At 70.2% G+C, this 48,647-nt stretch carries 48 protein-coding genes and 1 pseudogene; 26 read left to right on the top strand and 23 right to left on the bottom strand.

Annotated elements, in window-relative coordinates; all coding sequences use genetic code 11:
- From EYW49_RS18505 to EYW49_RS18495, 4 genes and pseudogenes are all read right to left on the bottom strand, one after another.
- Nucleotides 1-146: pseudogene (locus EYW49_RS18505) on the bottom strand (IS256 family transposase); the annotation flags it as partial.
- An 87-nt stretch (nt 147-233) separates the two neighbouring features.
- Entirely contained in the window at nt 234-386 is a 153-nt protein-coding gene (locus tag EYW49_RS23085; protein ID WP_165498330.1) for a hypothetical protein, read from the bottom strand.
- 726 nt (nt 387-1,112) lie between these two features.
- Nucleotides 1,113-1,931, bottom strand: coding sequence for an enoyl-ACP reductase FabI (gene fabI / locus EYW49_RS18500; protein ID WP_131311114.1), 819 nt, complete (start codon nt 1,929-1,931; stop codon nt 1,113-1,115).
- 109 nt (nt 1,932-2,040) lie between these two features.
- Nucleotides 2,041-2,751, bottom strand: coding sequence for an SOS response-associated peptidase (locus tag EYW49_RS18495; RefSeq protein WP_131311113.1), 711 nt, complete (start codon nt 2,749-2,751; stop codon nt 2,041-2,043).
- Between the two features lie 124 nt (nt 2,752-2,875).
- Here EYW49_RS18495 and EYW49_RS18490 point away from each other — a divergent pair, with 124 nt between their 5' ends.
- The 4 genes from EYW49_RS18490 (at nt 2,876) to EYW49_RS18475 (ending at nt 4,780) form a co-directional block, all read left to right on the top strand.
- Nucleotides 2,876-3,397 (top strand): hypothetical protein, encoded by a 522-nt coding sequence (locus EYW49_RS18490; protein ID WP_131311112.1) that lies wholly within the window; start codon nt 2,876-2,878, stop codon nt 3,395-3,397.
- A gap of 21 nt (nt 3,398-3,418) precedes the next feature.
- On the top strand, nt 3,419-3,913 hold the full coding sequence (locus EYW49_RS18485; protein ID WP_131311111.1) for an NUDIX hydrolase: 495 nt from the start codon (nt 3,419-3,421) through the stop codon (nt 3,911-3,913).
- A 23-nt stretch (nt 3,914-3,936) separates the two neighbouring features.
- A complete protein-coding gene (locus EYW49_RS18480) occupies nt 3,937-4,344 on the top strand; it encodes a TIGR02301 family protein (protein ID WP_228259675.1) in 408 nt (135 codons plus the stop codon).
- A gap of 178 nt (nt 4,345-4,522) precedes the next feature.
- Nucleotides 4,523-4,780, top strand: coding sequence for a hypothetical protein (locus EYW49_RS18475; protein ID WP_131311109.1), 258 nt, complete (start codon nt 4,523-4,525; stop codon nt 4,778-4,780).
- A gap of 6 nt (nt 4,781-4,786) precedes the next feature.
- On the opposite strand, the gene EYW49_RS18470 is transcribed toward EYW49_RS18475, so the two are convergent.
- On the bottom strand, nt 4,787-5,413 hold the full coding sequence (locus tag EYW49_RS18470; RefSeq protein WP_165498329.1) for a LysE family translocator: 627 nt from the start codon (nt 5,411-5,413) through the stop codon (nt 4,787-4,789).
- Nucleotides 5,414-5,534: 121 nt separating this feature from the next.
- On the opposite strand from EYW49_RS18470, the gene EYW49_RS18465 reads away from it, so the two are divergent.
- The 5 genes from EYW49_RS18465 to EYW49_RS18445 all read left to right on the top strand — a co-directional run bounded on the left by EYW49_RS18465 (nt 5,535) and on the right by EYW49_RS18445 (nt 9,728).
- Nucleotides 5,535-6,284 carry a hypothetical protein gene (locus tag EYW49_RS18465; RefSeq protein ID WP_131311107.1) on the top strand — a complete coding sequence of 250 codons (750 nt, stop codon included), beginning with the start codon at nt 5,535-5,537 and terminating at the stop codon, nt 6,282-6,284.
- A gap of 136 nt (nt 6,285-6,420) precedes the next feature.
- Complete coding sequence (gene ygfZ, locus EYW49_RS18460) at nt 6,421-7,326, top strand: CAF17-like 4Fe-4S cluster assembly/insertion protein YgfZ (protein WP_131311106.1); 906 nt, start codon at nt 6,421-6,423, stop codon at nt 7,324-7,326.
- Nucleotides 7,327-7,415: 89 nt separating this feature from the next.
- Nucleotides 7,416-8,030: an HD domain-containing protein gene (locus EYW49_RS18455; protein WP_131311105.1), complete on the top strand. Its 615-nt coding sequence runs from the start codon at nt 7,416-7,418 to the stop codon at nt 8,028-8,030.
- 115 nt (nt 8,031-8,145) lie between these two features.
- The gene (locus EYW49_RS18450) at nt 8,146-8,691 is read left to right on the top strand and encodes a tyrosine phosphatase family protein (protein ID WP_131311104.1); all 546 of its coding nucleotides are present in this window, start codon (nt 8,146-8,148) and stop codon (nt 8,689-8,691) included.
- On the top strand, nt 8,688-9,728 hold the full coding sequence (locus EYW49_RS18445; RefSeq protein ID WP_131311103.1) for an NUDIX hydrolase: 1,041 nt from the start codon (nt 8,688-8,690) through the stop codon (nt 9,726-9,728). The genes EYW49_RS18450 and EYW49_RS18445 overlap by 4 nt, the downstream gene beginning before the upstream one ends.
- 9 nt (nt 9,729-9,737) lie before the next feature.
- Here the strand turns inward: EYW49_RS18445 and arsC are convergent, their stop codons facing one another.
- Nucleotides 9,738-10,160, bottom strand: a complete 423-nt coding sequence (gene arsC / locus EYW49_RS18440; RefSeq protein ID WP_131311102.1) for an arsenate reductase (glutaredoxin) — start codon at nt 10,158-10,160, stop codon at nt 9,738-9,740.
- A 384-nt stretch (nt 10,161-10,544) separates the two neighbouring features.
- Between arsC and EYW49_RS18435 the strand changes: the two genes are divergently transcribed.
- Entirely contained in the window at nt 10,545-11,909 is a 1,365-nt protein-coding gene (locus EYW49_RS18435; RefSeq protein WP_131311101.1) for an Nramp family divalent metal transporter, read from the top strand.
- A gap of 102 nt (nt 11,910-12,011) precedes the next feature.
- Entirely contained in the window at nt 12,012-14,786 is a 2,775-nt protein-coding gene (locus EYW49_RS18430) for a DUF2339 domain-containing protein (protein WP_131311100.1), read from the top strand.
- A gap of 28 nt (nt 14,787-14,814) precedes the next feature.
- Here EYW49_RS18430 and EYW49_RS18425 read toward each other — a convergent pair whose 3' ends face one another.
- A complete protein-coding gene (locus EYW49_RS18425; RefSeq protein WP_131311099.1) occupies nt 14,815-16,062 on the bottom strand; it encodes an MFS transporter in 1,248 nt (415 codons plus the stop codon).
- Nucleotides 16,063-16,365: 303 nt separating this feature from the next.
- Here EYW49_RS18425 and nadA point away from each other — a divergent pair, with 303 nt between their 5' ends.
- The 3 genes from nadA (at nt 16,366) to nadC (ending at nt 20,113) form a co-directional block, all read left to right on the top strand.
- Nucleotides 16,366-17,502 carry a quinolinate synthase NadA gene (nadA, locus tag EYW49_RS18420; protein WP_131311098.1) on the top strand — a complete coding sequence of 379 codons (1,137 nt, stop codon included), beginning with the start codon at nt 16,366-16,368 and terminating at the stop codon, nt 17,500-17,502.
- A 104-nt stretch (nt 17,503-17,606) separates the two neighbouring features.
- Nucleotides 17,607-19,229, top strand: coding sequence for an L-aspartate oxidase (locus EYW49_RS18415; protein WP_131311097.1), 1,623 nt, complete (start codon nt 17,607-17,609; stop codon nt 19,227-19,229).
- A complete protein-coding gene (gene nadC, locus EYW49_RS18410; protein WP_131311096.1) occupies nt 19,226-20,113 on the top strand; it encodes a carboxylating nicotinate-nucleotide diphosphorylase in 888 nt (295 codons plus the stop codon). The genes EYW49_RS18415 and nadC overlap by 4 nt, the downstream gene beginning before the upstream one ends.
- Before the next feature lie 68 nt (nt 20,114-20,181).
- On the opposite strand, the gene EYW49_RS18405 is transcribed toward nadC, so the two are convergent.
- Nucleotides 20,182-21,090, bottom strand: a complete 909-nt coding sequence (locus tag EYW49_RS18405) for a hypothetical protein (RefSeq protein ID WP_131311095.1) — start codon at nt 21,088-21,090, stop codon at nt 20,182-20,184.
- 165 nt (nt 21,091-21,255) lie between these two features.
- Entirely contained in the window at nt 21,256-22,194 is a 939-nt protein-coding gene (locus EYW49_RS18400; protein ID WP_131311094.1) for an ArgK/MeaB family GTPase, read from the bottom strand.
- 234 nt (nt 22,195-22,428) lie between these two features.
- Here EYW49_RS18400 and EYW49_RS18395 point away from each other — a divergent pair, with 234 nt between their 5' ends.
- The 3 genes from EYW49_RS18395 to EYW49_RS18385 all read left to right on the top strand — a co-directional run bounded on the left by EYW49_RS18395 (nt 22,429) and on the right by EYW49_RS18385 (nt 24,028).
- A complete protein-coding gene (locus EYW49_RS18395) occupies nt 22,429-22,797 on the top strand; it encodes a hypothetical protein (RefSeq protein ID WP_131311093.1) in 369 nt (122 codons plus the stop codon).
- A 30-nt stretch (nt 22,798-22,827) separates the two neighbouring features.
- Complete coding sequence (locus tag EYW49_RS18390) at nt 22,828-23,433, top strand: hypothetical protein (protein ID WP_131311092.1); 606 nt, start codon at nt 22,828-22,830, stop codon at nt 23,431-23,433.
- Nucleotides 23,434-23,560: 127 nt separating this feature from the next.
- Entirely contained in the window at nt 23,561-24,028 is a 468-nt protein-coding gene (locus tag EYW49_RS18385) for a DUF1203 domain-containing protein (RefSeq protein ID WP_131311091.1), read from the top strand.
- 98 nt (nt 24,029-24,126) lie between these two features.
- Here the strand turns inward: EYW49_RS18385 and EYW49_RS18380 are convergent, their stop codons facing one another.
- Nucleotides 24,127-25,023, bottom strand: a complete 897-nt coding sequence (locus tag EYW49_RS18380) for an SDR family oxidoreductase (protein ID WP_131311090.1) — start codon at nt 25,021-25,023, stop codon at nt 24,127-24,129.
- Nucleotides 25,024-25,116: 93 nt separating this feature from the next.
- Here EYW49_RS18380 and EYW49_RS18375 point away from each other — a divergent pair, with 93 nt between their 5' ends.
- Complete coding sequence (locus EYW49_RS18375; protein WP_131311089.1) at nt 25,117-25,950, top strand: helix-turn-helix transcriptional regulator; 834 nt, start codon at nt 25,117-25,119, stop codon at nt 25,948-25,950.
- Between the two features lie 171 nt (nt 25,951-26,121).
- Here EYW49_RS18375 and EYW49_RS18370 read toward each other — a convergent pair whose 3' ends face one another.
- The 3 genes from EYW49_RS18370 to ppdK all read right to left on the bottom strand — a co-directional run bounded on the left by EYW49_RS18370 (nt 26,122) and on the right by ppdK (nt 31,960).
- Nucleotides 26,122-26,328 (bottom strand): DUF4177 domain-containing protein, encoded by a 207-nt coding sequence (locus EYW49_RS18370; protein ID WP_131311088.1) that lies wholly within the window; start codon nt 26,326-26,328, stop codon nt 26,122-26,124.
- Between the two features lie 636 nt (nt 26,329-26,964).
- Complete coding sequence (locus EYW49_RS18365) at nt 26,965-28,911, bottom strand: methyl-accepting chemotaxis protein (RefSeq protein ID WP_165498328.1); 1,947 nt, start codon at nt 28,909-28,911, stop codon at nt 26,965-26,967.
- A 382-nt stretch (nt 28,912-29,293) separates the two neighbouring features.
- Nucleotides 29,294-31,960: a pyruvate, phosphate dikinase gene (ppdK, locus tag EYW49_RS18360; protein ID WP_131311086.1), complete on the bottom strand. Its 2,667-nt coding sequence runs from the start codon at nt 31,958-31,960 to the stop codon at nt 29,294-29,296.
- Between the two features lie 462 nt (nt 31,961-32,422).
- On the opposite strand from ppdK, the gene EYW49_RS18355 reads away from it, so the two are divergent.
- The 3 genes from EYW49_RS18355 (at nt 32,423) to EYW49_RS18345 (ending at nt 36,867) form a co-directional block, all read left to right on the top strand.
- Nucleotides 32,423-34,501: a tetratricopeptide repeat protein gene (locus EYW49_RS18355; RefSeq protein ID WP_131311085.1), complete on the top strand. Its 2,079-nt coding sequence runs from the start codon at nt 32,423-32,425 to the stop codon at nt 34,499-34,501.
- Complete coding sequence (locus EYW49_RS18350) at nt 34,498-35,490, top strand: 4-(cytidine 5'-diphospho)-2-C-methyl-D-erythritol kinase (RefSeq protein WP_407695485.1); 993 nt, start codon at nt 34,498-34,500, stop codon at nt 35,488-35,490. Before EYW49_RS18355 ends, EYW49_RS18350 begins: the two co-directional genes overlap by 4 nt.
- 156 nt (nt 35,491-35,646) lie before the next feature.
- The gene (locus tag EYW49_RS18345; RefSeq protein WP_265937406.1) at nt 35,647-36,867 is read left to right on the top strand and encodes a pilus assembly protein TadG-related protein; all 1,221 of its coding nucleotides are present in this window, start codon (nt 35,647-35,649) and stop codon (nt 36,865-36,867) included.
- Nucleotides 36,868-37,108: 241 nt separating this feature from the next.
- Here the strand turns inward: EYW49_RS18345 and EYW49_RS18340 are convergent, their stop codons facing one another.
- Together EYW49_RS18340 and EYW49_RS18335 are read right to left on the bottom strand one after the other, a co-directional pair.
- On the bottom strand, nt 37,109-37,873 hold the full coding sequence (locus tag EYW49_RS18340) for a hypothetical protein (RefSeq protein WP_131311083.1): 765 nt from the start codon (nt 37,871-37,873) through the stop codon (nt 37,109-37,111).
- Nucleotides 37,874-38,009: 136 nt separating this feature from the next.
- Nucleotides 38,010-39,029, bottom strand: a complete 1,020-nt coding sequence (locus EYW49_RS18335; protein ID WP_131311082.1) for a polyprenyl synthetase family protein — start codon at nt 39,027-39,029, stop codon at nt 38,010-38,012.
- Between the two features lie 262 nt (nt 39,030-39,291).
- Here EYW49_RS18335 and EYW49_RS18330 point away from each other — a divergent pair, with 262 nt between their 5' ends.
- On the top strand, nt 39,292-39,522 hold the full coding sequence (locus EYW49_RS18330; RefSeq protein ID WP_131311081.1) for a putative signal transducing protein: 231 nt from the start codon (nt 39,292-39,294) through the stop codon (nt 39,520-39,522).
- On the top strand, nt 39,519-40,298 hold the full coding sequence (locus tag EYW49_RS18325) for a tRNA1(Val) (adenine(37)-N6)-methyltransferase (RefSeq protein ID WP_131311080.1): 780 nt from the start codon (nt 39,519-39,521) through the stop codon (nt 40,296-40,298). Before EYW49_RS18330 ends, EYW49_RS18325 begins: the two co-directional genes overlap by 4 nt.
- Before the next feature lie 6 nt (nt 40,299-40,304).
- Here the strand turns inward: EYW49_RS18325 and EYW49_RS18320 are convergent, their stop codons facing one another.
- Nucleotides 40,305-40,526: a hypothetical protein gene (locus EYW49_RS18320; protein ID WP_131311079.1), complete on the bottom strand. Its 222-nt coding sequence runs from the start codon at nt 40,524-40,526 to the stop codon at nt 40,305-40,307.
- 258 nt (nt 40,527-40,784) lie between these two features.
- Between EYW49_RS18320 and EYW49_RS18315 the strand changes: the two genes are divergently transcribed.
- The gene (locus EYW49_RS18315) at nt 40,785-41,135 is read left to right on the top strand and encodes a hypothetical protein (protein WP_131311078.1); all 351 of its coding nucleotides are present in this window, start codon (nt 40,785-40,787) and stop codon (nt 41,133-41,135) included.
- Nucleotides 41,136-41,269: 134 nt separating this feature from the next.
- Here EYW49_RS18315 and glyS read toward each other — a convergent pair whose 3' ends face one another.
- Nucleotides 41,270-43,618: a glycine--tRNA ligase subunit beta gene (glyS, locus tag EYW49_RS18310; protein ID WP_131311077.1), complete on the bottom strand. Its 2,349-nt coding sequence runs from the start codon at nt 43,616-43,618 to the stop codon at nt 41,270-41,272.
- Between the two features lie 133 nt (nt 43,619-43,751).
- Nucleotides 43,752-44,423, bottom strand: a complete 672-nt coding sequence (locus EYW49_RS18305; RefSeq protein ID WP_131311076.1) for an NAD(P)-dependent oxidoreductase — start codon at nt 44,421-44,423, stop codon at nt 43,752-43,754.
- Nucleotides 44,424-44,590: 167 nt separating this feature from the next.
- Here EYW49_RS18305 and EYW49_RS18300 point away from each other — a divergent pair, with 167 nt between their 5' ends.
- Nucleotides 44,591-44,989, top strand: coding sequence for a winged helix-turn-helix transcriptional regulator (locus EYW49_RS18300; RefSeq protein WP_131311075.1), 399 nt, complete (start codon nt 44,591-44,593; stop codon nt 44,987-44,989).
- 24 nt (nt 44,990-45,013) lie between these two features.
- Here the strand turns inward: EYW49_RS18300 and EYW49_RS18295 are convergent, their stop codons facing one another.
- Nucleotides 45,014-45,430, bottom strand: a complete 417-nt coding sequence (locus EYW49_RS18295) for a DoxX family protein (RefSeq protein WP_131311074.1) — start codon at nt 45,428-45,430, stop codon at nt 45,014-45,016.
- Nucleotides 45,431-45,623: 193 nt separating this feature from the next.
- Nucleotides 45,624-46,562: a glycine--tRNA ligase subunit alpha gene (locus tag EYW49_RS18290; protein WP_131311073.1), complete on the bottom strand. Its 939-nt coding sequence runs from the start codon at nt 46,560-46,562 to the stop codon at nt 45,624-45,626.
- A gap of 186 nt (nt 46,563-46,748) precedes the next feature.
- Here EYW49_RS18290 and EYW49_RS18285 point away from each other — a divergent pair, with 186 nt between their 5' ends.
- Nucleotides 46,749-47,075, top strand: coding sequence for a hypothetical protein (locus EYW49_RS18285; RefSeq protein WP_131311072.1), 327 nt, complete (start codon nt 46,749-46,751; stop codon nt 47,073-47,075).
- Between the two features lie 34 nt (nt 47,076-47,109).
- Here the strand turns inward: EYW49_RS18285 and EYW49_RS18280 are convergent, their stop codons facing one another.
- The 3 genes from EYW49_RS18280 to EYW49_RS18270 all read right to left on the bottom strand — a co-directional run.
- Entirely contained in the window at nt 47,110-47,298 is a 189-nt protein-coding gene (locus tag EYW49_RS18280) for a hypothetical protein (RefSeq protein ID WP_131311071.1), read from the bottom strand.
- 206 nt (nt 47,299-47,504) lie between these two features.
- Nucleotides 47,505-47,792 carry a hypothetical protein gene (locus tag EYW49_RS18275; protein WP_131311070.1) on the bottom strand — a complete coding sequence of 96 codons (288 nt, stop codon included), beginning with the start codon at nt 47,790-47,792 and terminating at the stop codon, nt 47,505-47,507.
- A gap of 125 nt (nt 47,793-47,917) precedes the next feature.
- Nucleotides 47,918-48,647 (bottom strand): uracil-DNA glycosylase (locus tag EYW49_RS18270; RefSeq protein WP_228259674.1); only part of this gene is annotated, 730 nt, incomplete at its 5' end.

Here is a 48,647-nt window from a genome sequence, read left to right as displayed (position 1 = left end):
CTCTTCTCGCCCCATTCGGCACCGGTGTGGGCGCCGATCTCCAGCTCCATCAGGCGCTCCGCGGCGAAGCCGATCATCTCGCGCAAAACATCGGCGTCGGCGCTCTTCTCCACGAGCGTCCGTAGGCTCATCATCATGTCGGTCATCGGTGGCTCCTCGGTCGGGTTGGTTCTCGCAACTCCGACCATACCGCCGCACCGCCGATGACCACCGTTCTCGTCAGCTACACCACTTCATGGGACACGACCAGAAAATTCGCTGCGCCCGGTGTCCACCACCATACCGAGACTGGTTCCGATGTCGTCTTCCTCGATCCGGAACTTCATCCGCGGAAGATATTCATCGACCGTTTCGCCGAATATCTTGCTCAGTCTTCTGGCAGCCATTTGTAATGAACCTTGAAATTACCTGTGATCAACCGGGGTCGGCGGCCGACACATCGACCTCCTCTTTGACCCCTTCGTAGAGGTAGGCCCGCGGCCGCCACTTCGGTTCGATTTCGCGCACGGCGCGGATATAAACATCAGCGCTCCCCACATGATCACGGTATGAGGTGCTGAAACGTCGCGAAAAGACCGCCTGCAGCGTTTCTCAAAACGGGTCCACCGAGGACCCACTCTCCAATAATCGCCAAAATTAGAATCGCCGTTCGTTGTCGCACCGACGAAATCACGAGAAATCGTCCACCATTCGGCAATGGTCGCTCGATTTCCATCCGTAGGAATGGATCCGGATCGCTCCTCGGCTCTTTAGGCGGCGGCAGTTTCATCGCGGTCACCCCATACATTGGTGACCGAATCATACCCACGCCCCCATAAAAAATAGTTAAGGGTCATTAACGTTCGGAACAAATCATGAACATTCACGACATCGGACGCAAATGAATCATAAAACTTCATATAATTCCGCATGTTACACAACTGGCCGCGCCAACCGAGCAAGCAGCACTTGATATATAGATCGGCACTATCCGCACAAAGTCAGCAAAGAGAGGTCAAAAATGATCCGTCCCGAAATGACTTTGCACCGAATTGAGACGCCCTGTCACAGTAGCAAAATACACCCCCCGCTCGGGTGGCGCTTTCAGACGCGTCGCAATGAGGACAGTTCGCTCAGTCCTTGACCACCGAAATGTCCGGCGCGTCGACGGCCTTCATGCCGACGACGTGGTAGCCGGAATCGACGTGGAGGATCTCGCCGGTGACGCCGCGCGACAGGTCCGACAGGAGATAGAGCGCCGAATCGCCGACCTCTTCGATGGTCACGGTGCGCTTCAGGGGGGCGTTGTATTCGTTCCAGCGCAGGATGTAGCGGAAGTCGCCGATGCCGGAAGCCGCCAGCGTCTTGATCGGGCCGGCGGAAATCGCGTTGACGCGGATGTTCTTGCCGCCCAGGTCGACCGCCAGATACTGCACCGACGCCTCGAGCGCCGCCTTGGCGACGCCCATGACGTTGTAGTTGGGCATCACCTTCTCGGCGCCGTAATAGGTCAGCGTCAGGATCGAACCGCCGTCGGTCATCAGCTTCTCGGCGCGCTGGGTCACCGCGGCGAGGCTGTAGACCGAGATGTTCATGGTCTTTTCGAAGTTGTCCGGGGTGGTGTCGACGTAGCGGCCGGTCAACTGATCCTTGTCGGAGAAGGCGATGGCGTGGACCAGGAAGTCGATCTTGCCCCACACGCGCTCGACTTCGGCGAACACCGCGTCGATCGAGGCGGCGTCGGTGACGTCGCAGTGGCCGACGACGATCCCGCCGAGATCGGCGGCGAGCGGCTCGACCCGCTTCTTCAGCGCGTCGCCCTGGTAGGTCAGCGCGATCTCGGCGCCGGCGTCGTGGACGGCCTTGGCGATGCCCCAGGCGATCGACCGGTTGTTGGCCACGCCCATGACGAGACCCCGCTTGCCGGCCATCAGACCCTTCGTATCGGCCATCTCGTCTACCCTTCGCATGGTTTCTGATCGGCGGGTTCTATGACACGGCGGGCGCCGCCCTCGCAAGCACCAAGGGTCGCGGCGGGGCGCAGGGCGGCTGCCCGGCGGCTCAGAACAGGTCGAGTTGGTCGTCGGAGGCGGTGCGACGGGGGGCGGCGGGCGCGCGCGGGGCGGCGGCGCGCTCGGCGCGGCGGCGATCGGCGGCGGTCGGCGTCGCCACCGCGACCAGCCCGGCCTCGGGGGCGGGGCGCAACAGACGGGCGGCCGCCGCGGCGTCGACATTGCCCGTGTCGAGCCAGGCGGCGAAATCGGCCGGCGGCAGGATCGCCGGCATGCGATCGTGGATCACGGCCAGCGCCGGGTTGGCGGCGGTGGTGAGGATCGCCGCGGTGTCGATCTCCGAGCCGTCGGCGCCGGCCCAGGTCTCGACCAGTCCGGCGAAGGCGAGGAGACCGCCGTCGGCAGCGGCGATGCGGAACGGGCGGCGGCGACCGTCGGGGTCGCGGCGCCATTCCCACCAGGCGGTGGCCGGGATCAGGCAGCGGCCGTGGCGCATGGCGGCGCGGAACGACGGCTTGACCGTCGCGGTCTCGGCGCGGGCGTTGATCACCAGGGCGAAGGCGCCGGGATCGGCCGCCCAGGACGGGATGAAGCCCCAGCGCACCAGATCGAAGCGGCGCACGCCCTCGCGCCGGCGCACCACGCCGATCGGCTCGGTCGGGGCGATCTCGTCGCGGGGCGGAAAGTCGGGCCGATCGAGGTGCTCGAACAGGCGGCGAACCTCGTCCGGCGTGGCGGTCAGGGCGAAGCGTCCACACACGTTCGACGATCCTCGGAGGCGCGCGACCGACCCGGACGGGCGGTCGGAATACATCGTAAGCAAATCGTAACGCCTCGGGTCCCAACATCAACGCACGATCAGGCGATTTCGCGCGGGGGCGACGATGACCAGGGGGGCAAGGAGCGACGCATCGGCGGACCGATTCCGGCCCGAGGCGCTCGCTGCCGCCAACATCAACCCGGTGACCCGGCTCGCCACCGACTACCTCAACCACTTCAACAACGTCGTGATGCTGCTCGAGCTGGTGCCCGACATGCCCGACTGCGTCGAAGAGGTCGCCGACTGGGCGCCGGTCGCCTACGACGACTATTTCCGCGGCTCGCACTTCCGCGAGCGCGATCTGGCGATCGCCGCCTTCCACGCCGCCGATCCGGAAGTCCGCGCGGTGTTCGACGCCACCGTGACCCATCTCGACTGCGCCATGGCCGAGGCGATCGACCTCGCCGTGCAGCACGATCCGACCGACCCGGAGATCGCCTTCCGCATCCGCTCCTTCGTCAAGGACCGGCTGAAGCCGCTGATCTCGGCGGCCAGCGGCATCGTCAATGCCTCGCCGCACCTGCTCTCGCCGCAGCCCGACAGCGGCTCGGACGAACAGGCGGCGGTCGACGAACTGTTTCCCTGAGCCTCCGCCGGAACCGATGCCATGGACATCCCCGAATCGCGTCTGCGTCGCGGCGTCAGCGTCTGCGTGTTCCGTGGCGACCGGGTGCTGATGATTCGGCGCGGCAAGGCGCCGGGGATCGGCCTGTGGGCGCCGGTCGGCGGCGGTATCGAAGCGGGCGAGAGCGCGCGGGACGCGGCGCTGCGCGAGACGCTCGAGGAGACCGGGGTCACCGCGCGGATCGTCGGGGTCTCCGGGCGGCGCCTGATCCTGCGGCGCGACGACGACGGGCTCCTCGGCGTCGATCTCATCGTCCATGCCGCGGCCTGGGTGGCCGGCGAGCCGGTCGCCGGTGACGACGCCGCCGAGGCGCGATTCGTCACCGACGCGGACCTCTCCCGCCTCGATCTGATGCCCGGGGTGCTGCCGTTCATCCGCGTGGCCCGACGTCTCCACGATGGCCAAGGGCCGGTCGGATCGGTTATGCAAGGGGCGTCCGGCAGCGGCGCCGGCGACAGGGACGAGGGCGGCGGATGAGCCGAGGACGGTCGCCGAGACGGGTGACGAGGGCAGCTCTGGCCTTGGCCGGCGTGCTGGCGGCCGGGCTCGCGACGACGTCGTTCGGCGGCCCGCCTCTGGTCGCAGCGAGCCGGGCGGCGGAGACCGCGCCCTACGACGACCAGTTGCTGCGTCTCGCCGAGATCCTCGGTGCGCTCCATCACCTCAGGCCGCTGTGCGGGGCCGACGAGGCCCAGACCTGGCGCAACCAGATGACCGTGCTGCTCGACGCCGAACAGCCGGCGCCGGAGCGGCGGCGGCGTCTGGTCGATCGCTTCAATCAGTCCTACCGCGGGCTCGCCGAGATCCACCGGGTGTGCAGCGCCACGGCGCGCGACCTTGCGGCGCGCTACACCGCCGAAGGGGCGAGCCTGTCGCGCGACGTGGTGGCGCGGTGGGGGGTGCACTGACGCAACCGAAACGTGAGGACGATCCTCGCCTCGGCGTTAACCAATTCCTCACATCTTTTAACCGGTGTTAAGTTTGTCCCCAGGAGTCTGGCGGCACATCCGACGCTTCGTGTTATCCATGCGGTCGGGATGGATGATGCCGGATCAGGCGATGCGGCTGGGACCTTCGAGATCACCGATGCTCGACGAGACGACCTGCGACGTCGAAACGACGATCGCCGACAAGAAGCGCGCGGCCTTCGAGATGGTCGTCGATGCGATGGACGACGCCGAGGCCGAGGGCATCGAGCGCGACATCGTCACGCAGGCGGCGCTGTTCGCGGTGCTGACCGATCTGGTCACGACCTGGGGCGAAGTGGCGGTGGCCGACTTCACCGAGGCGCTCGCCGATCGCATTCTGGCCGGCGAATTCACCATCGACCGCCGGCTGCAGTGACGGCGGTCAGCCGAGCAGCGTCCGCACCAACATCCCCGCCCCGAACAGCGCCAGCAGTGCCCCGGCGCCGACGTTGATCCGCCGCAGCATGACGTCGGTCATGCGGTCGCGCAGCGCCGCCACCAGGGTCGACACGGCGAGCCACCACAGCGACCCGCCGCAGACCACGCCGAGCACGAACAGCCCGGCGGCGAGCCAATCGCCGCGGGCCGGCACGAGATCGCCGAGCGAGCCGAAGAAGGCGAGGAAGCCCAGCACCGTGGCCGGGTTGGTGACGGTCATGCCGAAGGTGGTGACGGCGATCGACAGCGGCGAGCGCGGTTCGTCCTCGCCGATCTCGATGTGCGGCCGGGCGCGCGCGGTGCGCAGGCCGAACAGAATGAGCAGGGCGCCGCCGATGCCCTGCAGCCAGCCCGAATGCAGTTCGAAGAAGCTCGACACCGCGGTGATGCCGAAACCGGCGACCGCCGCGAAGAAGCCGTCGGCGGCGACCGCGCCGAGGCCGGCGGCGAGACCGCCGACGAAGCCCGAGCGGAACGAGCGTTGTATGCACATGATGTTGACCGGCCCGACCGGCGCCGAAAAGGCGACGCCGACCCCCAGGCCGATCAACAGGAACCAGATGCCACCCACCGCCCACGTCCTCTTCCGTCCGATCGGGCCGGTCCGCCCGTCGCGATCGGCCCTTCCATCCGCGCGCCGCATCGCTACGATGCCGCCGCACGCGCCCCGCGGGGGCGTCGGAGGGCTCGCGATGTTCGGACTTCATCCCGCCGTCGACCGGATCGATAGGCACGGCGACGGGCGGTTGGCAAGAGCCGTCGGTCGCCTCGGGCGGTTGGCTCGTGCGAGCGCGTATGCCGCGGCGGTGATGCTGGTGGTGAGCGGCGCGACCGGCGCCGACGATCCGCCGGCCTCCAAGAAGGTCGGCACCGAACGCATCGTGGTCGACCCCAAGGCTCCCACGCCGGCCGTCGAGATCCCGCACGGCACCGCCCCGGCGCCCGCTCCGAGCGCTCCGGCGGCCCCGGCCGGGCCGCGGCCCGAGGTCCAGACCGGCACCGAGGCCCTGCCGCCGCCGGTCGCCGCGATGCGCAAACGGCTGCTCGAGACCGCCTATTCGGGCGACCTCGAGCGTCTGCGCAAGGTGATCCAGTCGAACGAGATGCCGCCGATCTTCTCGATCAACGAGATCGGCGACCCGATCGACTACATCAAGTCGCAGTCGGGCGACGGCAAGGGGCTCGAGCTCCTGGCGATTCTCACCGACGTGCTGGAGGCGAGCTGGGTTCGACTCAATCCCGGGACGCCGCAGGAAATGTACGTGTGGCCGTCCTTCGCCGCCCTGCCGCTCGACGATCTGCCGCCGGGACGGGTGGTCGAGCTCTACAAGATCGTCACCTCGTCCGATCTCGAGGAGATGCGCAGCGTCGGCCGCTACACGTTCTACACCGTCGGGATCGGCCCGGACGGCACCTGGCACTGGTTCAAACTCGCCGACTGACCGGCGTCGCAGGGCGCACGGCGCGTCCTCGCTGTCCGGCTGAGCGCCTGCTCGTTCCGGTCGTCATTGCCGCGATTTGAAGCGTGCGCTAAATCTCGTCAGCTGGGTCGGACCGATCGGGTCACGGGGGACAGTCATGAGCATTTCGACGGATCCGAACGGCCCACCGGCCGCGGGCGTGGCGGCGCGCCCCGATCGCGGCGTGGTGGCGATCGGCGGGCGCGAGGCCGAGGCGTTCCTCCACGGCATCTTCACCGGCACGGTCAAGGCCCTGGCTCCGGGCGAGGCGCGGTTCTCGGCATTGCTCAACCCCCAGGGCAAGGTGCTCTACGACTTCTTCCTGATCCGGCAGGACGACGGCTTCCTGGTCGAGATCGAACGCGCCCAGGTCCCCGCCTTTCTCAAGCGCCTGACCTTCTACCGGCTGCGCGCCGAGGTGACGCTCGCCGACCGGTCGGACGACTTCGCGGTGTTCATCGCCTGGGGACCGGCCCCCGATCCGGACGCCGACGGCGCGATCGTCTTCACCGACCCGCGGTTGGCGGCGCTCGGCCGCCACGTCCTCGTCCCGGCGCCCGCCGCCGGAGTGGTGCCGACCGCAGCGCTCGAGGCCTGGCATCGCCACCGCCTCGCCCTCGGCGTGCCGGAGAGCAGCGTCGACTTCACCCTCGGCGAATTCTTTCCCCACGACGTCGACATGGACGATCTCGGCGGCGTCGACTTCAAGAAGGGCTGCTTCGTCGGCCAGGAAGTGGTGTCGCGGATGAAGCATCGCGGTACCGCCCGCAAGCGCTTCGTCCTGGCCGAGGCGATTCCCGCGGGCACCGAATTACCGACGGCCGGCAGCGACGTGTTGGCCGGGGAAAAGGGGATCGGCACCCTCGGCTCGTCGATCGCCGGCCGGGGGATCGCCGCGGTGCGGCTCGATCGGGCGCGGGCGGCCCTCGACGCCGGTGTACCGGTGACCTGCGGCGGCATCCGCCTCGATCTGGCGATTCCCGCCTTCGCCGGTTTCGGCTGGCCGGCGCCGGTCGAAGAGTGATCGGCGCCCGGAGGATGGCGGACGGCGGCTGGCGGGGTTAGGTGAATGAAGCGCGCCACGCGCGATTCCCGATCGTCGAGGACGTCCCGATGCCGCCCCGCTCCGCTCCGCCCCGCGCCTGGCAGCGCATGTTGTCCGGACGCCGCCTCGATCTGCTCGACCCGTCGCCGCTCGACGTCGAGATCGTCGACATCGCCCACGGGCTCGCCCGGGTGGCGCGGTGGAATGGCCAGACCCACGGCGATCACGCCTTCTCGGTCGCCCAGCACTGCGTCCTGGTCGAGGATCTGGCGCTGCGCCTGGAGCCGACCCTGGCGCCGAAATACCGGCTGACGGTGCTGCTCCACGACGCGCCCGAATACGTCATCGGCGACATGATCTCGCCGTTCAAGGCGGTGGTCGGCGGCGGCTACAAGGCGGTCGAATCGCGGCTCGAGGCGGCGATCCACCTGCGCTTCGGCCTGCCGGCGACGGTGCCCGCCGAGATCCGCCAGTTGACCAAGCGCGCCGACCACGTCTCGGCCTATTTCGAGGCGGTCGAGCTCGCCGGTTTCGCAAGAGACGAGGCGGTCAAGCTGTTCGGGCGGCCGCGGGGCTTTCCCGAGCGGCTCGATCTGGTGCCGTGGTCGACGGCGGAGGCGCAGGCGCGCTTCCTCGAACGCTTCCACAGCCTCGACCGGGCGGCCCATCCGACGGTCGCCTGAGGCGCCCCCCCCGCGGCAGCGCCTGCGACGTTCGGCGCAGCGACGCCGAATGCGGTGGCGGCGGCGGCGAGATGCTCTAATCTGGCGGGATCATCCCCCGAACCCGTCGGCGCCCATGTCCAGCCTCCACGTCTGCTCCCTGTCGCGCCTCGCCGAAACCGTCGAGGCGGCCGGGGCGAGCCATCTCGCCACCCTGATCAACGAAGGCACCCCGGTGGTGCGGCCGCCGTCGATCCGCGAAGCCGACCACCTGGTGCTCGGCTTCAACGACATCGTCGAGGAGATCGCCGGCTTGAAGCCGCCGGCCGAGAGCGACGTCGAGCGCTTCCTCGCCTTCGTCGACGCCTGGGACCGGACGCGGCCGATGGTGATCCATTGCTGGGCGGGGATCTCGCGCTCGACCGCCGGGGCGTTCATCGCCGCCTGCCGGCTGATGCCGGCGCGCGACGAGGCCCACATCGCCCGGGAACTGCGCGAGAAGTCGCCGTCGGCGACGCCCAACGCCCGGCTGGTGCGCATCGCCGACCAGTTGATGGCGCGCGACGGGCGGATGATCGCCGCGGTGGCGGCGATCGGCCGCGGCGCCGATGCCTTCGAGGGGCGGCCGTTCGAATTGCCGCTGCGGCCGGAGGCCGCGCCGCGCGCCGAGACCCGGCGATGACCGGACAGGCTCCACGCCACGACGGTGGCCTGGAGATCGGTCTCAACGCGGCGATCGTCGCGGTGCGCGGCGACGTGCCGCTGATCCTGTCGGTGGCCTCCGAAAGTCCCGACGCCGGCGAGGGGCGCCGCGCCGCCGAGGCGCTGCCGTTCGGTCCGTTCGACCCGCTCGCCCACCGCACCCTGGAGATCGGCCTGCGCTCCTGGGTCGAGGCGCAGACGACGCTGAAGCTCGGCTATGTCGAGCAGCTCTACACCTTCGGCGACCGCGGCCGTCACGCCCGGCCGGGCGACGCCGGGCCGCACGTGGTGTCGGTCGGCTATCTGGCGCTGACCCGGGTCGGCGGGCGCGGCGACGGCGGCGGCGAGGCGGCGACGATCGGCGACGCCGCGCTGGCGCGGGCCGGGGTGGCCTTCCGCCCGTGGTACGACCGTTTTCCCTGGGAGGACTGGCGGCGCGGCCGGCCGGCGATCCTCGACGAGGTGATGCTGCCGGCGATGCGCGCCTGGGTCGCCGAGGCCCCCGACGACGCCGATCCGACCCGGGCGATCGGCCGCAGCGAGCGGCTGCGCCTGTTCTTCGGCGCCGACGGCGGGCCGTGGGACGAGGAGAAGGTGCTGGAGCGCTACGAGCTGCTCTACGAGGCGGGCCTGGTCGACGAGGCGCGGCGCGACGGGCGCGGCGGCGCGGCGGCGGCGCTGCCGGCGCTGGGGCGGGCGATGCGCTTCGACCACCGCCGGATCCTGGCCACCGCGATCTCGCGGCTGCGCGCCAAGCTCAAGTACCGGCCGGTGGTGTTCGAGCTGATGCCCGACGTGTTCACCCTGACCGAACTGCAGCGCACCGTCGAGGCGATCTCAGGGCGGCATCTGCACAAGCAGAACTTCCGCCGGCTGGTCGAGACCACGGCGCTGGTCGAGGCGACCGGCGAGACCTCGCTGACCACCGGCGGCCGGCCGGCCGGGCTCTACCGCTTCCGCCGCGACGTGCTGCGCGAGCGTCCGGCCCCGGGTCTGCGGCTCGGGTCGCGCGGCTGAGGGGCCGCGTCAGAGAATCCGGCGGCCGGCGGCGTCGACGACCTGCTCGCCGTCTTCCTTGGCGAAGGCGCCGGTCTGGGCGGGCAACAGATCGAGCACCGCCTCCGACGGCCGGCACAGGCGGGCACCGACCGGCGTCACGACGATCGGCCGCTCCAGCAGGATCGGATCGGCGAGGATGGCGTCGATCAGCCTGTCGTCGTCGAGGGTCGGATCGTCGAGGCCGAGGGCGTCGTAGGGCGTGCCCTTGCGGCGCAGCACGGCGCGCGGGCCGACGCCCATGCGGGCGAGCAGCGCGACCAGTTCGGCGCGGGTCGGCGGTGTCTTCAGATAGAGCACGATCTCCGGTTCGATGCCGGCGTTGCGGATCAGGCCGAGGACGTTGCGCGAGGTGCCGCAGGCGGGATTGTGGAAGATGGTGACGTCGGACATGGCGATCCTTTCGGCCGAAGTGGGCGCGCCGGCTCCGTCGCAGGGGGCTGCGGCATCGGTCGCGCCGGGTCTTCGCTTCGGAGGTACAGACTCGGCGCGACCGCGACAAGCGGGGCTTTGGCGACCGCGGCGAGCGACGGGAACCGAGGCGCCACCTCGGACGTTGCCAGCGGCCGGGGGAAGGGTCAGACTGCCGTTCGCGTCGAGGTGAGGCGGTGCGGCGACGACCCGTCTCTTGCTTTTGCGAATTAGTTGCAGTTAAATCAGCGCGTGCGGACGCGGTGCGGCCGGCCGCATCTTCCGACGGCGACTCACGCCCCCTCGCCTCCCGAAGCCGACGACCCGGTCGATCGCACCTCCCGCCCGCCGGCCACGGACAATCCCATGATCGAGCCCCTGCCCCGTTCCGGATCCCGCCAGCCCGCCGCCCTCTCGGCGGCGGTGGCCACGCCGAGCGCCGACGGCGATCTCGGCGGCTTGCGCGGCACCGTGGCGATCCGCGGCGGTGGCTCGAAGCTGCGCCGCCTGGTGTCGTTCCTCGGGCCCGGCTATCTGGTGGCGGTCGGCTACATGGATCCCGGCAACTGGGCGACCTCGCTCGCCGCCGGCTCGAGGTTCGGCTACGGCCTGCTGTTCGTCGCCTTTCTCGCCAATCTGATGGCGATCGTGCTGCAGGCCCTGGCGATCCGTCTCGGCATCGCCTCGGGGCGCGATCTGGCGCGGGCCTGCCGCGAGTTCCTGCCGCGCGGCGTCAACATCCCGCTGTGGCTGATGGCCGAGGTGGCGATCATCGCCACCGATCTGGCGGAAGTGATCGGCACGGCGATCGGCCTGCAGTTGCTGTTCGGCATTCCGCTGGCCTGGGGCGTGCTGATCACTTCGCTCGACGTGGTGATGGTGCTGGCGCTGCAGCACTTCGGTTTCCGCAAGATCGAAGCCTTCATCATCGCCATGCTGGCGGTGATCACCCTGTCGTTCGGCGCGCAGATCCTGATGGCCGATCCCGACTGGGGGGCGGTGGCCCGCGGCTTCATCCCCGATGCGACCGTGTTGACCGATCCCGATCGGCTCTATCTGGCGCTCGGCATCCTCGGCGCGACGGTGATGCCGCACAACCTCTATCTCCATTCGGCGATCGTCCAGACCCGCGCCTATGGCCCGAGCCTCGACCAGCGCCGCGAGGCGATCAATCTGGCGACCATCGATTCGACCCTGGCGCTGATCTTCGCGCTGGGCATCAACGCCTCGATCCTGATCCTGGCGGCGGCGACCTTCCATGCCTCGGGGCGGCTCGACGTCACCGAGCTCGGCGAGGCGCACGGCCTGTTGATGCCGCTGCTCGGGGCCTCGGTGGCGCCGTCGCTGTTCGCCATCGCCCTGATCGCCTGCGGCCTCAATTCCACCGTCACCGCGACGCTCGCCGGGCAGACGGTGATGGAGGGCTTCGTCCAGTTGCGCTTCCAGCCGTGGATCCGGCGGCTGGTGACCCGGGCGCTGGCGATCGTGCCGGCGGCGGCGGTGACGATCATCGCCGGCGAGCACGGCACCGCCAGTCTGTTGATCCTGTCGCAGGTGATCCTCAGCCTGCAATTGCCCTTCGCGGTGCTGCCGCTGGTCTGGTTCACCGCCGACCGGCGCCGCCTCGGCACGCTCACCGCGCCGCGCTGGCTGACGGCGATCGCCGTGGTGATCGCCGCGGTGATCATCGCGCTGAACGGCATGCTGACCTGGACCTACGTGGTCGGCTGAAGCCGTCCGACCTCCCCGCGATCGCCAAGCGCCGCGCTTGCACCGTTGCTCGATCCACGATAAAATGAACATTGTTCATTCCAGGCGACGGCGGGGGCGACGATGGACGAGTGGATCGTGTTGGCGGTGCTCCTGGTGATCGGCGTGCCGATCGCGGCGATCGTTGCGCTGGTGATGGTTCTCGGGGCGCGCGGCCGCATCGCCCGGCTCGAAGCCGACGTGGCGATGCTGAAGCATTTCCTCGCCAAAGTGCCGATCGAGGCGCTGGCCGAAGCGCGGCCCGAGACGGCCGGGGCGGCGGTCGACGCGGCGGCGACGGCGCCCGGCAAGATCCCCGAGACGCCGCCGATCCCCGACCCCGCGGCAATCGCCGCCCGCGAAGCCGCGACCGACGACATCGCCACCCCGACCCCGGAGGCGATCGCTGCCCGCGCGGGCGAGCACGACGCGGCGCCCGAGTTCGCCGACGCGCCGATCGCCGCGCCCTCACCGATCGCCGCGAAATCGCTCGAGGAGCGGATCGGCACGCGTTGGGCGGTTTGGGTCGGCGGGCTCGCCCTGGCGCTGGGTCTGGTCTTCCTGGTGCAATATTCGATCGAGGAAGGGTATTTCGGGCCGGCCGCGCGGGTGGTCTTCGGCGCATTGTTCTCGGCGGCGGCGATCGCTGCGGGCGAGTGGATGCGCCGCGGCGAACGGGCGGCGGGGTTCCTGGCGCGCGTCCCGGCGGCGCCGATCCCGGCGATTCTGACCGCGGCCGGGGCCGCCGGCCTCTTCGCCACGGTGTGGGCGAGCCATGCCGTCTACGGCTTCCTCGGCAGCGGCACCGGTTTCGTGATGCTCGGGCTGGTGGCGGTGGCGACGATCGTCGCGGCGCTGCTGCACGGGCCGTGGTTCGGGGTGCTCGGCATCCTCGCCGGCTACGTCACGCCGATGTTGGTCGAATCGACCACGCCCAACCCCGATGCGCTCGCCGGCTTCCTGCTCGTCGTGACCGTCGCGGCTTTCGCGGTGGCGCGGGTCCGGCGCTGGCGCGGGGTGGCGACCGCGGCGCTGGTGCCGGCGCTCGGCTGGGGCGCCGGTTTCGTCGATCTGTTCCCGCCGGCGACGCTGCCCGAGATCGATCTGGCGATCTACGCCCTCGGCGTGTTCGCGGCGACCGCCGGACTGCTGGTGTGGTCGGACGGTCGGCTGGCGGCGCCGGAGGGCGATCGGCGGCTCGACCGTTTCGGCCTCGCGGCGCTCGCCGCCACGTCGCTGCTGGTGCTCGTCGCCTATGACGGCGACGTCGGCACCCTCGGGTCGGTGGTGTTGATCGCGACGCTCGGCGGTCTCGTCGGCCTCGCCTGGACGATGCCGGCGGTGGCGCCGGCGGTGGTGATCGCCGGCAGCGTCGCGGTGATCGCGGTGGTGATCCAGGATCTCGACGTGTTCCGCTCGCTGGTCGACGACACCTTGGCGATCGGCACCGACGGGCTGGTGGCGCTGCGGCCGAAGGTGGTGGCGAGTTTCCTCGGCTTCCACGGGGCGATCGCCGCGGCTCTGACGGCGATCGGCCTTCTCGGCGCACTGCGGGCGACGCCGCAGGCCGATCGCACCGCCGGCTGGTTCGCGCTTTCCGCCTGGAGCGCGCCGTTGATGGCCGTGGTGGTCGCGTGGGGCCGGGTCTCGGGTTTCGAAGGCAATCTCGGCTTCGCGGCGGCGGCGATCGGCGTGGCATTTGTCCAGGTCGCGGCGACGGTGCGGCTGGTGGCCAAGGAGAGCGCGGAAGCGCCGTCGCGGGCGGTGGCAGCCGCCGCGGTCGGCGCCATCGCCGGGCTCGGCACGGCGGCGGCGATCGCCCTCGACCACGCGGCGCTGACGGTGGCGCTGGCGCTGATGATCCCGGCGATCGCCTGGGTCCATGGGCTGCGCCCGGTGCCGGCGCTGAAGGCGGCGACGGCGATCGTCGGTCTGGTGGTGCTCGGGCGGCTGGCCTGGGACCCGGCGATCACCGCCGATCTCGGCACGACGCCGATCTTCAACGCCCTGCTCCTCGGCTACGGCGTACCGGCACTCGGCATGGGCTTCGCCGCCTGGCGCTTCCGCAGCGAACCGAGCGACGTCTGGCGGGCGGTGATCGAGGGGCTGGCGGTGATCTTCGCGGGGCTGTTCGTCCTCGCCGAGATCCGCCACGTCGCCCATGGCGGGCGGGTGCTCGCCCCCGACGTGACCCTGGTCGAGACCGGGCTCGACGTTGCCACCGCTCTCGTGCTGTCGGCCGGGGTGCGGCGGGCGGCGGCGGTGATCGGCGGGCGGGTGTTGGCGCCGGCGGCGGCAGTGCTCGGCTGGCTCGCGGCGATCGGCGCGGTGTTGGGCCTCGGGATCGCGACCAATCCGATCGTCACCGGTCGGCCGGTCGGGGCGACGTTGTTCGGCTCGCTGTTCTTCGGCTACGGCGTGCCGGCGCTGGTCGCGGCGGCGACGGCGCGCGGGGCGCGGCGGGCCGGGCGGGCCCCGGCGATCGTCGCGGCGACCGCGGCGCTCGCCTATGGGCTCGGCTTCGCCTGGGCGACGCTGGTGGTGCGGCGGATCTTCCAGGGCGAGATCCTGACCCACGGGGCGAGCGACGCCGAGATGTGGGCCTATTCGGCGACCTGGCTGGCCTTCGGCGTGGCGACGCTGGCCGTCGGCATCAAGGTCGGCTCGAAGCCGGTCCGGCTGCTGTCGGGGGTGGTGGTCACCGCCACCGCCTGCAAGGTGTTCCTGCTCGATCTCGCCGACGTCGGCGGTATCTGGCGGGCAGGATCGTTCCTCGGGCTCGGGCTGGTGCTGATCGGCATCGCGCTGGTCTATCAGCGCATCCTGTTCCCGACCGAGCCGCCGCCGGACGGGGCGTGAGCGCCCGCCCGGCCCGATTCGCCCGACCTCACTCGGCCGCCTGGGGCAGGCCGCGCGGGGCCCGGTCGATCGGCGCCTCGCGGATCGGCAGGTGGACGAGGGCCGCGAACAGGCCGAGGGCGACGCCCATCCACCACACCGGGTCGTAGCTGTGGGTGCGGTCGTAGATCACGCCGCCGAGCCACACGCCGAGGAACGAGCCGATCTGGTGGGAGAAGAACACCATGCCGCCGAGCATGGCGAACCAGCGGGTGCCGAACATCAGCGCCACTAGGGCGTTGGTCGGCGGCACCGTCGACAGCCACAGCACGCCCATCAGGGCGGCGAAGATCACCACCGTCACCGGGCTCGCCGGGACCAGCAGGAACACCGTGACCACCAGCGAGCGACCCGCATAGATCAGAGCGAGCAGCCAGCGCTTCGGCATGCGCATGCCGAGAATGCCGGCGCCGAGCGATCCGACGATGTTGAAGGCGCCGATCAGCATCAGCGCGACGATGCCCCACTTGGGATCGAGGCCGAGGTCGTTGAGATAGGCCGGGAAATGGGTGGTGATGAAGGCCACCTGGAAGCCGCAGACGAAGAAGCCGGCGACCAGCAGGCGGAAGCTGCGATGCCCGAGTGCCTCGCGGAAGGCCTCGAGCACCGACTGGTCGCGCTCGACGCCGGTGTGCACCGCCGAGGCGCCCCGGAGCGGGATGGCGAGGAGCGGGATCAGACCCATCAGCGCGGCGAGCACGTAGAGGCTGGCGTGCCAGCCGAGGTCGGTGATCAGGCCTTGGGTCACCGGCGCGAAGAAGAACTGGCCGAAGGAGCCGGCGGCGGTGGCGAAGCCGAACACCAGGGTGCGCTGTTCGGGGCGGACCACCCGGCCGAAGGCGCCCATGACGATGCCGAAGGAGCAGCCGGCGACGCCGAAGCCGACCAGCATGCCGGCGGCATGGAAGGCGGCCGGGGTCGGCGCCCAGCCCATCGCCAGGATGCCGGCGGCATAGAGCCCGGCGCCCAGCGTCAGGGTCTTGGCGGTGCCCCAACGGTCGGCGAAGCCGCCGAAGAAGGTGGCACCGACCCCCCACAGGAGATTCTGCCAGGCCATCGCCAGCGCGAAGGTCTCGCGCGACCAACCTCGCTCCATCGTGATCGGGGTCAGATAGAAGCCCATCGACGAGCGCGGACCGAAGTTCAGGGCGGCGATCAGACAGCCGCAGGCGACGATCAGCCACAGGGGAAAGGCGGACCGCGGCGCGGCGGCGGGGCGATCGGTCGAGGGGGACATGCGGCTCTCCCGGCGGATCTCCGGCGAAACGGCCGACGGAGAGGTGGTGGATCGGTCGATCTACGCAGGAAATCCGCAGCGCGAAAAGTCAAAAGCAATGCGCCGATCCATTCACGGCGCTGATCGATGGCTGCGGCATCGCGTCCACGGTTTCCATGACGATCCGACGACAGGGGGCTGTTCAAGCGGGTCGGTCGCCCCTATATTCCGTCCTCCGAGCGAGAGGCGAACGCCGGTTCATCCGGTGTTTTTTCGGGCCCGCTATATGCTCATGTTGAGCATAAGGTAGTCGAGGAGAGTTCCATGACCGATCTGGTCGAGAACGACGTGATCGTGGCGCCGGAGGCCGGGCCCGCCCCGCGCCCTCGGACGCGGGCGCCGCGCCGCAAGGCGCCGACCGCGCCGACGACCGCAGCGGAGCGTTTCGGCGTGCTGCCCAGGCCCTCGCTCGCCTATACGGCGGAGGTGGCGGCCGAGACCGCGCCGCTCTACGAGCGCGTCGCCCACGTGATCTCGCCGATCGAGTGGCCGTTCCACGCGCCCTACGTCAAGGCGATCAACGACCTCAAGAAGGTCCGCGGCGCGGTGATCCTGGCCCACAACTACATGACGCCGGAGATCTTCCACTGCGTCGCCGACATCGTCGGCGACAGCCTGCAGCTCGCCCGCGAGGCGGCCAAGACCGACGCGAAGATCATCGTCCAGGGCGGCGTGCACTTCATGGCCGAGACCTCCAAGGTGCTCGCCCCGGACAAGACCGTGCTGATCCCCGACGGGGCCGCCGGCTGTTCGCTCGCCGCCTCGATCACCGGCGCCGACGTGCGGCTGATCCGCAAGCGCTATCCCGGCGTGCCGATCGTCGCCTATGTCAACACCTCGGCCGAGGTGAAGGCCGAGGTCGACGTCTGCTGCACCTCGTCGAACGCCATCGAAGTGGTCGAGAGCTTCGGCGTCGATCGGGTGATCTGCCTGCCCGACCAGTATCTGGCGCGCTGGGTGGCGGCCAATTCCAAGGTCAAGATCCTCACCTGGAAGGGCTCCTGCGAGGTCCACGAGCGCTTCACCGGCGCCGAACTCGAGGCCTATCGCGCCGCCGATCCGGGCATCCAGATCATCGCCCATCCGGAATGCCCGCCCGACGTGATCGCGGCGGCCGACTTCACCGGCTCGACCGCCAAGATGATCGACTTCACCCGTGCCCTGCCGGTCGGCTCGCGGGTGGTGCTGGTCACCGAATGTTCGATGGCCGACAACGTCGCCACCGAAGCGCCGGGCGTCACCTTCGTCCGGCCGTGCAATCTGTGCCCGCACATGAAGCGGATCACCTTGCCCAAGATCCTCGACAGCCTGCTCAACCTCACGCAGGAAGTCGTGGTCGACCCGGCGGTGGCGGCGGCCGCGCGGCGGTCCGTGGAACGGATGATCCACCTCAAGAACTGAGGCGGCGACCGATCTTCTTCTGAACCCGGAGGGCGGCGGCGTCGCCCTCCCCTGGACCGGCGGGCGCCTTCGGGCCCTCCCCCGCCTCGGATCCGGAGACCGCCATGGCGGACGACATCTCGCACGAACTCTCCACGCCGCGCTCCTTCGGCGGCATCGACGACGTCGTGATCATCGGCGGCGGCCTCGCCGGCATCTTCTGCGCGCTACGGCTGGCGCCGCGGCCGGTGACGGTGTTGACCGCCGCCCCGCTCGGCGGCGGCGGCTCGTCCTATTGGGCGCAGGGCGGCATGGCGGCGGCGGTGGCCGACGGCGACCATCCCGACCAGCACCTCGCCGACACCATCGCCGCCGGCGCGGGCATCGTCGATGCGCGCATCGCCCGGATGATGACCCGCGAGGCGGGCGAACGGATCCAGGACCTGATCGCCTTCGGCGTGCCCTTCGATCGCGATGCGGAGGGCCGTCTGGCGGTCGGCCGCGAAGCGGCGCATTCGCAGCGGCGGATCGTCCACGTCAAGGGCGACAGCGCCGGCCGCGAGATCATGTCGGCGTTGGTCGAGCGCGCACGAGCGACGCCGTCGATCCGCATCATGGAAGGCTTCGTCGGTGAGAGCCTGACCCGCGACGGCCGGGCGGTGCGCGGCGTGGTCGCCCGCGCCGACGAGGGCCGGGCGCTGACCACCGTGGAGTTCCCGGCCCACGCGGTGGTGCTGGCCTCCGGCGGCATCGGCCATCTCTACCGGGTGACGACCAATCCGCCCCAGTCGAACGGCCAGGGTCTGGCCATGGCGGCGCGGGCCGGGGCGATCATCGCCGATCCGGAATTCGTGCAGTTCCATCCGACCGCCATCGACATCGGCCGCGATCCGGCGCCGCTCGCCACCGAGGCGCTGCGCGGCGAAGGCGCGGTGCTGATCGGCCACGACGGCCGCCGCTTCATGCCCGACTACCACCCGGACGCCGAACTGGCGCCGCGCGACGTGGTCGCCCGCGCCATCCAGGCGGAGATCCTGGCCGGCCGCGGGGCCTTCCTCGACGCCCGCGAAGCGGTCGGCGCGGCCTTTCCGACCAAGTTCCCGACGGTGTGGGAGACCTGCGTCTCGGCGGGAATCGATCCGCGGATCACGCCCATCCCGGTCGCGCCGGCGCAGCACTACCACATGGGCGGCATCCTCACCGACGCCAACGGCCGCACCTCGATCGACGGATTGTGGGCCTGCGGCGAGGTCGCCTCGACCGGCGTCCACGGCGCCAATCGGCTGGCCTCGAACTCGCTGCTCGAGGCGGTGGTGTTCGCCTCGCGGATCGCCCAGGACATCCAGGGCCTGCTGCCGAGCCCCAAGGTCGGCCACTGGTCGGTGCGCAGCCGCGACAGCGAGCCGGAACTGCCGCTCGCCGCCGACACCCGGACCCTCGATCTGATCCGCCGGACGATGACCGAGAAGGTCGGCGTGGTGCGCGATGCCGCCGGCCTCAGCGCGGCGCTCGCCCTGTTCGACGAGATGGCGGCGCGACGCGGCGACGTCGCCACCCTCAACAGCCTGACCACCGCGCGTCTGGTCACCGCCGCGGCGCTGGCCCGCCGCGAGAGCCGCGGCGGCCACTATCGCGCCGACCACCCGGAAGCCGATCCGGCTCAGGCGCGGCGGACCTATCTCAAACTCGACGACCTCCGCCGCATCGCGGTCGAGGTCGCTCCCCGGCCCCAGGAGGCGACGGCATGACCACTCACTCTCCCCATACGGTGCCGACGGTGCCGCTGCCCGAACTGCCGCGGCTGCTGATCGACCGGGCGGTCGAGGCGGCGCTGCTCGAAGATCTCGGCCGGGCCGGCGACATCACCACCCAGGCGACGATTCCGGCCTCGGCCCGGGCGATCGCCACCTTCGCGACGCGCAAGACCGGGGTGATCGCCGGCCTCGAGTTCGCGCGGCGGGCGATGGCGCTGATGGATCCGGCGGTGCGTTTCTCGATGCTGGTCGAAGACGGCGATCGGGTCGCCCCCGGCGACGAGATCGCCCGGGTCGAGGGCTCGGCACGGGCCGTACTGTCGGCGGAACGGGTGGCGCTCAACTTCCTCGGCCGGCTGTCGGGCATCGCCTCGGCGACCCGGATCTTCGCCGACCTCGTCGCCCACACGCCGACCCGGATCGTCTGCACCCGCAAGACGACGCCGGGCCTGCGCGCCTTCGAGAAATACGCGGTGCGCTGCGGCGGCGGCGCCAACCACCGCTTCGGGCTCGACGACGCCATCCTGATCAAGGACAACCACATCGCGGTGTGCGGATCGGTGGCCGAATCGATCCGCCGCGCCCGGGCCTTCGCCGGGCATCTGGTGCGCATCGAGGTCGAGGTCGACACGCTGGCGCAGCTGGTCGAGGCGATGGGCGAGCGTCCCGACGCGGTGCTGCTCGACAACATGTCGCCCGCGACCTTGCGCGAGGCGGTGGCGATCGTCGCCGGGCGGGCGACCACCGAGGCCTCGGGCGGGGTCGGCCCGGACACCGTCGCGGCGATCGCCGAGAGCGGCGTCGATCTGATCTCGACCGGCTGGATCACCCATTCGGCGCCGGTGCTCGACATCGGCCTGGACATCGCCGTCGGCTGAACGCGCGAGCCCGGCCGCGCCGAGGCGGGGCCGGGCGCCGAGACGCGGCGAATTGGTGTCGACGTCGATCAGTTCGGCGCGGTCGCGGGCGGCGTGGTCGCGTCGTCCTCGTCGCCGAGCACGGCGCGGAAGCGGGCGAGCACTTCGGCCGCGGCGCGGCGGGCGTAGCCGATCTCCGGGACCTTGGGCTGGGCCATGATCTCGGTGCGCGGATTGGCGGCGGCCATCTGGGCGTCGGGCATCGGCGGCAGGATCGGTCGGCCCTTGGTGCCGGGACGGTTGCCGAGGGCGGCGATCGCCGACTGGGTGACGACGCGGCCGGGACCGGTGCGGACCATGGCGACGATCACCCGATCGTCGGCGGCCTTTGCGTCGGGCGCGGCGAGGGCGCGGCGCGGCAGGGTGCGTTCGTTCAGCGGGGCGGCGAGCGAAGCGACGGTGACCAGCGGCGGCCAGCCGTCGAGCGACGGCGGCACGGCGGCCAGCGACGGCTTGACGAACAGATCGCGATCGGTGGAACGGCCGAGCGGCTGCGGCGCGATCAGGCGATCCCCCTTGCCGGTACGGTTGATCTGCGGCGGCACTTCGGGCGTGGGCTTGGGCGCGGCGCGGGCGCCGGGCGGCACGGCGCCGGTATATTCGGGCTCGACGGCGTCGATCGGCACCACCTTGCGCACGTCGCGCGGCACCAGATCGGCCTCGGCCATCACCATCGCGGCGGTCGACGGGCGCGGCTCGGCAGCGGCGAGGTTGACGCGCGCGGCGATCGCCAGCGCGGTGCGCTCGTGGCGCAGGCCGTCGAAGTCGGCCATCCAGGCGCCGGCGTCACGGACGGTCCAGCGCAGCGGCGCCTCGGGCGACGGCGAGCGACCGGCGACGGCCACCGCGAGCAGTCCCAGGGCGATGAGCGGCAAGGCCCGCAGGCGCGGGACGAGATCGACCCGACGGGTCGCACGGGAGCGACGCTTGTTCGGCATACGCGGTACCAGACTGCCCAGCAGCGGGGCTCGAGGGTCGCTGTGGCCGATCGGCCACGGTCGAGCCCTCTTTCCCGATCGCCCCGATCATCGCCGAGTAACCTCGAGAAAGGGTTAAAGGCGCGACCGCGTCATGCGGGGAAACGCGAAGTCGGCGACGCGTCGTCAGGTCGGGCTCGCGAGGCGGCGGTCGAGGTCGGCCGAGAGGCGGACGATCGCCGCGAAGGGCTCGGCGGCGACGCCGGGCGGAAGCGTCACGGAGGAAAGACCGCGCCGGCCGAAGCGCACGCGCAGGGCGTCTTCGACCCAATGGCGGGCCTGGGCGGCGCGGCGCGCCTGCCGGCGGCCGTCGCGATCGAGACTTGCGCGATGGGCCTCGATCGCCGCGGCGAGATCGGCGAGGCCGGTGCGGGCGGCGGCGGAGACCGCCACCACCGCTACCTTCGGGGCGCCGGGCGCGGCGAGCGTCAGGGCGCCGGCGACGTCGGCCACGGCGCGGCGGGCGGCCTCGCCCATGTCGGCCTTGGTGACGCAGACCACGTCGGGCAGTTCCATCACCCCGGCCTTCATGAACTGCAGGCTGTCGCCGGAGCCCGGCTGGATGCACAGCACGACGCAATCGGCGACATGGGCGATGTCGCCCTCCGACTGGCCGATGCCGACCGATTCGACGATCACCCGGTCGTAGACGGCGCGCATCAGCACGATCGCCGCGACGGCATGATCGGACAGGCCACCGAGGCGGTCGCGCGCCGCCATCGAGCGCACGAAGATGCGGTCGTCCTCGGGATCGGTGGCGAGCCGGGTGCGGTCGCCGAGCAGGGCGCCGCCGGACAGCCGCGACGAGGGATCGACCGCGACCACGCCGACGCTGCGGCCCTCGGCGCGGGCGGCGCGGATCAGCGCATCGGTCAGCGTCGATTTGCCCACCCCCGGCGGGCCGGTCAGGCCGAGGACGTCGCCGATCGCCTCCGCGGCGCAGGCGTCGAGGAGCGCGGCGAGCGCGGCGCTGCCGTCGGCGGTCTCGATCAGCGCCAGGGCGCGGGCCACGGCGGGCTTGCCGCCGGCGCGGATGGCGGCGAGGGAGGGGATCGGGCGGGTCATGTTCCTTCATGCCGGCTGCGGGCGCGGGCGTAAAGGCGCCCATGGTCGAAGACGGGCGGATCGACGGCGCGCGACCGTCGCGACGCTGTCCGATCACAACTCGGCGGTGTATCTTCGCCGCACCCCGGGAACGCGCCGACGCCGTCCGCCGCCGCCCCGGGCTCGGTGCGGACGCAGCGGCAGAGCCCGCGACGTTCGACCGAATCTCCGACGGACGCCGCCCCCGAGGTCGCGATGAGCCTGTCTTCCGCCTTCTCCGGTCTTCGTCGCGTCGCCTCGCGCGCGCTCGGGGCCGTCGGCATCGACTTCGGCAACGAAGAGATCGCCCGCGCCGAGATCGTCGAGAGCTTCCATGCGATCCGCTTCATCCCGACCCGGCAGGACGATCGCCTGTTCCTCAGGGTCCATGTCTCGGAAAACCGCTGTTCCGGTTGCTACAAGGTCGGCCTGATCGACCTCGAGGCCTTCATCATCGACCTGATCGCCATCCGCGACCGGATCCACGCCGGACCGCAGGCACCCGCGGCGCCGCCGCCCGCCGCTTCCACCGTGGCGATCGGGCGGCCTTCGGGGCCCGGCGGCCGCATCCGTCGGGACGGGTGAGCTACCCATCGTCTCTCGGAGGAACCGCCGATGTCGCAACTCTTCAGATCTTTCGCACCGCTGCTCGCCCTCGCGGCGATCGCCGGGTTCGCGGCGCCGGCGCTCGCCCTCGAGCCCACGGTACACGGCTCGACGCTGGTCCTGCGTGGGTTGATCCACTCGGGCGACGACCTCGCCGTCATCGCCGCCATCGAGGCGGCGCGGGGGCAGCTGCGGGTGGTCGATCTCGACAGTCCCGGCGGCAAGATCACCCCCGCGGTGGAGATCGCCCGGCGGATCCGCGCCGACGGGCTCGTCACCCTGGTCGACGCGAACCGATCGAACTGCGCCAGCGCCTGCACGGTGCTGTTCGCCGGCGGGGTGCGTCGCCACTACGTCGGGGCCGAGGGAATCGTCGACGCGGTGGCGCCCAAGGGTGGGCACGGGCTCGGCTACCACGAGGGCCACACCTCGCTTTCGCCCGACGGCAACCGCTATTCCGGCGCCGCGACCGCTCAGATGATCGCCGCCTACCACGAATTCGGCATGCCGCAGGCCGCGCCGCTGGCGACCCGGGCACCGCCGGAAAAGCTCTGGCGGGTCTCGTCGGCGAGCGCACTGGCGCTGGGCATCGCGACCTCGACGGCGCGACCTTGAGGCAGAGGCGGAGCTCCCGCCTCTCCGATCGTGCCCTCCCCGCCGCTGCGACCGTCGTCCGAAATCGGGTGGCCGGCGGGTGCCGAGCCGGCGATGCTCCCGACATGTCCACGCGGGAGCACCGCCCATGACCTCCCGCATCACCGGACTTTCACCCGAACCGTTCCGCCGGTTGTGGAACCTGCCGGAGGCCGAACTGGCGCGGCGCGACATTCGCCGCGTGGTCGCCCGGGAGCGCCCGGGCTACCCCGACCGCATCGAAATGCGCGAAGCGGCGCCCGGCGAGACGTTGTTGCTGCTCAATCACCTCTACCAGCCGGCGGCGTCGCCCTATCGTGGGAGTCCCGCGATCGACGTGCGCGAAGGCGCCGAGGCGCGCTACGACCGGATCGGCGAGGTGCCCGAGGTGATGCGCACGCGTCTCCTGTCGGTGCGGGCCTTCGACGCAGAGGCGATGATCGTCGACGCCGACGTGGTCGACGGCCGCGACCTCGAGCCGCTGATCGCCCGACTGTTCGAGAACGAGGCGACGGTCTACCTCCACGTCCACAACGCCGAGCGCGGCTGCTGTTCCGGGCGGATCGATCGAGTGTGAGGGAGCCCGAGCGGGGCGCATCGGTCGAGCGGCGGGGACGTCGCCCCGCCACCGTTTTTACCGTTCCCTGTCTCGTCGGCGCGCGCCGGGCGCCGGCCTCAGTCGCCGGAGATCCGCAGCTGCGCGAGATCGGTGAGCAGACCGGGGCCGGTCGGCTGCCATCCCAAGGCGGCGCGCGTCTGCGCGCTCGACGCCGGCATGTCGGCGCCCGCGAACATCGCGAGCCAGCCGAAATGGGCCGGGGCCGCGTCCGGCGCGACCGATTCGACCGGCAGATCGAGGCGCCGAGCAATCGCCTCAACGATGTCGCGCATCGCCACGCCCTCCTCGGCGACCGCATGATACTTGGCATTCGGCTCGGCCTTTTCGATCGCCAGACGATAGAGGCGGGCGACGTCGAGGACATGGGCCGCCGGCCAGCGATTGCGCCCGTCGCCGACATAGGCGCAGCCGCCCTTCGCGCGGAACATCGCGATCGCCGGCGTGATCAACCCTTGCGAGACGGGGTCGTGCACCTGCGGCAACCGGACCACGGAGACATTGACGCCGGCGGCGGCAAGGTGAGCGGCGGCCTCTTCCGAAGCGGCGCGGGGATGGTGGTCCGAGCCGACGATCGGGTTGTCTTCTCGGGCGGGCTCGCCGGGCACGGTGTTGGCGATCGGCGTGCCCGAGGTCACGATCAGCGGCCGGTCGGAGCCGGCGAGTACCGAACCGAGCGCCGCGATCACCCGACGATCGTCCTCGCAGTTCTGAACGAAGCGCGAGAAGTCGTGGTTGAAGGCGAGATGGATGACGCCGTCGGCGCGCGCAGCCCCCTCCTTCAGACTGTCCGGATCGGCGATCGAGCCGCGATAGACCTCGGCGCCGGTCGCGGCGAGGGCCGCGGCCTTGGCGTCCGAGCGGCAGAGGCCGATCACCCGATGGCCGGCGGCGATCAGATCCTCGACCACTCTCGACCCGATGTTTCCCGTCGCGCCGGTCACGAAGATACGCATGAGGCTGGTCTCCTGGTTTCGTCGGAGACACATCTGGACCGCTCTGCTATTCTGGTAAAGTAGTGATCTTATCCTATTATAGGAATCAACAGGATGGGCGTCCCGGTCGCGAGCGAAAATCTGCTGGGGAGCTATCTGCGGGATCGGCGCCTGAAGCTCGATCCGGCGGCCCTCGGCTTTCCCGCCGAGCGTCGGCGCACCCCGGGCCTGCGCCGCGAGGAGGTGGCCCAGCGGGCCGCCATCAGCCCGACCTGGTACACCTGGCTCGAACAGGGGCGCGGCGGCGCGCCTTCGGCCGACGTCCTCGATCGGATCGCCCGCGCCCTGATGCTCACCGACATCGAGCGCGAGCACCTGTTCCTGCTCGGTCTCGGCCGTCCGCCCGAGGTGCGCTATCGCAAGAGCGACGGCGTCACGCCGCGGCTGCAGCGGGTGCTCGATGCCCTGGATCCGAGCCCGGCGCTGATCCGGACGGCGATCTGGGACGTCCTGGCCTGGAATCGGGCGTCGACGGTGATGTTGCTGGACTATGGCTCGCTGCCGCCGGAGCAGCGCAACATCCTGCGCCACATCTTCCTCGACCCGCGCGCGCGGGCCGCACAATACGATTGGGAAGCTGTGGCGCGGTTCGCCTTGGGGGCATTTCGGGTGGATGCGGCTCGTGCCGGCGCGGCTGCCGAGGTCGAGCCGTTCGTGGCCGAACTCTGCCGGCTCAGCCCGGAATTCGCGGCGATGTGGGCGGAGAACAACGTGCGCGGCCATCACGGCGAGGCGGTCAAGCAGATCCGCCATCCGATTCTCGGACCGCTGGCGTTCGAATATTCGGCCTTCGCGGTCGACGGACGGACCGACCTCAGCATGGTCGTCTACAATCCGGCGACGCCGGACGACGCCGAACGGATCCGATCCCTCCTGCCGAAGTCCTAGGGCCTGCAGGGCGCGCATGCCGTTGCGCCGGGTCGCCCGGATGGTGCGATCGGTGCAGCTCGTTGCGCTCGATCCACCCTATGACCTACCGCATTGCAGCGGAACGTCGGCTCGGCCGTGGCCGGGCGTCGGACCGCGGCCGATCACCTCGGCCGCGGTCCGGATGCGATGTCAGGCCGCGTTCCGCGTCTTGACTTCGGCCACGAACGGGCGCTCGAGCAGAACCGGAATGCTCTGAGCCGCAAAGGACGAACGAGGCGTCAGATCGATGCTCGAGACCCGCCAACCGTCCTGGCCGAACTCATTGAGGCGGGTGGTCAGGTAACCGTCGCGATCACCGGCGCCGCTCAATTCGATTCTTTCGATACGATATTCCATGGTTGTACCTCCTGGTCTGCGTCGATCGACGCGAAGCGCATAGAGTGCTCACCCGTCGCTCGGTAATGCGGGACCGACCGAACATGGATTGGCTGTTGGACGGATCGGCGAGCGTTCCGATACGCTACGCTTCGAAGGCGCTAATTGCAAGTGATTATCATAAGCGTCGTTTCTTGCGCGATCGGTCGTCGCCGGCCGGGCCGCGTACGCGTCGAAATCCGACGTCGGCGCGCGCCGCCGCGGGCCGGCTCGGCTGCGCGATCGCCCGACCGATCTGTGTGCATGTGCGAAAGACTGGCCGACGAGCGCCGTTTTTGGGTGCGATGCGGTAGCCGCCGAGCGCCGGCGTTCGGCGGGGTGGCGTCCTTCGGTCGAAACCCCACGCCCGCTCCCGAGCGGACGGGAACCTCGGCTCCGGTCATCGAAAAGGGCGCCCTTCGGCGCCCTTCCCCCATCCTCTCATGCGGCAGCCCGCTCACGTCTTCGTCATCGGCACCGCCGCCGGCCGGGCGATCCGGTGTCGGGATGGCGACCCGGGGGTGGAAGGCGGATCCGCCCGGGATCCGGGCGCCGGGTCGCGCGCCGTGTCCGGCATCCCCATCCTCTCGGTCCCGGCGTCTTCCGATCCGCTGAGCGTCAGGCGACGCGAATCGTCGCCAGGAACCGGCCGACCTCGACGCGCAATTCATCCGATTGGCGGTTCAGCTTCGACGCCGAATCCAGGACCTGCAGCGCCGCCGAACTCGAGTCGGACGCGGCCAACGTCACGCCGGCGATGTTGCTCGACACCTCGGTGGTCCCGCGCGAGGCCTCCTGGACGTTGCGACTGATCTCGCCGGTCGCCGCCCCCTGGCCGTCGACGGCCGCCGAGATCGTCGCGGTGATGTCGTTCATGGTTTCGATCGTCCGGCCGATTTCGGCGATCGCCCCGGCGGCGAGATCGGTCGCCTGCTGGATCTCGCCGATCTGCGAGGAGATGTCCGCCGTGGCGCGGGCGGTCTGGTCGGCGAGCTGTTTGACTTCGGCGGCCACCACCGCAAACCCGCGGCCGGCCTCGCCGGCCCGCGCCGCCTCGATCGTCGCGTTCAAGGCGAGCAGATTGGTCTGCCCGGCGATGGTGTTGATCAGGCCGACGATCGATCCGATCCGATCCGCGGCGACGGCCAGCCCCTTGACGCGTTCGTTGGTCTGCGACGCTTCGACCACGGCCTTGCGGGCGATGTCCGCCGAGCGATCGACCTGCTGAGCGATGTCCTTCACCGAATACGCCAGTTCTTCGGTGGCCGAAGCCACCGACGCGACGTTTGCCGACGCTTCTTCGGACGCGGCCGCCACGGACGCGGACTGGGCCGAGGTCTGTTCGGCCGCCGTGGTCAGGGTCTGCGCGGCGGTCTGCAGGTCCTTCGACGCAGTCGCCACCGTCTCGACGATGCCGCCGACCGCGGTATCGAAACGGTCCGCCAGGGCATTCATTTCGCTGCGCCGGCGCTCGCTCAGGCGCCGTTCCTCGTTCGCCCGTTCGAGCCGCAGGTGCTCGGTCTCGACCATCGAGTCGCGGAACACCTTCATGGTCGCCCCGAGGGCACCGATCTCGTCTCGGCGGTCGGTGAAGGGGGCCTCGGTGGCGAGATCGCCTTCCGCGAGGCGGACCATCCGGTCGCGGATGACGATGAGCGGCCCGACCACGCGCCGTCCGACGAACCACAGGCTCGCCGCCGTCGCCGAGATCGCGGCGAGAAGCGCCCCGATCTGAACCATGAACCGTGTCTGGGCCGCCTCACGCTCCGAAAGGGCATAGGAATTGGCGACCGTGAGAATCGTTTCGGCCGTGCCCAACACCGCGCCCTGGCGTGGCAGGATGTCGACGTTCCACTCCGCCACGGAGACGTCCGGTTTGCCACCGGCCAGCACGTTCTTCAGCACCGACGGGTAGCGAGCCATCACGTCCGGCGTGAAGTTCAGCCGCTCCGCCTCCTCGATCTTCGCGCCGATCACCGCCGGAAGATCGATGCCGTCGAGAACCGCCTTCATCGCCTGCCAAGCGGTGCCCATCTTCGCCAGGTGCCCGGCCAGAACGAGCGGCGCGTCCGGAGCGACGGGCAGGCCGCCGATCGCATTGGCGACGACGAGCGAGGCGTCGCCACCCGTGGAGCGCACCGTCCAGGCCATGGCCTTGGCATCGAACAGCTTGTCGACGATGCCGTCCTGGAGCTTGACGCTTCGGGTGATCGCTCCCCCCATCGCGTCGAGCATGTTGATGAGGCTCGAGCTCTCCTTCACGTATTCCTGAGCGACCCCTTTGCGTCGTTCCGCCAGCGGCAACCGCATCTGTTCGAGCGACTCGGCCTGCAGCGCCACCATCTTGCGATACTGCTCGGCGAGCGCGCCGCGGCTTTGCGCGACTTCGGGGGTGGAGATGCGCTCGAGTGTCACCAGAGCCTTCGGCAGGGCCTCCATCGCGGCGCGACGCGCCTCCATCATCGCCTTGTTCTCGCCTTTCGCCCCGCCCTCGGCCTGAAGGTCACGGTTCGAATTCGAGCGGTCGGTGCGCAGCCCGGCCATCGCCACGAAAATGTCCTGCATGGCCACCGACGCGTCGACGATCCGATCCGCGACACGGACGCGCTGCCAGGAGGACCATGCCTGTTGCGCACAAATGGCCACGATGACCAAGGCGAAGAGGAGAATGATCCCCCGAAGAATACTGCTCACGGAAAGTCGGATCATGCTTTTTTCCCCAACGCCGGCAGCGCGGTGGCTGCGATGACGTGGGAAAGATGGCAGTCGAAGAATAGAAAATGGTTAACTGTGCTGCGCGCATCCGTCGGTTCGGCCTGTGGCGGCGAAAATCAGGATCGATGGGAGAGCTGCGTCCTCGAGGTGAGATGCGGTCGATCCGCACACTTTCGATCCACCGGGGCGCCCGTGGGCGCCCCTTCCCCATCCTCGGCCCGCGGCCGACGCTTCACTTCTTCCCGATCAGCGCGGCCTGCGCCGCGGCCAACCGGGCGATCGGCACGCGGAACGGCGAGCACGACACGTAGTCGAGCCCGATCGTCTCGCAGAAGCGGATCGACGCGGGGTCGCCGCCGTGTTCGCCGCAGATGCCGATCTTGAGGTCGGCCCGGCCCTTGCGGCCGCGCTCCACCGCGATGTCCATCAGTGCCCCCACCCCCTCGGTGTCGAGGGTGGTGAAGGGGTCGTGCTCGACCAGCCCGCCCTTCAGATAGGCGCCGAGGAACTTCGAGGCGTCGTCGCGCGACAGGCCGAAGGTCGTCTGGGTCAGGTCGTTGGTGCCGAACGAGAAGAACTCGGCGCTCTCGGCGATCGAGGCGGCGACGATCGCCGCGCGCGGCAGTTCGATCATCGTGCCGACGTGGTAGGGCACCGCCACCCCGGTCTCCTTGGCCACCGCCGCGGCGACCGCGTCGATGCGCGCCTTGACCCAGTCGAGCTCCGACTTCAGCCCGACCAGCGGCACCATCACCTCCGCCACGATGGTCTCGCCGGACTTGCGGCCGACCGCCACCGCCGCCTCGAAGATCGCCCGGCACTGCATCTCGTAGATCTCGGGGAACGACACCGCGAGGCGACAGCCGCGATGGCCGAGCATCGGGTTGAACTCGTGCAGGGCCTCGGCGCGGTCCCGGAGGCGGGCCGCCGGCACGCCCATCGCCGCCGAGACGTCGGCGATCTCCGAGTCGGTCTTGGGCAGGAACTCGTGCAGCGGCGGGTCGAGCAGGCGGATGGTCACCGGCAAGCCGCGCATGATCTCGAACAACTCGACGAAGTCGGCGCGCTGCATCGGCAGGAGCTTGGCCAGCGCCTCGCGGCGTTCATTCTCGGTGTCGGCGAGGATCATCTCGCGCACCGCGACGATGCGGCCCTCGTCGAAGAACATGTGCTCGGTGCGGCACAACCCGATGCCTTCGGCGCCGAAGCCGCGGGCGACACGAGCGTCGGCCGGGGTCTCGGCATTGGCGCGGACCTTCATGCGGCGGATCGCGTCGGCCCATTCCATCAGCGCGGCGAAGTCGCCGGACAGTTCCGGACGCTGCATCGGCACGTCGCCGAGCAGCACCTGACCGGCGCCGCCGTCGATGGTGATGCGGTCGCCGCGGCGCAGCACCACGCCCTCGGCGGACATGGTGCCGGCGGTGTAGTCGATGCGGATCGACCCGGCGCCGGAGACGCAGGGTTTGCCCATGCCGCGGGCGACCACCGCAGCGTGGCTGGTCATGCCGCCGCGGGTGGTGAGGATGCCTTGGGCTGCGTGCATGCCGTGGATGTCCTCGGGGCTGGTCTCGACCCGCACCAGGATCACCTTGCGGCCCGACTGGGCCACCGCTTCGGCCTCTTCCGAGGTGAAGACGATCTCGCCGGAGGCGGCGCCGGGCGAGGCCGGCAGGCCGGAGGCGAAGATGCGGCGCTGGGCGTCGGGGGCGATGGTCGGATGGAGCAGCTGGTCGAGGCCGGCCGGATCGATCCGGCGCACCGCCTCATGGCGCTCGATCAGGCCTTCGGCGACCATGTCGACGGCCATCTTGAGGGCGGCCTTGGTGGTGCGCTTGCCGATCCGGCACTGGAGCATCCACAACTTGCCGCGCTCGACGGTGAACTCGACGTCCTGCATGTCGCGGTAGTGGCGCTCCAGACGATCGCAGATCGCCACGAATTCGGCGAAGGCCGCCGGCATTTCGGTCTCGAGGCTGGGCTTGTCGGAACTGGCCAGCAGGCGGGCGGCCTCGGTGATGTTCTGCGGGGTGCGGATGCCGGCGACCACGTCCTCGCCCTGGGCGTTGATCAGGAACTCGCCGTAGAGCGCCTTCTCGCCGGTCGAGGGGTTGCGCGAGAAGGCGACGCCGGTCGCCGAGGTCTCGCCCATGTTGCCGAACACCATGGCCTGGACGTTGACGGCGGTGCCCCAGCTCTCGGGGATGTCGTGGAGGCGGCGGTAGGTGATCGCCCGGGCGTTCATCCACGAACCGAACACCGCGCCGATCGCGCCCCACAGCTGCTCGCGCGGATCCTGCGGGAAGGGCTTGTCCAGCTCGCGCTCGATCAGCTTCTTGTAGTCGGCGACCACCGCCTTCCAGTCGTCGGCGCCGAGATCGGTGTCGAGCACGAAACCGTGATGTTCCTTGTAGTCCTCGAGGATCTCCTCGAACTCGTGATGCTCGAGATCGAGCACGACGTTGGCGTACATCTGGATGAAGCGGCGATAGCTGTCCCAGGCGAAGCGGGCGTCGCCGGCGACCCGGGCGAGAGCCTCGACGGTGACGTCGTTGAGGCCGAGATTGAGCACGGTGTCCATCATGCCGGGCATCGAGGCGCGGGCGCCGGAACGCACCGAGACGAGCAGCGGATCGCGCTCGTCGCCGAAGGTCTTGCCGGTGATGCGGGCCATGCGGGCCAGCGCCGCGTCGACGGACGGCGCGAGATCGGCGGGATAACTGCGGCCGCCGGCGTAGAACGCGGTGCAGACCTCGGTGGTGATGGTGAAGCCGGGGGGCACGGGAATGCCGAGATTGGACATTTCGGCGAGGTTGGCACCCTTGCCGCCGAGAAGGGCCTTCATGTCGGCGGCACCCTCTGCCGCGCCATCACCGAAGGTGTAGACCCATTTCGCCATGTGACGTCTCCCATGTCCTGCCGGCAGGGTTTCGTCGGAGTCGCGTATCCTCGCGGGATCCAGCCACTGCCTGGAATCTGAAATGCATCTCCCCCGAGCGGCGCGCAAGCCGTTTCTGATGCGTAGGATGACGACGGCGACATCGCGTCTCACGACCTTCGTCGCAACCACACGGCGGCGGCTTTCGGCGGCGGGTCGGCGACGCTTCACAAGCGGTCACAAACCGGCCATTCTGCCGGCGCCCGGTCGTCGGCGGTTCGCCGCCGTGCTACACGGCGGGCAGCGGGGGCGTCGGGCACCCGCGGGATGAGACGAGACGGCGACCGCTCCCGGAGCGGGCGTCGAACCATGACATGAGACGTCGACCGGCCGCCGAGATCCCTCGGTCGCGGGTTCGACGTGAGAGCGGCGCGGCGCCGAGCCGCGGTCGCCGGGAGCTTCCGCAACATGCCGAGTGAATGGGTGAGCAGATCGTTCGGGCGCGGCGTCGCCGCGGCGCACGGCCGCGACGGAGCCGTAGGGCGGGCGCGAATCGCGTCGCGCACCATCGCGGCGATCGTGATCGGCGTCGCGACGGCCCTGGCTCCCGCCGGGGCGGTCGCCGCCAAGCCGGGCAAGGACCTGCTCTCGGTGTTCGTGCCGCCGTCCTTCGCCGGCAGCTATCTCGCCGGACGCTACGCCAACGCCACCCGCGACATCGCGGCGGCGGCCGACTTCTTCGAGACCGCGACGGCGATCGATCCGAGCAACCCGGTGCTGGTCGAACGGACCTTCCAGCTCCTGGTCGCCGACGGGCGCTTCAAGGAGGCGGTGGCGCTGGCCGAGCGGCTGGCGCGCACCGACAAGGGCCACCCGCTGGCCCGGCTGGTGCTCGGCGTCGAGGCGCTGAAGAACGGCCGTTGGGACCGGGCGCGCAGCCAGTTCGCGCAGTCGCAGAACCGGCCGCTGTCGGATCTGACGGTGGCGGTGCTGAGCGGCTGGGCCCAGGCCGGACGCGGCGACACCGATCAGGCGCTGAAGACCGTCGACGCAGTCACCGGGCTCGACTGGTACGCGGTGTTCAAGAACTTCCACGGCGGCCTGATCGCCGAAGCGGCCGGCCGCAAGGTCGAGGCGGCGCGCCGGCTCGGTGCGGCCTACGCCAGCGAGAAGCGCAATCTGCGCATCGTCGAGGCGCAGGTCGGCCAGCTCGCCCGCGCCGGCCGCACCGCCGACGCGCTGGCGGTGATCGCCGCCTTCAAGACCGAGATCCCGGAGCATCCGGTGATCCTCGCGCTCGAAGCCGATCTCAAGGCCGGCAAGGTGCCGGCGCCGATCATCGCGTCGCCCCAGGCGGGCGCGGCGGAATTCCTCTACGGCCTCGGTTCGGCGCTCGGGCGCGACGGCGGCGAGGACATCGCGGCGATGTATCTGCAGCTCGCCCTGTGGCTGGCGCCGGATTCGGAACTGCCGCTGATCACCCTGGCCGGTGTCCAGGGTCAGCTGAAGCAATACGACAAGGCGATCGCGCTGCTCGAGCGCATCCCCACGGCGTCGCGCCTGCGTCCGCTCGCCGACATCCAGGTCGGCCGCTACTACACGGTGATGCTGAAGTACGACGAGGCGTCGAAGCATCTGCAGGCGGTGATCGACCGCAGCCCGCGCGACCTCGAGGCGATCCTGGCGCTCGGCGACGTGCAGCGCGCGGACAAGAAGTTCGCCGATGCGGTGGTGACCTACAGCCGGGCGATCGACCTGATCGGCAAGCCGAGCAAGAACGACTGGACCTACTATTATTACCGCGGCATCGCCTACGAGCGCACCAAGCAGTGGCCGAAGGCCGAAGCCGACTTCAACCGCTCGCTCGAGCTGTTCCCCGACGAGCCGCACGTGCTCAACTATCTCGGCTATTCCTGGATCGACATGGGCATCCATCTCGACAAGGGCCTGGAGCTGGTGCGCCGCGCGGTCGACCTCAAGCCCGACGACGGCTACATCGTCGACAGTCTCGCCTGGGCCTATTTCAAGCTCGGCCGCTTCGACGAGGCGACCGGCGAGCTCGAACGGGCGATCCAGCTGAAGCCCGACGATCCGGTGATCAACGACCATCTCGGCGACGCCTATTGGAAGATCGGGCGCAAACGCGAAGCGACCTTCCAGTGGCGCCATTCGCTCGACATGAAGCCGGAAGCCGACGAGGTCCCGAAGATCCAGAAGAAGCTCGACGACGGGTTGGCCGAGCTCGCCGCGGCGGCCGCGGCCGTGGTGGTTCCGGTCCCGGCTCCGGCGCCCGCGCCGGCGGCAGCTCCGACTCCCGAGACGCCGGCGACCCCGGCGCCGTCGGTCGATCAACCGCCGACCCTGCCGCCGACCCCCGAGGTGCCGGCCGCCGATGCGCCCAAGCCGACGCCTCCGGCCGACGCGCCGAAGCCGGTGCCGGAGATCATCGCCCCGACGCCGATCCCCGCGCCCGACGCCGTCGTCCCACCGGCCCCCGTCGTGCCGCCGGCCGACGCGCCGGCGCCGGCCCCCGGGGACGGTGCAGCCCCCGCCAAGCCGTGACCCCGGCCGCGCCCGACCGGCCGATCTCGGCCGGCCGCGGCGACGCGGCCGGCGGCTGGGTCTGCGAAGACGCGCCGGCCAAGATCAATCTGGCGCTGGCGGTGACCGGTCGACGCGCCGACGGCTATCACTTCATCGACACGCTGGTCGCCCACGGCGTCGCCGGCGATACCGTCGCGGCGCGCGTCGACGGCGTGGCCGATGCGGCGGCGGATCCGATCCGGGGATTCGAGGTCGACGGTCGCTTCGCCGCCGGTCTCGACGGCGAGGCCGACAATCTGGTGCTGCGCGCGGCGCGGCTCCTGGCCCGCGAGGCGGCGCGCCGCGGCCGGCCGACCGCGGCGGTGACGCTGCGACTCACCAAGCGCCTGCCGATCGCCTCGGGGCTCGGCGGCGGCTCCTCGGACGCCGCGGCGACGCTGCGCCTGCTCGACCGGATCTGGGACCTCGGCCTCGGCCGGATGCGACTCGCCGAGCTCGCCGCCCCGCTCGGGGCCGATCTGCCGATGTGTGTGCTCGGCACGGCGCTGCGGGCGCGCGGCATCGGCGAGGCGACCGAGCCGGTCGCGGGCCTGCCGATCCTGTCGCTGGTGCTGGTCAATCCCGGCGTGGCGGTGGCGACCCCGGCGGTGTTCAAGGCGCTGACGCGGCGCGACCATCCGCCGCTGCCGCAGTGGCCTGCCGCCTGGGACGGGGTCGACGGGGTGGCGCGGTGGCTCTCCACCACCCGCAACGATCTCGAGGCGGCGGCGATCGGCCTCGCCCCGCCGATCGGCGACGGGCTGGCGGCGCTTGCCGCTCGGCCGGGCTGCCTCCTGGCGCGGATGTCGGGATCGGGGGCGACCTGTTTCGGGTTGTTCGCCGACCCGCAGGCGGCGGCGCAGGCGGCCGTGGCGATCGCCGCGGCGCGGCCGTCGTGGTGGGCGGTCGCCGGGACGACCCTCGGGGATCCCTCCGTCGCCGGGCGGGCCGACGCCGAACTCCCTTAAGGTCATCTCAATATATTGTTTCCAATAGTATCCCTGACGCCCGTTTCGCGGCGGCGGCACAGCAATGCCTATGAAAAATATCAGTCCATGAGCAAGATCCGCGCCCTTTCCCCGCATCGTCTCCGCCGGAGCTTCTCTCGGAACGAGCGCGGTGGGGTGGCCGTGCTGTTCGCGCTGGTGGCGTTGCCGATGGTCGTCGTGTGCGGCGGCACCCTCGACTACATCGGCATCGAGGAAGTGCGCGGGCGCTGCGACGCCGCCGCCGACGCCGCGGCCCTGGCGGCGGCCGGCCGCTCGGCCATCGCGCTGACCGCGGCGGCGGCCCAGACCCAGGCGGCGGGGGTGTTCACCGCCGACCTGCCGGACAAGATCAAGCCGGTGATCACCGCCTCGCAGGCGACGGTCACCGACGTCGGCACCACCCGTACCGTCACCGTGACCTATACCGCGTCGGTGCCGACCACCTTCCTCAGGCTGATCGGCATCCCGACGGTGACGCTCACCGGCTCGGCGGCGGCGGCCGCGTCGCTGCCGATCTACATGGACTTCTACCTGCTGCTCGACAACACGCCGTCGATGGGGGTGGCCGCGACCACCAGCGACATCGCCAAGATGGTCGCGGCGACCCCCGACCAGTGCGCCTTCGCCTGCCACGACCTGTCGGATTCCGACGATTATTACGCCCTGGCCAAGCGGATCGGCGTCACCACCCGCATCGACGTGGTCCGCACCGCCACCCAACAGCTGATGGACACCGCCACCGCCACCGCCGCGGTCACCAATCAGTTCCGCATGGCGATCTACACCTTCGGCGCCTCGGCCACCGCCGAGAGCCTGACCACCATCTCGGCGCTGACCTCGAACCTCGCGGCGGCCAAGACCGCGGCGGCGGGGATCGATCTGATGACCGTGCCCTATCAGAACTACGACGGCGACATGGACACCGACTTCGACGGCACCCTGACGGCGCTCAATACGGTGATTCCCAATCCGGGCTCGGGCGCCTCGGCCTCGGTGACGCCGCAGAAGGTGCTGCTGTTCGTCTCCGACGGGGTGGCCGACGCCTATTATCCCTCGACCTGCAGTCAGGGGCTGGCCGGCGGCGGGCGCTGCCAGGAACCGCTGAACATCGCCACCTGCACCACCATCAAGAACCGCGGCATCAAGATCGCCGTGCTCTACACGACCTATCTCGCCCTGCCGACCAACAGTTGGTACATGACCTGGATCTCGCCGTTCAATGCGCAGATCGCCGCCCGCATGAAGTCCTGCGCCTCGCCCGGGCTCTACTTCGAGGTGAGCCCGTCGGGCGGCATCTCCGACGCGATGAACGCGCTGTTCAAGTCGGCGGTCCAGGGGGCCTGGCTGACGCGGTGAAGCGCTGTGCCGCACGCGCTGCGGTCGCAGCCAGGTCGCCTATTGGCGCAGATGCCGGGCTCGGGCGGGACCTGTTTTGCATTACTGGAAGCCCTCCTTCCCAGCTCAGGCAAAAATTATCGAAGCAAATTCCGCCAGGAGGATGCCCCGATAAGCGTATTTTACACAAATATATCTATTCTACGACTCTCAACTTGAGGTTAATCATATCATCTATACTTTCTGATCTGACTTTATTTCTTTAACCTGACGATGCCGCGCGCATGCTTTCCAAACCTGCCGCAATCCAATCGTTTGCCCACTTGATCGGTCCGCGGATTCCCTTCATGGGCGCATCGGGCCGATCCGCCAGCACCCTCTTATGTTGCGCGAGACCCGCCAGCATCTCCTTCGCATCGATGAGCTGGCGTTCGTTCAGTGGCCAATCGCTTCTGTTCTTCAGTGCAGCAACCAACGTTTTATGGAGTGCACTCGTCAGAGACCAAACCGTATTCAGACGAATGCCTTCCAAATTCTCGTCGGCAGACAATCGCTTGAGGCAGGCGACCACATCGTCGAAGAATTGCGGGTCTCGCCGCGTTCGGACAACCTCCGCCGCCGCGAACAATTCGGCGGGACTTGCGCCAGGTCGAAGCCCCGCACGCACTGCACTCAGATCAGACATACTCGGCGCGACCGCCCGCAACGCTTCCCTTGTCGCCGCCAACTCGGACAAAGGGGCATAAGGATCGACGCCGGAAACGATCTCTCCGAATCGGGCGTCGTTTCTCTCAACTTCATTTTCGAGCTCAACGATTTTCTGAGTCGCCGTCGCGAGCTTTTCCTTAATTTCTCTGAATTCGAGCTCAAACGAACCAATTTTTATCTTTTGTATATAAAGAATTATTCTTTCCATATACTTTGGGTTTGAATACAATTTCCAAATAATAAAGATCAATATTATTGGCCATACTGTTATGTTTTCTAGGCCTATCTTAATATATTGAAAAAGCAGATCGTGATCCATGACCCCCTCGCGAGCAAGACACGCTATCGGGGAATTCTACAAAAGCGCGCAAAAATATCCACACAAAACCGCAGGATGCTCAACCACCCCGCGTGGATTTCGCAGATCCCGCGGAAAATTCAGTCCTACGCAGATCTCAGTGCACGCGACTGACGCAGAACTCGACCACTTCGAGCAGCGCCCGCTTGTGCGGCCCGTCCTTGAACGGGGCGAGCGCGTCGCAGGCCATGGCGCCGTAGTGGCGGGCGCGCTCCACGGTGGTCTCGATCGCTCGGCGTCCGCGCAGGAGGTCGATCGCCCGGGCGAGGTCGCCCTCGACCGCGCCGCCGTCCTGGAGGCAGCGCTTCCAGAAGGCGCGGTCCTCGTCGGAGCCGCGGCGATAGGCGAGCACCACCGGCAGGGTGATCTTGCCTTCGCGGAAGTCGTCGCCGACGTTCTTGCCGAGCGCCGCGGACGAGCCGCCGTAGTCGAGGGCGTCGTCGATCAGTTGGAAGGCGATACCGAGATTGGTGCCGTAGGAGCGGAACGCCGCCTCTTCGTCGCGGCCGCGGCCGGCGATGATCGGCCCGACCTCGGCCGCGGCCGAGAACAGCGCGGCGGTCTTGGCGCGGATCACCGCGAGATATTCGTCCTCGGTGGTGGCGACGTTCTTGGCGGCGGCGAGCTGCATCACCTCGCCCTCGGCGATCACCGCCGCGGCGTCGGAGAGGATGCCGAGCGCCTGGAGGCTGCCGACTTCGACCATGGTGCGGAAGGCCTGGCCGAGCAGGAAGTCGCCGACCAGGACGCTGGCCTGATTGCCCCACAGCTTGCGCGCCGCGAGGCGGCCGCGGCGCATGTCGCTCTCGTCGACGACGTCGTCGTGGAGCAGGGTCGCGGTGTGCATGAACTCGACGGCCATGGCGAGCTTGACGTGGCCGTCGCCCTCGTAGCCGCACATCTGGGCGCTGGCCAGCGTCAGCATCGGCCGCAGTCGCTTGCCACCCGAAGAGATCAGATGGTTGGCGACCTCGGGAATCATCGTCACGTCGGACCCGGCCTTGCCGAGGATCAGGGCATTGACCCGTTCCATGTCGGCGGCGACCAGGGCGACCAACGGCTCCACCGAGGCGTCGGGCCGCTTCTTGGAGTCTTCGAGGGAAACTACGACGCCCACGTTGGGTCTCTCCGTCTCGGGCGGTGGCGCCCGGCTCCAATCCCGACCGTCCGGCGGCGATAGCATCCCGCGAGCGGTTCGTCGATACCGACGAACGCCGATGCGCCGGCGGCGGCGTTCGGCCGACGTCGGTCGGTGGGCGGCGAGCATAGGCGGAGGCGTCGGCGGTCACAAGCGCCCGACCGCCCGCCGACGCCGCCCCCGGGTTTGCACGCAGGCCGGCGGCGGTCCACACTCGGGCGTCGACGGGAGGGGGTGCGCGATGGAAGAACTGGTCCGCTGCAACGACATGGTGGTGGTCGCCACGGTCGAGGCGCTGCTCGCCGGTGCCGGCATCGACTGTCTGGTGGCCGATCGCCACATGTCGGTCCTCGAGGGCTCGATCGGCATCTTCGCCCGGCGCATCCTGGTGACCAGCGACGACCTGGCCCGCGCCCGGCGCCTGTTGATCGACGCCGGGCTCGGCGACGAATTGCGGACCAACGAGCGATGACTTCGGTCGACGCCGACGGCGGCACCACCGTCGATCGATTCCTCGGCGGACGCTTGGCGATCGAGCAGCCGGCGCGCGGTCGCCACCGGGCCGGGCTCGACGCGATCCTGCTGGCCGCGGCGGTGCCGGCGGATGCGGTCGGGCGGCTGATCGATTTCGGCGCCGGGGTCGGGACGGCGGGTCTGGCGGTGGCGACGCGGGTCGCCGGCGTCGCGGTGATCCTCGCCGAACGCGATGCGGAGGCGCTCGATCTCGCCGCGCGCAATCGGGCGCGGTGCGCCGCCGAGATCGCCGGGCGCGTGACGCTCGCGGCGGTCGATCTGATCGTCGGCGCGGCGCGGGAAGCGGCGCTCGGACGCGAGGCGGCCGACTGGGTGATCGCCAATCCGCCCTATTTCACCCCGCACGAGGTCCGGGCCTCGCCGTCGGCGGCGCGGGCCGCGGCCCATGTCCTGACCGCCGGCGGGCTCGAGGCGTGGATCCGGGCGGCGGCGGCGACGCTGGCGCCGGGCGGCCGGCTGGCGCTGATCTTCAAGGGCGACGGCTTGGCCGAGATCCTCGCCGCCTGCGCCGGCCGGTTCGGCGAAGTGGCGATCCGGCCGATCCATCCGCGCGCCGAGGCCGCAGCCCATCGCCTGCTGGTCACCGCGATCAAGGGATCGCGCGGGCCGGCGCGGATCGTGCCGGGCCTGGTGCTGCACCCGGCAGCGGGCAGCGGTTATCTCGACGCCGCCGACGCGGTGTTGCGCGGCGACGCCGATCTGGCCACCGGCTGACCCAGGTCAGCGGCAGCGGACGATCCGGCACATGTACCCGCGCGGCGTGCGGATCGCGCATTGTTGCAGGGCGATGCCGCGGGCCTGGGCGAAATAGACCGACGAGCCCCAACCGGAGGCGACGCGGCTGCGGGCGGTGCAGACCCAGGCGGCGGCATCGGCGACGCTCCCCGCGAGGAACGCAGCGGTGGCGACGGCGAACAGAGTGGTGCGCAGAACCGGCGACATGACGGACCCTCCCGGCCGTGGAACCGTCGCATCGTCCACCCACGGGCGTCGGGCGCCCATCCCACTTTCGATCTAGTCGCGACGAAATTCCACAAGGATACCCGTCGTCGGCGGTTTGTCTCGGCCGGTTGGTTCCGTTAGGGTCGGAGCGACCTTCGGCCGGGTTCGGGCCGGGGCCGCGCGCGTCGCGTCGCGATTCCCCGTCGCGGTCGACGGGCGGCCGGCCGGCGCCCGAGCCTTCACGATCGGGAGATCCCCATGCGCATGTTCGTCACCTCGTCCGCCCTCATCCTCCTCGGCCTCGTCCCGGCGCTGGCCGACGGCACCTATCAGGGCGCCTCGTCGGTCGCCGGCGGCCGCGATCCGGTCTGCGCCGGGGTCACGGCGATGACCGCTTCGGTCTCGGGATCGAGCATCGAGTTGATCGGTGCGGTCTACGAGGGCGCCGAGGAGACCGGCACCGGCACGGTCAAGGCCGACGGCAGCTTCACCGCCACCAAGCCGGGCAAGAAGGGCACCGTGACCTTCAACGGCCGGGTCACCGCCCATTCGGTGACCGCCCAGTGGAAGGGCCCCGATTGTTGGGGGGCGATCGACCTCACCAAGTGAGGGCGATCGTGGGGGGCATGGGGCCGTAGGGTGCATCGAGCGACAGCGAGTTGCACCTCGCAGAGCCCGTGGACCGCGACGCCGCACGGTGCAAGTCGCTTCGCTCCATGCACCCTACGCGCCTACACCCGGCCTCAGCCGATGCGGCCGAAGTCGGCGACGGTGTGACAGGCGGCGCGGATGCGGCCGAGCAGGCGCAGGCGATTGGCGCGGAGGTCGGCGTCGGGGGCGTTGACCAGGATCGCGTCGAAGAAGGCGTCGACCGGCCCGCGCAGCCCGGCCAGCGCCGCCATGGCGGCGGCGAAGTCCTCGGATTCGACCGCTGCGGCGGCGGTGGCGGCGGCGGTGTCGAGCGCCGCGGCGAGCGCGATCTCGGCCGGTTCACGGAGCAGTTCGGCGATCGGCTCGCCGTCGAAGCCATGGCCGTCCTTCTTCTCCTCGGCCTTGAGGATGTTGGCGGCGCGGACATAGCCGGCGAGCAGCGAGCGGCCGTCGTCGGTCGCCAGGAACGCGGCCAAGGCCTCGACCCGCCGCACCCCGAGCACCAGATCGTCGCGCCGATCGCCGGCCTCCGCCGGGGCTGCGGCGAAGACCGCGTCGACGAGATCGTGACGGGCGCCGGCGTCGCGCAGCTGGATCTTCAGGCGGTCGACGAAGAAGGCGAACAGCCCGTCGACGACCGTGGCGATCGGCGCCAGCTCGCGCTCGGTCTCGTAATAATATTCGACGCCGCCGACCAGCAGCACGCTCTCGGGATCGTGGTCGGCGCCGCTGCGGTCGTGGACCAGCAGCACGCGATTGGTCGGGGCGACCAGTCCGGCGAGGTCGGGATCGCGGGTGAAGTGGCCGGGCACGGTGATGCCCTGATCTTCGGCGGCGACGAGGAAGACCAGCCGCGCGGCGCTCTGCAGGCCCCACAGATGGGCGGCATAGGCGTCCGCCAGCAACTCGCGCAAGCCGACGCGGACGCCGTTGTCGAGCAGGATGCGGATCACCCCGAGGGCGGCGCGGCGCAGGGCGTAGGGGTCCTTCGAGCCGGTCGGCTTCTCGTCGATCATCCAGAAGCCGGCGAGCGTGTCGAGCTTGTCGGCCAGCGCCACGGCGACCGCGACCGGATCGGTCGGCACCCGGTCGGAGGGGCCCTGCGGCTTGTAGTGATCCTCGATCGCCACGGCGACCGACGGGTCCTCGCCCTGAGCGAGGGCATAGACGCGGCCCATCAGGCCCTGGACCTCGGGGAACTCGCCGACCACCTCGGTCATCAGGTCGGCCTTGGCGAGGAGGGCGGCGCGCGCCGCGAGCGCGGCATCGGCGCCGACCGAGGGCGCGAATTCGCGCGCCAGCCGCACGATGCGGTCGACGCGGGCGCCCTGCGTGCCGAGCTTCTCGTGGAACACGACGTTCAGCGCCCGCAGCTTGGCCAGCCGCTGGTCGAGGGGTTTGCCCTCGCCGCGGTAGTCGGGCAGGTCGGCGAGGTCGGTGTGGAAGAAGTGGCGGGCGTCGGACAGGCGGGCGCGGATGACCCGGCCGTTGCCGGCGACGATCTTCTTGCCGCCGTCCTTGGCCTCCAGGTTGGAGACCAGCAGGAACCGATCGGACAGTCTCTGGTCGACGTGGTGCGAGCGCAGCACGAAGCACTTCTGGTTGGCGCGGATGGTGGCGCGGATCACTTCGGCCGGCACCTCCAGGAACTCCGGCTCGAAGCCGCCCATCAGCACCACCGGCCATTCGACCAGCCCTGCGACCTCGTCGAGCAGGGCGTCGTCCTCGATCAGCTCCAGCCCTTGGGCGAAGGCCAGCGACTTGGCATCCTCGAGGATGATGTTGCGGCGCCGCTCGGCGTCGAGGATGACCTTGGCGTTCTGGAGCTTCTGGACGTAGTCGTCGAAGCGTTTGACTGAGAAGGGCGTGCTGCCCATGAAGCGATGGCCGCGGGTGATGTTGCCGGCGTGAATGCCGTCGACCTCGAAGGGGACGATCTCCGGCTCTTCGTGCTCGGTGCCGAAGGTGCAGACGATCGAATGGAGCGGGCGCACCCAGCGCAGGCTGCCCGAGCCCCAGCGCTGGGACTTCGGCCAGGGGAAGGTGCGGATCACCTGGGGCACCAGATCCGACAGGACGTCGATGGTCCGGCGGCCGGGCTTCTTCAGGCGGGCGACCCAGAAGTCGCCCTTCTTGTCGGCGACCACGGTGGCCTGATCGAGCGAGGCGAGCCCGGCGCCCTTGAGGAAGCCCTGGATCGCCGGATCGGGGGCGCCGACGCGCGGGCCCTTCTTCTCTTCGACCTGATCGGCGCCCTTGCCGGGCAGGCCGACCACATGGAGGGTCAGGCGGCGCGGCGTGGCATAGGCCTTGGCCCCTTCGAAGGTCAGGCCGGCGGCGATCAGGCCGTCGCCGATCAGCTTCTGGAGGTCGTCGGCGGCCTTGCGCTGCATGCGGGCCGGGATCTCTTCGGAGAAGAGTTCGAGAAGGAGTTCGGGCATGGCGGGCTCGGTCCGGAATGGGCTGCGACGTGGCGTCGAGGCATACGATCGTGCGCCGACCGTGTCCAGTCCGCAAACAGGCGGCCGGGGCGGGGAAGCCCCGGCCCGGCCGTCCGGTCCCGCCGGCGCCCGCTCAGGCGCTGGCGACGGTGAAGCGCGTCCGGACGTGCTTCGGCGTCTCGATCTCGTCGAGGATCGCGACCGCCAGATCGGCCGCGGAGATGCCGGCCGGCACGGGGCCGTCCATCAGCGGCGCTTCGCTGCCGAGCCGGTACTTGCCGGTGCGGGGTGCTGCGGCATCGGCGGAATGGGGGCCGAACATCACCGGCGGCGACAGGAAGGTCCAGTCGAGCCCGGCGCCGATCTCGCCGGCGAGATAGGCGGCGAGCAGCTTTCGGGCGGCGTCGGCCCCGGCGAAGAAGGCCTTGGGGAAATGCTCGGTGTCGATCAGCTGCACGCCCGGCGCGACATAGAGGCTGCCGGCGCCGCCGATCACCAGGAGCCGCTTGACGCCGGCGGCAGCGGTGCCGGCGTCGATCGCCCGGGCGCCCTGAAGGAAGTGATCGTGGATCTCGGGGTCGCTCCAACCGGGATTGAAGGCGGAGATCACCGCGTCGACACCGGCGACCGCGGCGGCGACGGAAGCCGCGTCATAGGCGTCGGCGCGGACCACGGTGAGGCCGGCGCGGGGCGCGAGCTTGGCGGGATCACGGGCGAGGGCGGTGACCGCATGGCCGCGGGCCAGCGCTTCGGCGAGGATGGCGGTGCCGGCGAAGCCGGTCGGGCCGACGAGGGCGATCTTCATGGGCGTTCCTTTCGGGGGCGGGCACCCGCGGGCGGGTGGGTTCCTCGGGTGGTTACGATATGATACCAGATGCCACGAGAGAACCGCTGCGTGAAGGACGCACTTTCGTGAACGCAAGGCACAGGGACGGAACCGCCCTCCCCGCGGCGCCCGAGGCGACGCGGGCGATGGCCGAGGTGCGGGTGATCGCCGGGGTGGTCGAACCGATCGCCGATCCGCGCGCGGTGACCTGCCCGATCCGCGACGTGCTCGACCGGCTCGGCGATTCGTGGAGCGTGTTGGTGGTGCTGCGGCTCGGCGACGGGCCGACGCGTTTCAACGCGCTCCGGCGAGCGGTCGGGGCGATCTCGCAGCGGATGCTGACGGTCACGCTGCGCAGCCTGGAGCGCGACGGACTGGTGACGCGGACGGTGTTCCCGACCAATCCACCGCAGGTCGAATATGCGCTGAGCGATCTCGGCCGGTCGCTGGCCGGGCCGATCGGCGGGCTCGCCGACTGGGCGGTGGCCAACCAGGAGCGGATCGGCGCCAACCGCCGCCGCTTCGACGCGACGGCGGCGGATTGACGGCGGCGACGACGGGGTGTCGGGTCAGGCGGCGCGGGGAAACCAGCGGCGCAGCAGCGGCAGCCATTCCTTGATCGCGATGGCGAGGCAGATCAGGCCCCAGAACACCGGATATTCGAAACCGCCCTTGTTCCACACCCATTTGAAGCCGCCGACCTCGAACAGCGCGGCGGCGGCCACGAACAGGGCGCCGGCGGCGACCGGGGCGGCGAAGCGCACCCACAGACCGAACACCAGGCACAGGCCCGACACCGCCTCCATCACGCCGGCGAGCACCAGGAAGGCGGGGGCGGGATGGAAGCCGGCCTTCTCGAAGAAGCCGAGGGTCGCTTCGTAGCCGGTGATCTTGCCGGCGACACGGGGGAACATGAACAACCCGGCGGTGATCCGGATGATGTTGTCACCGTCGAACGGATCGAATTTCGAGAGAAGCGAAGACATACGCGTTTTTCCTCTGTGTTCCCAAAGATGAGACCACAGAAAGACGCTTTCATCCTTGATTTGTCTTCTGGCATTTCATTTGACGGATCGTTCGACGAAACGCGACGATCGCCGAACGCCACGGCGCGGCGATCCGCACCCGCGGGGACACACCGCACGGCTCACTTCGGTTCGCAAGATCGAACTGCTGCGCTCACTCGGCGCCGCCGGCTTCCGTCGCCAGCCAGGCGCGGCCGCAGGCCTTGGCCAGTTCGCGCACCCGCAGAATGTAGTTCTGGCGCTCGGTGACCGAGATCACGCCGCGGGCGTCGAGCAGGTTGAAGACGTGGCTGGCCTTGATGCACTGGTCGTAGGCCGGCTGCGCCATCAGGTGGCGCTTCTCGTCCGAGGTCTCCCAGCCGGCCTCGACATAGGCCTTGGCGGCGTCGGCGGCCATGTCGAACTGCTTGAACAACATGTCGACGTCGGCGTGTTCGAAGTTGTGGCGGGAATATTCCTTCTCCGCCTGGAGGAAGACGTCGCCGTAGGTGACCTTGTCGTGGCCGTCGCGACCGTTGAAGTTGAGGTCGTAGACGTTGTCGACGCCCTGGACGTACATCGCCAGACGCTCGAGGCCGTAGGTCAGTTCGCCCGACACCGGCGCGCACTCGAAGCCGGCGACCTGCTGGAAGTAGGTGAACTGGCTGACTTCCATGCCGTCGCACCAGCATTCCCAGCCCAGCCCCCAGGCGCCGAGCGTCGGGCTCTCCCAGTCGTCCTCGACGAAGCGGATGTCGTGGGTGTGGGGGTCGATGCCGATGGCGTAGAGGCTCTTCAGGTAGAGGTCCTGGAGGTCGGCGGGCGACGGCTTGAGGATCACCTGGAACTGGTAATAGTGCTGCAGCCGGTTGGGGTTCTCGCCGTAGCGGCCGTCCTTGGGGCGGCGCGAGGGCTGGACATAGGCGGCGCGCCAGGGCTTGGGGCCGAGCGCGCGCAGCGTCGTCGCCGGGTGGAAGGTGCCGGCACCGACCTCCATGTCGTAGGGCTGCAGGACCACGCAACCGTAGTCGGCCCAATAGCGCTGGAGGGTGAGGATCAGCCCCTGGAAGGAGCGATCGGGGCGCATGTGGGGAGGGGTCGCGGGATCGATCATGGTTTCGCCGGCTGTTGCCCGAGGGACGCGTGCCGGACCCTAGCCACGGCGCGGCGACGGGTCAACCGGCCTTCGATTTCCTGAACGGCGTGTTCAGAAGCTGTTCAGCGACGGGCTCCCAGACTCCGCTTCGCTCGCCGTGGCACGCCGAAGGCGGCGAAGCGCGGCGAGCGGGAGGACGAGATCATGTCCATGATGCGTTATCTGGCGGCGATCGCCTGCGTGACGGCGGGCCTGGTCCTGGCGGCGGTGGTGACCGCGCCTGCGCAGACGGTCGGTCACAATCAACCTTCGACGTCGCCCCCGACCCCGACCGGCGCATCCGGCGGCGGCAGTTCGGTGTTGCTCTACGGCTCGCCCGGCAACTGCCCGCCGACCATCGCCTGCGGCCCGAGCGAGACGCGCCTTCCACCCCACCGGGTCAAGCCGGTGAAGCGGGTGAAGTGCGATCGGTGGGTGGTGGAGAACGGCGTGCGGGTGCGCGACTGCCGCGTCCGGCAGCCACTCGACTGAGGCCCGGCCGTCGCGACGGCAGGTCCGGCGGCGGTCAGCGACCGGTGAGATCCGGGCGATAGATGCCGTCGGGGCCGCGCACCAGCCGCGGTCCGTTGCCGAGCTCGGTCGGCGCGCGCACCTCGGCGAGGGTCGCGGCGACCCGGTCCATCTCGCGACGGAAGAAGCGCCAGGTCGCCACCGCGACGAGGCCGACGGCGGTGAAGATCAGAGCCTGCGGCATGTTCCCCTCCTCGTTCGGAGCGGCGCGAGAGCGCCTGCGCTCGGTCGACGGGGCGAGGACCCCGGAGCCGCCGATCCGAGGAGCGGCGGCGGAGACGACGACCGAGCACCGCCGCATCCACCTCTCATCCTAGCCGCGATCACGGCGGATCGGAGGCAGGATCAGGGGACGGGCCGACGGTGATCCGGTACCGGGGGCGGCAATCGTCAGGTCGCGTGATAGACGCGCGCCACTTCGCTGCGGCTGGTCGGCGCCGGCGCGGCTTGCTGCGCCTGGATCAACAGGCCGTGCGAGGGGCGGGCGGCGACTTCGCGCTCGACCGTCGAGGCGAGGCGCGCGGGGAAGCTCTGCGTCCCGTCGTCGGTGCGCTCGTCCTTGTCGCCGGATGCGCTGGCGGCGGCGGCCTCGACGACGCGGGCGGTGGGCGCGGTCTGGGCCACGGCCATGACCGGCGCAATGTAGGTGAAGGAAGATCCGATGGTGGTGATGGACATCGCGGCCTCCGTTTGGGCCCGGTGCGGGGATCGCACCTCGTCCGTATCCCCGATAGTCCCCCAGGAGATTGGCGAAAGCCTCAACCGAATCACTCGAATGCGAGGGATCGCCGGAATATCGCCGTTCAGCGCGCCGGGCGTGGCGGTGCGGCGGCCAGCGCCCGGGCGATCGCCGTCATGTCGCGCCAGGCGAGGCGCTTCTGCAGCGGCTGACGCAGCAGATAGGCCGGGTGCAAGGTGGCGATCGCCGGGATCTCGCGCTGTGGCGTGGCATAGGTCAGCCAGCGGCCGCGCAGCCGGGTGATGCTCTCGTTGGCCCCCGACAGGGCGGCGGCCGCGGCACCGCCGAGATAGACCAGCACGTCGGGGTCGACCAGTTCGATCTGGCGCGCCACGAAGGGGCGGCAGATCTCGGTCTCCTGGGGCGTCGGGGTGCGGTTGCCGGGCGGCCGCCACGGCACGACGTTGGCGATGTAGACGGCGCGGCGATCGAGACCGACGGCGGCGAGCATCTTGTCGAGCAGGCGCCCGGAGCGGCCGACGAAGGGCACGCCCTGCTCGTCCTCCTCGCGGCCCGGCGCCTCGCCGACGAACATCACCCGGGCGTGCGGATCGCCGTCGGAAAACACCAGCCGGCGGGCGGTGAGGCGCAGATTGCAGCCGTCGAAGGCGGCGAGCGCGGTGCGAAGCGCTTCGAGATCCGGCGCGGCGGCGGCGGCCGCACGGGCCTGGAGCACCGAGGCGTCGCCCGGCACCGCGGCGCCGAGGGTCGGCCGGGCGGTCGGCCCGGGGGTGGACTCGACGCGGGGACGCTCGGGCGGCAAGGCCGGCCGGGCGGGCGCGGTCGCCGCCGGC

The organism is Siculibacillus lacustris (genome assembly GCF_004328075.1).
GTDB classification, from domain to species: Bacteria; Pseudomonadota; Alphaproteobacteria; order Rhizobiales; family Ancalomicrobiaceae; genus Siculibacillus; species Siculibacillus lacustris.
This window is presented reverse-complemented; position numbering and strand designations above follow the sequence as displayed.

What these genes read in the sequence shown, in the direction of transcription:
- EYW49_RS23085 (WP_165498330.1), bottom strand. Translation starts at nt 386, where the DNA reads ATGGCTGCCAGAAGACTGAGCAAGATATTCGGCGAAACGGTCGATGAA.
- fabI (WP_131311114.1), bottom strand. Translation starts at nt 1,931, where the DNA reads ATGGCCGATACGAAGGGTCTGATGGCCGGCAAGCGGGGTCTCGTCATG.
- EYW49_RS18490 (WP_131311112.1), top strand. Translation starts at nt 2,876, where the DNA reads ATGACCAGGGGGGCAAGGAGCGACGCATCGGCGGACCGATTCCGGCCC.
- EYW49_RS18485 (WP_131311111.1), top strand. Translation starts at nt 3,419, where the DNA reads ATGGACATCCCCGAATCGCGTCTGCGTCGCGGCGTCAGCGTCTGCGTG.
- EYW49_RS18475 (WP_131311109.1), top strand. Translation starts at nt 4,523, where the DNA reads ATGCTCGACGAGACGACCTGCGACGTCGAAACGACGATCGCCGACAAG.
- EYW49_RS18465 (WP_131311107.1), top strand. Translation starts at nt 5,535, where the DNA reads ATGTTCGGACTTCATCCCGCCGTCGACCGGATCGATAGGCACGGCGAC.
- ygfZ (WP_131311106.1), top strand. Translation starts at nt 6,421, where the DNA reads ATGAGCATTTCGACGGATCCGAACGGCCCACCGGCCGCGGGCGTGGCG.
- EYW49_RS18455 (WP_131311105.1), top strand. Translation starts at nt 7,416, where the DNA reads ATGCCGCCCCGCTCCGCTCCGCCCCGCGCCTGGCAGCGCATGTTGTCC.
- EYW49_RS18450 (WP_131311104.1), top strand. Translation starts at nt 8,146, where the DNA reads ATGTCCAGCCTCCACGTCTGCTCCCTGTCGCGCCTCGCCGAAACCGTC.
- EYW49_RS18445 (WP_131311103.1), top strand. Translation starts at nt 8,688, where the DNA reads ATGACCGGACAGGCTCCACGCCACGACGGTGGCCTGGAGATCGGTCTC.
- arsC (WP_131311102.1), bottom strand. Translation starts at nt 10,160, where the DNA reads ATGTCCGACGTCACCATCTTCCACAATCCCGCCTGCGGCACCTCGCGC.
- EYW49_RS18435 (WP_131311101.1), top strand. Translation starts at nt 10,545, where the DNA reads ATGATCGAGCCCCTGCCCCGTTCCGGATCCCGCCAGCCCGCCGCCCTC.
- EYW49_RS18430 (WP_131311100.1), top strand. Translation starts at nt 12,012, where the DNA reads ATGGACGAGTGGATCGTGTTGGCGGTGCTCCTGGTGATCGGCGTGCCG.
- EYW49_RS18425 (WP_131311099.1), bottom strand. Translation starts at nt 16,062, where the DNA reads ATGTCCCCCTCGACCGATCGCCCCGCCGCCGCGCCGCGGTCCGCCTTT.
- nadA (WP_131311098.1), top strand. Translation starts at nt 16,366, where the DNA reads ATGACCGATCTGGTCGAGAACGACGTGATCGTGGCGCCGGAGGCCGGG.
- EYW49_RS18415 (WP_131311097.1), top strand. Translation starts at nt 17,607, where the DNA reads ATGGCGGACGACATCTCGCACGAACTCTCCACGCCGCGCTCCTTCGGC.
- nadC (WP_131311096.1), top strand. Translation starts at nt 19,226, where the DNA reads ATGACCACTCACTCTCCCCATACGGTGCCGACGGTGCCGCTGCCCGAA.
- EYW49_RS18405 (WP_131311095.1), bottom strand. Translation starts at nt 21,090, where the DNA reads ATGCCGAACAAGCGTCGCTCCCGTGCGACCCGTCGGGTCGATCTCGTC.
- EYW49_RS18400 (WP_131311094.1), bottom strand. Translation starts at nt 22,194, where the DNA reads ATGACCCGCCCGATCCCCTCCCTCGCCGCCATCCGCGCCGGCGGCAAG.
- EYW49_RS18395 (WP_131311093.1), top strand. Translation starts at nt 22,429, where the DNA reads ATGAGCCTGTCTTCCGCCTTCTCCGGTCTTCGTCGCGTCGCCTCGCGC.
- EYW49_RS18390 (WP_131311092.1), top strand. Translation starts at nt 22,828, where the DNA reads ATGTCGCAACTCTTCAGATCTTTCGCACCGCTGCTCGCCCTCGCGGCG.
- EYW49_RS18385 (WP_131311091.1), top strand. Translation starts at nt 23,561, where the DNA reads ATGACCTCCCGCATCACCGGACTTTCACCCGAACCGTTCCGCCGGTTG.
- EYW49_RS18380 (WP_131311090.1), bottom strand. Translation starts at nt 25,023, where the DNA reads ATGCGTATCTTCGTGACCGGCGCGACGGGAAACATCGGGTCGAGAGTG.
- EYW49_RS18375 (WP_131311089.1), top strand. Translation starts at nt 25,117, where the DNA reads ATGGGCGTCCCGGTCGCGAGCGAAAATCTGCTGGGGAGCTATCTGCGG.
- EYW49_RS18370 (WP_131311088.1), bottom strand. Translation starts at nt 26,328, where the DNA reads ATGGAATATCGTATCGAAAGAATCGAATTGAGCGGCGCCGGTGATCGC.
- EYW49_RS18365 (WP_165498328.1), bottom strand. Translation starts at nt 28,911, where the DNA reads ATGCAGGACATTTTCGTGGCGATGGCCGGGCTGCGCACCGACCGCTCG.
- ppdK (WP_131311086.1), bottom strand. Translation starts at nt 31,960, where the DNA reads ATGGCGAAATGGGTCTACACCTTCGGTGATGGCGCGGCAGAGGGTGCC.
- EYW49_RS18340 (WP_131311083.1), bottom strand. Translation starts at nt 37,873, where the DNA reads ATGGATCACGATCTGCTTTTTCAATATATTAAGATAGGCCTAGAAAAC.
- EYW49_RS18330 (WP_131311081.1), top strand. Translation starts at nt 39,292, where the DNA reads ATGGAAGAACTGGTCCGCTGCAACGACATGGTGGTGGTCGCCACGGTC.
- EYW49_RS18325 (WP_131311080.1), top strand. Translation starts at nt 39,519, where the DNA reads ATGACTTCGGTCGACGCCGACGGCGGCACCACCGTCGATCGATTCCTC.
- EYW49_RS18320 (WP_131311079.1), bottom strand. Translation starts at nt 40,526, where the DNA reads ATGTCGCCGGTTCTGCGCACCACTCTGTTCGCCGTCGCCACCGCTGCG.
- EYW49_RS18315 (WP_131311078.1), top strand. Translation starts at nt 40,785, where the DNA reads ATGCGCATGTTCGTCACCTCGTCCGCCCTCATCCTCCTCGGCCTCGTC.
- glyS (WP_131311077.1), bottom strand. Translation starts at nt 43,618, where the DNA reads ATGCCCGAACTCCTTCTCGAACTCTTCTCCGAAGAGATCCCGGCCCGC.
- EYW49_RS18305 (WP_131311076.1), bottom strand. Translation starts at nt 44,423, where the DNA reads ATGAAGATCGCCCTCGTCGGCCCGACCGGCTTCGCCGGCACCGCCATC.
- EYW49_RS18300 (WP_131311075.1), top strand. Translation starts at nt 44,591, where the DNA reads ATGGCCGAGGTGCGGGTGATCGCCGGGGTGGTCGAACCGATCGCCGAT.
- EYW49_RS18295 (WP_131311074.1), bottom strand. Translation starts at nt 45,430, where the DNA reads ATGTCTTCGCTTCTCTCGAAATTCGATCCGTTCGACGGTGACAACATC.
- EYW49_RS18290 (WP_131311073.1), bottom strand. Translation starts at nt 46,562, where the DNA reads ATGATCGATCCCGCGACCCCTCCCCACATGCGCCCCGATCGCTCCTTC.
- EYW49_RS18285 (WP_131311072.1), top strand. Translation starts at nt 46,749, where the DNA reads ATGTCCATGATGCGTTATCTGGCGGCGATCGCCTGCGTGACGGCGGGC.
- EYW49_RS18280 (WP_131311071.1), bottom strand. Translation starts at nt 47,298, where the DNA reads ATGCCGCAGGCTCTGATCTTCACCGCCGTCGGCCTCGTCGCGGTGGCG.
- EYW49_RS18275 (WP_131311070.1), bottom strand. Translation starts at nt 47,792, where the DNA reads ATGTCCATCACCACCATCGGATCTTCCTTCACCTACATTGCGCCGGTC.